This is a genomic window from Micromonospora sp. NPDC005413 (assembly GCF_040606435.1).
Lineage (GTDB): Bacteria > Actinomycetota > Actinomycetes > Mycobacteriales > Micromonosporaceae > Micromonospora.
In genome coordinates, this window is record NZ_JBEXEV010000023.1 from 1 (window position 1) to 56,961 (window position 56,961).

General features: G+C 70.7%; 54 protein-coding genes and 1 pseudogene (1 of these 55 only partly in view). 40 read left to right on the forward strand and 15 right to left on the reverse strand.

The features are described from left to right. Positions 1-315: 315 nt before the first annotated feature. The 3 genes from ABZS37_RS22025 to ABZS37_RS22035 all read left to right on the forward strand — a co-directional run bounded on the left by ABZS37_RS22025 (position 316) and on the right by ABZS37_RS22035 (position 3,414). Positions 316-1,245 (forward strand): ABC transporter substrate-binding protein, encoded by a 930-nt coding sequence (locus tag ABZS37_RS22025; protein WP_355171645.1) that lies wholly within the window; start codon positions 316-318, stop codon positions 1,243-1,245. A gap of 175 nt (positions 1,246-1,420) precedes the next feature. Then, the gene (locus tag ABZS37_RS22030; protein WP_355171789.1) at positions 1,421-2,455 is read left to right on the forward strand and encodes an iron ABC transporter permease; all 1,035 of its coding nucleotides are present in this window, start codon (positions 1,421-1,423) and stop codon (positions 2,453-2,455) included. Continuing rightward, positions 2,452-3,414, forward strand: coding sequence for an ABC transporter ATP-binding protein (locus ABZS37_RS22035; protein ID WP_355171647.1), 963 nt, complete (start codon positions 2,452-2,454; stop codon positions 3,412-3,414). Before ABZS37_RS22030 ends, ABZS37_RS22035 begins: the two co-directional genes overlap by 4 nt. 548 nt (positions 3,415-3,962) lie before the next feature. Here the strand turns inward: ABZS37_RS22035 and ABZS37_RS22040 are convergent. The 3 genes from ABZS37_RS22040 to ABZS37_RS22050 form a co-directional block, all read right to left on the reverse strand. Then, positions 3,963-4,727 (reverse strand): VOC family protein, encoded by a 765-nt coding sequence (locus tag ABZS37_RS22040; RefSeq protein ID WP_355171649.1) that lies wholly within the window; start codon positions 4,725-4,727, stop codon positions 3,963-3,965. Positions 4,728-4,821: 94 nt separating this feature from the next. Continuing rightward, complete coding sequence (locus ABZS37_RS22045; protein WP_355171651.1) at positions 4,822-5,559, reverse strand: ABC transporter permease; 738 nt, start codon at positions 5,557-5,559, stop codon at positions 4,822-4,824. A 13-nt stretch (positions 5,560-5,572) separates the two neighbouring features. Then, positions 5,573-6,556, reverse strand: coding sequence for an ABC transporter ATP-binding protein (locus ABZS37_RS22050; RefSeq protein ID WP_355171653.1), 984 nt, complete (start codon positions 6,554-6,556; stop codon positions 5,573-5,575). A 226-nt stretch (positions 6,557-6,782) separates the two neighbouring features. Between ABZS37_RS22050 and ABZS37_RS22055 the strand changes: the two genes are divergently transcribed. After that, positions 6,783-7,994 (forward strand): IS110 family transposase, encoded by a 1,212-nt coding sequence (locus ABZS37_RS22055; RefSeq protein ID WP_355171655.1) that lies wholly within the window; start codon positions 6,783-6,785, stop codon positions 7,992-7,994. Positions 7,995-7,999: 5 nt separating this feature from the next. On the opposite strand, the gene ABZS37_RS22060 is transcribed toward ABZS37_RS22055, so the two are convergent. Both ABZS37_RS22060 and ABZS37_RS22065 read right to left on the reverse strand, forming a co-directional pair. Beyond that, positions 8,000-8,326 carry a transcriptional regulator gene (locus tag ABZS37_RS22060; RefSeq protein WP_355171657.1) on the reverse strand — a complete coding sequence of 109 codons (327 nt, stop codon included), beginning with the start codon at positions 8,324-8,326 and terminating at the stop codon, positions 8,000-8,002. Further along, on the reverse strand, positions 8,323-8,961 hold the full coding sequence (locus tag ABZS37_RS22065; RefSeq protein ID WP_355171659.1) for a transporter: 639 nt from the start codon (positions 8,959-8,961) through the stop codon (positions 8,323-8,325). Before ABZS37_RS22065 ends, ABZS37_RS22060 begins: the two co-directional genes overlap by 4 nt. 132 nt (positions 8,962-9,093) lie before the next feature. On the opposite strand from ABZS37_RS22065, the gene ABZS37_RS22070 reads away from it, so the two are divergent. Genes ABZS37_RS22070 through ABZS37_RS22085 form a run of 4 tightly spaced genes read left to right on the forward strand, consistent with a single transcriptional unit; the run spans position 9,094 to position 11,377 of the window. Beyond that, positions 9,094-9,489: a type VII secretion target gene (locus ABZS37_RS22070; RefSeq protein ID WP_355171661.1), complete on the forward strand. Its 396-nt coding sequence runs from the start codon at positions 9,094-9,096 to the stop codon at positions 9,487-9,489. Next, complete coding sequence (locus tag ABZS37_RS22075; RefSeq protein ID WP_355171664.1) at positions 9,486-10,412, forward strand: WXG100 family type VII secretion target; 927 nt, start codon at positions 9,486-9,488, stop codon at positions 10,410-10,412. The genes ABZS37_RS22070 and ABZS37_RS22075 overlap by 4 nt, the downstream gene beginning before the upstream one ends. A 9-nt stretch (positions 10,413-10,421) precedes the next feature. After that, positions 10,422-10,766, forward strand: coding sequence for a YbaB/EbfC family nucleoid-associated protein (locus ABZS37_RS22080; protein WP_355171667.1), 345 nt, complete (start codon positions 10,422-10,424; stop codon positions 10,764-10,766). Then, the gene (locus ABZS37_RS22085) at positions 10,766-11,377 is read left to right on the forward strand and encodes a hypothetical protein (protein ID WP_355171669.1); all 612 of its coding nucleotides are present in this window, start codon (positions 10,766-10,768) and stop codon (positions 11,375-11,377) included. Before ABZS37_RS22080 ends, ABZS37_RS22085 begins: the two co-directional genes overlap by 1 nt. On the opposite strand, the gene ABZS37_RS22090 is transcribed toward ABZS37_RS22085, so the two are convergent. Then, positions 11,366-13,441, reverse strand: coding sequence for an AAA family ATPase (locus ABZS37_RS22090; RefSeq protein WP_355171671.1), 2,076 nt, complete (start codon positions 13,439-13,441; stop codon positions 11,366-11,368). The genes ABZS37_RS22085 and ABZS37_RS22090 overlap by 12 nt on opposite strands. A 274-nt stretch (positions 13,442-13,715) precedes the next feature. Then, complete coding sequence (locus ABZS37_RS22095) at positions 13,716-14,966, reverse strand: DUF222 domain-containing protein (protein WP_355171673.1); 1,251 nt, start codon at positions 14,964-14,966, stop codon at positions 13,716-13,718. A gap of 389 nt (positions 14,967-15,355) precedes the next feature. Here ABZS37_RS22095 and ABZS37_RS22100 point away from each other — a divergent pair, with 389 nt between their 5' ends. From ABZS37_RS22100 to ABZS37_RS22110, 3 genes are read left to right on the forward strand one after another with little or no spacing between them, the layout of a single operon-like run. After that, positions 15,356-15,940, forward strand: coding sequence for a metalloregulator ArsR/SmtB family transcription factor (locus ABZS37_RS22100; protein WP_355171675.1), 585 nt, complete (start codon positions 15,356-15,358; stop codon positions 15,938-15,940). Positions 15,941-15,980: 40 nt separating this feature from the next. Beyond that, positions 15,981-17,348 (forward strand): MFS transporter, encoded by a 1,368-nt coding sequence (locus ABZS37_RS22105; RefSeq protein WP_355171677.1) that lies wholly within the window; start codon positions 15,981-15,983, stop codon positions 17,346-17,348. After that, positions 17,300-18,151, forward strand: coding sequence for a menaquinone biosynthesis protein (locus ABZS37_RS22110; RefSeq protein WP_355171679.1), 852 nt, complete (start codon positions 17,300-17,302; stop codon positions 18,149-18,151). Before ABZS37_RS22105 ends, ABZS37_RS22110 begins: the two co-directional genes overlap by 49 nt. Before the next feature lie 125 nt (positions 18,152-18,276). On the opposite strand, the gene ABZS37_RS22115 is transcribed toward ABZS37_RS22110, so the two are convergent. Both ABZS37_RS22115 and ABZS37_RS22120 read right to left on the reverse strand, forming a co-directional pair. Further along, a complete protein-coding gene (locus tag ABZS37_RS22115) occupies positions 18,277-19,239 on the reverse strand; it encodes a hypothetical protein (RefSeq protein WP_355171681.1) in 963 nt (320 codons plus the stop codon). After that, a complete protein-coding gene (locus ABZS37_RS22120; protein WP_355171683.1) occupies positions 19,239-20,228 on the reverse strand; it encodes a hypothetical protein in 990 nt (329 codons plus the stop codon). The genes ABZS37_RS22115 and ABZS37_RS22120 overlap by 1 nt, the downstream gene beginning before the upstream one ends. A gap of 368 nt (positions 20,229-20,596) precedes the next feature. Here ABZS37_RS22120 and paaA point away from each other — a divergent pair, with 368 nt between their 5' ends. The 26 genes and pseudogenes from paaA (at position 20,597) to ABZS37_RS22250 (ending at position 48,139) form a co-directional block, all read left to right on the forward strand. Continuing rightward, positions 20,597-21,676, forward strand: coding sequence for a 1,2-phenylacetyl-CoA epoxidase subunit PaaA (gene paaA / locus ABZS37_RS22125; RefSeq protein ID WP_355171685.1), 1,080 nt, complete (start codon positions 20,597-20,599; stop codon positions 21,674-21,676). Further along, entirely contained in the window at positions 21,673-21,957 is a 285-nt protein-coding gene (gene paaB / locus ABZS37_RS22130) for a 1,2-phenylacetyl-CoA epoxidase subunit PaaB (RefSeq protein ID WP_355171687.1), read from the forward strand. Before paaA ends, paaB begins: the two co-directional genes overlap by 4 nt. Then, positions 21,954-22,679: a 1,2-phenylacetyl-CoA epoxidase subunit PaaC gene (gene paaC, locus ABZS37_RS22135; protein WP_355171689.1), complete on the forward strand. Its 726-nt coding sequence runs from the start codon at positions 21,954-21,956 to the stop codon at positions 22,677-22,679. The genes paaB and paaC overlap by 4 nt, the downstream gene beginning before the upstream one ends. After that, entirely contained in the window at positions 22,673-23,188 is a 516-nt protein-coding gene (gene paaD, locus ABZS37_RS22140; RefSeq protein ID WP_355171691.1) for a 1,2-phenylacetyl-CoA epoxidase subunit PaaD, read from the forward strand. The genes paaC and paaD overlap by 7 nt, the downstream gene beginning before the upstream one ends. Continuing rightward, positions 23,185-24,321 carry a 1,2-phenylacetyl-CoA epoxidase subunit PaaE gene (paaE, locus tag ABZS37_RS22145; RefSeq protein ID WP_355171693.1) on the forward strand — a complete coding sequence of 379 codons (1,137 nt, stop codon included), beginning with the start codon at positions 23,185-23,187 and terminating at the stop codon, positions 24,319-24,321. The genes paaD and paaE overlap by 4 nt, the downstream gene beginning before the upstream one ends. After that, a complete protein-coding gene (locus tag ABZS37_RS22150; protein ID WP_355171695.1) occupies positions 24,318-24,719 on the forward strand; it encodes a hypothetical protein in 402 nt (133 codons plus the stop codon). The genes paaE and ABZS37_RS22150 overlap by 4 nt, the downstream gene beginning before the upstream one ends. 142 nt (positions 24,720-24,861) lie before the next feature. After that, complete coding sequence (mqnC, locus tag ABZS37_RS22155; RefSeq protein ID WP_355171697.1) at positions 24,862-26,052, forward strand: cyclic dehypoxanthinyl futalosine synthase; 1,191 nt, start codon at positions 24,862-24,864, stop codon at positions 26,050-26,052. A 426-nt stretch (positions 26,053-26,478) separates the two neighbouring features. Further along, positions 26,479-27,552: pseudogene (locus tag ABZS37_RS22160) on the forward strand (cell wall anchor protein); the annotation flags it as partial. A gap of 719 nt (positions 27,553-28,271) precedes the next feature. Further along, the gene (locus tag ABZS37_RS22165) at positions 28,272-28,982 is read left to right on the forward strand and encodes a demethylmenaquinone methyltransferase (RefSeq protein WP_355171699.1); all 711 of its coding nucleotides are present in this window, start codon (positions 28,272-28,274) and stop codon (positions 28,980-28,982) included. 83 nt (positions 28,983-29,065) lie between these two features. Next, positions 29,066-29,290 carry a hypothetical protein gene (locus ABZS37_RS22170; protein WP_355171701.1) on the forward strand — a complete coding sequence of 75 codons (225 nt, stop codon included), beginning with the start codon at positions 29,066-29,068 and terminating at the stop codon, positions 29,288-29,290. Between the two features lie 139 nt (positions 29,291-29,429). After that, entirely contained in the window at positions 29,430-30,707 is a 1,278-nt protein-coding gene (locus ABZS37_RS22175) for a geranylgeranyl reductase family protein (protein WP_354992695.1), read from the forward strand. A gap of 134 nt (positions 30,708-30,841) precedes the next feature. Further along, on the forward strand, positions 30,842-31,207 hold the full coding sequence (locus ABZS37_RS22180; protein ID WP_121655464.1) for an NADH-quinone oxidoreductase subunit A: 366 nt from the start codon (positions 30,842-30,844) through the stop codon (positions 31,205-31,207). Between the two features lie 14 nt (positions 31,208-31,221). After that, entirely contained in the window at positions 31,222-31,899 is a 678-nt protein-coding gene (locus ABZS37_RS22185; RefSeq protein WP_124821345.1) for an NADH-quinone oxidoreductase subunit B, read from the forward strand. Further along, positions 31,896-32,633 (forward strand): NADH-quinone oxidoreductase subunit C, encoded by a 738-nt coding sequence (locus tag ABZS37_RS22190; protein WP_355171704.1) that lies wholly within the window; start codon positions 31,896-31,898, stop codon positions 32,631-32,633. Before ABZS37_RS22185 ends, ABZS37_RS22190 begins: the two co-directional genes overlap by 4 nt. Next, positions 32,630-33,955, forward strand: coding sequence for an NADH-quinone oxidoreductase subunit D (locus tag ABZS37_RS22195; protein WP_355171706.1), 1,326 nt, complete (start codon positions 32,630-32,632; stop codon positions 33,953-33,955). Before ABZS37_RS22190 ends, ABZS37_RS22195 begins: the two co-directional genes overlap by 4 nt. Next, complete coding sequence (gene nuoE / locus ABZS37_RS22200; RefSeq protein ID WP_355171708.1) at positions 33,952-34,947, forward strand: NADH-quinone oxidoreductase subunit NuoE; 996 nt, start codon at positions 33,952-33,954, stop codon at positions 34,945-34,947. Before ABZS37_RS22195 ends, nuoE begins: the two co-directional genes overlap by 4 nt. After that, positions 34,944-36,260 carry an NADH-quinone oxidoreductase subunit NuoF gene (gene nuoF, locus ABZS37_RS22205; RefSeq protein ID WP_355171710.1) on the forward strand — a complete coding sequence of 439 codons (1,317 nt, stop codon included), beginning with the start codon at positions 34,944-34,946 and terminating at the stop codon, positions 36,258-36,260. The genes nuoE and nuoF overlap by 4 nt, the downstream gene beginning before the upstream one ends. Further along, complete coding sequence (locus tag ABZS37_RS22210; protein WP_355171712.1) at positions 36,260-38,767, forward strand: NADH-quinone oxidoreductase subunit G; 2,508 nt, start codon at positions 36,260-36,262, stop codon at positions 38,765-38,767. Before nuoF ends, ABZS37_RS22210 begins: the two co-directional genes overlap by 1 nt. Beyond that, on the forward strand, positions 38,764-40,116 hold the full coding sequence (nuoH, locus tag ABZS37_RS22215; RefSeq protein ID WP_355171714.1) for an NADH-quinone oxidoreductase subunit NuoH: 1,353 nt from the start codon (positions 38,764-38,766) through the stop codon (positions 40,114-40,116). Before ABZS37_RS22210 ends, nuoH begins: the two co-directional genes overlap by 4 nt. Position 40,117: 1 nt before the next feature. Further along, positions 40,118-40,759 carry an NADH-quinone oxidoreductase subunit NuoI gene (gene nuoI, locus ABZS37_RS22220; protein WP_355171716.1) on the forward strand — a complete coding sequence of 214 codons (642 nt, stop codon included), beginning with the start codon at positions 40,118-40,120 and terminating at the stop codon, positions 40,757-40,759. Further along, positions 40,756-41,526 carry an NADH-quinone oxidoreductase subunit J gene (locus ABZS37_RS22225; protein ID WP_355171718.1) on the forward strand — a complete coding sequence of 257 codons (771 nt, stop codon included), beginning with the start codon at positions 40,756-40,758 and terminating at the stop codon, positions 41,524-41,526. Before nuoI ends, ABZS37_RS22225 begins: the two co-directional genes overlap by 4 nt. Further along, positions 41,526-41,843 carry an NADH-quinone oxidoreductase subunit NuoK gene (gene nuoK, locus ABZS37_RS22230; protein ID WP_355171720.1) on the forward strand — a complete coding sequence of 106 codons (318 nt, stop codon included), beginning with the start codon at positions 41,526-41,528 and terminating at the stop codon, positions 41,841-41,843. The genes ABZS37_RS22225 and nuoK overlap by 1 nt, the downstream gene beginning before the upstream one ends. A 23-nt stretch (positions 41,844-41,866) precedes the next feature. Continuing rightward, a complete protein-coding gene (nuoL, locus tag ABZS37_RS22235) occupies positions 41,867-43,813 on the forward strand; it encodes an NADH-quinone oxidoreductase subunit L (RefSeq protein WP_355171791.1) in 1,947 nt (648 codons plus the stop codon). A 64-nt stretch (positions 43,814-43,877) separates the two neighbouring features. Beyond that, positions 43,878-45,413: an NADH-quinone oxidoreductase subunit M gene (locus ABZS37_RS22240; protein ID WP_354992685.1), complete on the forward strand. Its 1,536-nt coding sequence runs from the start codon at positions 43,878-43,880 to the stop codon at positions 45,411-45,413. Continuing rightward, entirely contained in the window at positions 45,410-46,963 is a 1,554-nt protein-coding gene (gene nuoN, locus ABZS37_RS22245; protein WP_354992684.1) for an NADH-quinone oxidoreductase subunit NuoN, read from the forward strand. The genes ABZS37_RS22240 and nuoN overlap by 4 nt, the downstream gene beginning before the upstream one ends. Positions 46,964-47,053: 90 nt before the next feature. Beyond that, on the forward strand, positions 47,054-48,139 hold the full coding sequence (locus tag ABZS37_RS22250; protein ID WP_355171722.1) for a polyprenyl synthetase family protein: 1,086 nt from the start codon (positions 47,054-47,056) through the stop codon (positions 48,137-48,139). Here ABZS37_RS22250 and ABZS37_RS22255 read toward each other — a convergent pair. Next, positions 48,115-49,344, reverse strand: a complete 1,230-nt coding sequence (locus tag ABZS37_RS22255) for an MFS transporter (RefSeq protein ID WP_355171724.1) — start codon at positions 49,342-49,344, stop codon at positions 48,115-48,117. The genes ABZS37_RS22250 and ABZS37_RS22255 overlap by 25 nt on opposite strands. A 154-nt stretch (positions 49,345-49,498) precedes the next feature. Between ABZS37_RS22255 and ABZS37_RS22260 the strand changes: the two genes are divergently transcribed. Further along, positions 49,499-50,281, forward strand: coding sequence for a helix-turn-helix domain-containing protein (locus ABZS37_RS22260; protein WP_355171726.1), 783 nt, complete (start codon positions 49,499-49,501; stop codon positions 50,279-50,281). A 142-nt stretch (positions 50,282-50,423) separates the two neighbouring features. Here ABZS37_RS22260 and ABZS37_RS22265 read toward each other — a convergent pair whose 3' ends face one another. Then, positions 50,424-52,550, reverse strand: coding sequence for a PhoX family phosphatase (locus ABZS37_RS22265; RefSeq protein ID WP_355171728.1), 2,127 nt, complete (start codon positions 52,548-52,550; stop codon positions 50,424-50,426). 227 nt (positions 52,551-52,777) lie between these two features. Between ABZS37_RS22265 and ABZS37_RS22270 the strand changes: the two genes are divergently transcribed. Together ABZS37_RS22270 and ABZS37_RS22275 are read left to right on the forward strand one after the other, a co-directional pair. After that, positions 52,778-53,293: a sigma-70 family RNA polymerase sigma factor gene (locus tag ABZS37_RS22270; protein WP_354993109.1), complete on the forward strand. Its 516-nt coding sequence runs from the start codon at positions 52,778-52,780 to the stop codon at positions 53,291-53,293. Further along, positions 53,290-54,009, forward strand: coding sequence for a zf-HC2 domain-containing protein (locus ABZS37_RS22275; protein WP_355171730.1), 720 nt, complete (start codon positions 53,290-53,292; stop codon positions 54,007-54,009). The genes ABZS37_RS22270 and ABZS37_RS22275 overlap by 4 nt, the downstream gene beginning before the upstream one ends. Positions 54,010-54,104: 95 nt before the next feature. Here ABZS37_RS22275 and rarD read toward each other — a convergent pair whose 3' ends face one another. The 4 genes from rarD to eccE form a co-directional block, all read right to left on the reverse strand. Continuing rightward, entirely contained in the window at positions 54,105-55,034 is a 930-nt protein-coding gene (rarD, locus tag ABZS37_RS22280; protein ID WP_355171732.1) for an EamA family transporter RarD, read from the reverse strand. Next, positions 55,031-55,528: a GNAT family N-acetyltransferase gene (locus ABZS37_RS22285; protein ID WP_355171734.1), complete on the reverse strand. Its 498-nt coding sequence runs from the start codon at positions 55,526-55,528 to the stop codon at positions 55,031-55,033. Before ABZS37_RS22285 ends, rarD begins: the two co-directional genes overlap by 4 nt. A 127-nt stretch (positions 55,529-55,655) precedes the next feature. Beyond that, positions 55,656-56,042, reverse strand: coding sequence for a phage holin family protein (locus ABZS37_RS22290; protein ID WP_355171736.1), 387 nt, complete (start codon positions 56,040-56,042; stop codon positions 55,656-55,658). A 61-nt stretch (positions 56,043-56,103) separates the two neighbouring features. Next, positions 56,104-56,961 carry the end of a type VII secretion protein EccE gene (gene eccE / locus ABZS37_RS22295; RefSeq protein WP_355171738.1) on the reverse strand. 867 nt of this gene lie beyond the right edge of the window, so 858 of the gene's 1,725 nt are visible here — the last part of the coding sequence; its start codon lies beyond the right edge, outside the window; its stop codon occupies positions 56,104-56,106.

Here is a 56,961-nt window from a genome sequence, read left to right on the forward strand (position 1 = left end):
CCTCCCCCTCCCGCCCCCTCCCGCGCTGATCTAGGGCATATCGTCGTGATTCGAGATCAACGCACGACGATATGCCCTAGATCAACGAGGCTGCTCTCAGCGGTGCGCTACCGTCTTAGCGACCAGTCCGCAGCGAAGCCGGTGGAAAACCCGGCGCTGTCCCGCAACTGTGATGCCCCACCCGACGGTGGGGACGAGCCAGGTCGCCTGCGGATCGGTCGCGATATGCGCTCTCGAGGAAGGGCGCCTCGTGGGCGGGCGTACGAAAGTCCCTGTCGGCGAAGCACCACACTCCTCGACCGACAGGAGGCCCACATGTTCAGACGTACTCCTCGGCTCTTCGCCGCGACCCTCGCGGTCGCCGCGCTCGCCCTCGGCGCCTGCGCCGAGAAAGCCGACGACCAGCCGAGCGTTGGCACCGCAGCCGCCGCCTACCCGGTCACGGTCGGTTCGCTCACCCTCGACAAGCGGCCCGAGAAGATCGTCTCGCTGGCACCCACCGCCACCGAGATGCTCTTCGCGATCGGAGCCGGCCCGCAGGTGAGCGCCGTCGATGACCAGTCCAACTACCCGGCCGATGCCCCCAAGACCGACCTGTCCGGCTTCCAGCCCAACGCCGAGGCGATCGCCGGAAAGAACCCCGACCTGGTGGTGCTCTCCGACGACCGGAACAACATCGTCGACCAGCTCGGCAAGCTGAAGATCGCGGTCTACCGGACCCCGGCGGCGACCACGCTGGACGACTCGTACCGGCAGATCACCGAGCTGGGCATGCTGACCGGGCACGCCGACCAGGCCGCCGACGTCGCCACCCGGATGAAGGCCGACATCGCCAAGCTGGTCAAGGACGTGCCGCAGCGCACCGAGAAGCTCACCTACTACCACGAGTTGGGCCCCGAGCTGTACAGCGCGACCAGCAAGACCTTCATTGGCTCGCTCTACAGCCAGGCCGGCCTCACCAACATCGCCGATCCCGCCGACGCGGACGGCAAGAACGCTGGCTACCCGCAGCTGTCCCAGGAGTTCATCGTCAAGGCCAACCCGGACTTCGTCTTCCTGGCCGACTCCAAGTGCTGCCAGCAGAACGCCGACTCGGTCAAGGCCCGCAGCGGCTGGGCGGGGCTCACCGCGGTGAAGAACGACCAGGTGGTCGCGCTCGACGACGACATCGCCTCCCGCTGGGGCCCGCGCGTCGTGGACCTGCTCCGGGTCATCACCGACGCGGTCGCCAAGGTGCCCGCGTGACCCTCGTCCGTCAGTGAGCGCGAGGAGTGAGCCGGGTTCGCGAGCCGTCCCGGCACCACCCACCCAGCCCGCCGGGACGCCGTCCGCGTCCCGGCGAGCTGGGCAGCGACGCCCCGCGCCTTGGTTCGGACCTCGGCGCCCCGGGCCGGCACCGTCCTCGGCGCGCCCCGCCGGGCTGCGCAAGCGCTGGCTGGTCGCCGGGGTGTTCGCGGTGCTCGTCGCACTCGTCGCCGGGGTGTCGCTCGGCCCGGTGAGCCTGCCTGCGGGCAGCGTCGCCGCCGAACTGCTCAACCTGATCCCCGGGGTGCACCTCGACAGCGGGCTGTCGGAGCGGGAGATCGCGATCGTCACCGAGCTGCGACTGCCCCGGGTGGTGCTGGGCCTGCTCGTCGGCGGCCTGCTCGCCCTGGCCGGCGGCTGCTACCAGGGTGTCTTCCGCAACCCGCTTGCCGACCCGTACCTGCTCGGTGTGGCCGCCGGTGCCGGCCTCGCGGTCACCGCGGTGATCGCCCTCGGCGGCGCTGGCCGGCAGGGTGCAATCTCCGGGCTGCCGATGACCATCCCGCTGGCCGCGTTCGCCGGTTCGCTTCTCGCCGTGACGATGACCTACGTGCTCGGCGCGGCCGGCGGGCGGGGCGGCTCGCCCGTGATGCTGATCCTGGCCGGGGTGGCGGTCTCCGCGTTCCTCTCCGCCGGGCAGACGTACCTGCTGCAGAGACACGCCGACAGCATTCAGCCGGTCTACTCCTGGCTGCTCGGTCGGCTGGCCACCGCCGGCTGGCACGATGTGCTGCTGGTGCTGCCGTACGCCGCGCTGACCACCGTGGTGGTGCTGCTGCACCGTCGCGAGTTGGACGTCCTCGCGGTCGGCGACGACGAGGCGAGGAGTCTGGGCCTGCACCCGCAGCGCACCCGGTACCTGCTGATCGCCGCCGCCTCCCTGGGCACCGCGGCGGCGGTCTCCGCGACCGGTCTGATCGGCTTCGTCGGCATCATCGTGCCGCACACCGTCCGGCTGCTCGCCGGGTCGAGCTATCGGGTGATCCTCCCGTTGTCACTGCTGTTCGGCGGCGCGTTCCTGGCGCTGACCGACGTGGTGGCCCGTACCGCCGCCGCCCCGGCCGAGGTGCCGATCGGGGTGGTCACCGCCCTACTGGGCGGCCCGTTCTTCGTACTCGTGCTGCGGACCGCCCGGCGGGTGCTCACATGAGCACCGAACCCGTCGGTGCGTCCGCTGCCGGTGTGCCCGCTGCCGTCGCGTCCGCCGCCGGTGTGCCCGCTGCCGGTGTGCCCGCCGCCGTCACCTCCGCCGCCATCTCCGCCGCCGTCAGCTCTGCTGCCGGCCCGCTCGGCGATCGTCCGCCCGTGGGCGGTGACGGCGGTGTACCGGCCGTCGAGGTGCGAGGGCTGCACATCGACCTCGGCGGCACGCCGATCCTGACCGGCGTCGACCTCACCGTCGCCGTCGGCGAGTGGGTCACCGTCATCGGCCCGAACGGCGCCGGCAAGTCGACCCTGCTGCGGGCCGTCGGCGGCCTGCTGCCCGCGCCGGGCGCGATCACCCTCTTCGGTACGGCGAGTGCCGCACTGCGCCGCCGGGACCGCGCCCGGGTGGTGGCCACGGTGGCACAGTCCCCGGTGGTGCCGCCCGGCATGTCGGTGCTGGACTACGTGCTGCTCGGCCGCACCCCGTACATCCCGACGCTGGGCCGGGAGTCGACCGCCGACGTCGACGCCGTGCACGAGGTGCTCGGACGGTTGGACCTCATCGGCTTCCACCGCCGCGAGCTGGCCACCCTCTCCGGGGGCGAACGGCAGCGGGTGTTCCTCGCCCGAGCGCTCGCCCAGGGCGCCACGCTGCTGCTGCTCGACGAGCCGACCAGCGCACTCGACATCGGTCACCAGCAGGAGGTGCTGGAACTCGTCGACCAGTTGCGCCGCGAGCACGGCCTGACCGTCCTCGCCACGATGCACGACCTGTCCCTGGCTGGCGAGTACGCCGACCGGATGGTGATGCTCGCCGGCGGTCAGGTGGTGGCCGCCGGCACCCCGACCGAGGTGCTGACCGAGCACCTGCTCGCCACCCACTACCGGGCCAGCGTCCGGGTGGTCCCCGGCGCCCACGGCCCCCTGGTGGTCCCCATCCGCCCCCGGTCGTCCCACCGCTGACGTCCCAGACGTCCCTGAGACGTCCTTGGCGTCCCCGGTGTCCCGGCCGCCCCGGAACGCCCCGGAACGCCCCGCACGCCCCGGAGGTTCCCGGAGGCCCGGAGGCCCGGAGGCCCGGAGGCCCGGAGGCCCGGAGGCCCGAACGCCCCGAACGCCCCGGGTGCCTACCCACCTGACCTGCCCCGTCCGACGACCCGCCTCTCCCTCCGCCCGCCTCTCCCCATGTCCGGTGCGCCCGACCCCGACCATGCGTTGATCATGAGGTTGGTGGGTGACAAATAGGGCAAACCCTACGCCGGCTCCATGATCGCCGAGGTTGTCGGCGCAAGATCATGCTCGATCCTGGAAATAGGGGGGTCCGGGATGCGGGGAGGCCACTACATCCAGGATCGAGCACGATCTTGCGGCGCGGCGCGGCGCGGCGCGGCACGGCGCGGCGCGGCACGGCGCACGGGCGCGAGGCGTGGGCGTGCGGGCGTGCGGGCCTGGGGCGCGGCCGTGGGCGCGTAGCGCGGGGCGCGGGCGGGTGGGATGGGAGTGCGCTGGGGTCAGGGGCCCAGGTCGATGACGGAGAAGAGGGCGCCCTGGGGGTCTCGGAGTGCTGCGAACCTGCCCGCGGGGATGTCACGGGGCGGGACCAGGATCGTCCCGCCCAGTTCGGCGGCGCGGGCCGCGGCGGCGTCCGCGTCGGTCACCGCGAAGTAGACCGTCCAGTACGCGGGCAGGTCGGCCGGGAAGTCGTCGGCCAGCGGCGGCATCATCCCGGCAACGATCTGCGTCCCGAGTCGCCACCCGGTGTACGTCATCCCGCCCGCTGGCTGGTCGTCCGGCTGCCAGCCGAACACCAGCTCGTAGAAGACCTTCGCGCCCTCGGGGTCGGGGGTGACCAGCTCGTTCCAGCTCATCGCGCCCGGCACGTTGAACACTTCGGCTCCGGCCATCGTCAGCGGCTGCCAGACGCTGAACGTGGCGCCGGCCGGGTCGGCGAAGACGGCCATCCAGCCTCGGTCGAAGACCTCGAACGGTGGCACGACGACCTGCCCACCGGCCCGTTCGACCCGGCCGGCGACCAGCTCCGCGTCGTCGGTGGCGAGGTACGTCGACCAGATCGGCACCTGGTCCGGGATGGCTGGCGGCCCGGCACCGGCGACCGGTTTGCCGTCGAGCAGGAAGACTGTGTAGCCGCCCGCCTCGGGCTCCGGTGTCACCCGGCCGGTCCAGCCGAACAGCTCCGGGTAGAAGCGCCGCGCGTCGGTCAGATCCGGAGTGGCCAGGTCGGCCCAGCAGGGTGTGCCCGGCGGGACGGTGCTCACGTCAAGACCCCTCTCAGCCGGGGCGGCCACGGCGACCCCCTGTCGGAATCCTGGCACCGTCCCGCTGCGGCCCGGGGCGGAAACAGACGAATCGTCAGCTGAACCGGCGACCCTCGTCCCGTCGGTACGCCCAGGCGGCGAGCGTGGCGAGCAGCACCACCCAGACGCCGAGCATGATCAGCGCCAGGGGTTCGACCGAATAGTCGCCGACCGCCGACCACATCAGCTCGGCCGCACCCCGGGTGGGCAGGTACGGCGCGATCGTCTCGATGAACCCGGGTGCGTCGCCGGGCGCGGAGAGCAGGCCGCCGCCGAATGCGAGCGGCAGGAAGACCACCTGCGCGATCACGATCGCCGCCTTGCTCGGCAACGAGTAGCCGATGGCGAGCCCCATCAGCGTGAACGGCACCGAGATGACGGCAACGGTGACGACGGCCAGCAGGAAGGCCGCCGGGGTGATCCGCGCCGCGGTCAGCGTCGCGCCGATCACCACGACCGGGATCAGCGAGAGGTACGTCAGCGCCAGGCCGGCAAGCACGCGGCCCGCGAACCGGGGTGCCGGCCCGGCCGGCAAGGTCCGGGTGTACGGGTTCCACGGCTGGTCGCGGTCCTCGGCGACACCGACGCCGTACTGGAAGATGTTGGCGCTCATGACCGAGAAGGTGACCATCGACGCGGTGGCGAAGGTGGCCCCGACCGGGTCGTCGCCGGCGAACGGCACCACGAAGAAGATCATGGCGGCGGCCGGGAAGAAGGCGCTGCCGACGACGGCCACCGGAATCCGGATGATCTCCAGGAGTTGGTAGCGGGCGTGGACCAGGGCGAGCTGCACGGTGGTCGCCTCCTCAGACGGTGGTGGGTCGGCCGCCGGCAGCGGCGCTGGTGGGTTGGCCGCCGGCAGCGACGGTGGCGGGCTGGCCCTCGGTGGCGGGTTGGTCCCCGGTGGGCTGCTCCCCGGTGGGCTGCTCCCCGCTGGTGATGGCGAGGAACGCCTCCTCCAGCGAGGTTGGGCGTACCTCCAGGTCGGTGAAGGGGGTCCGGGCCGTGACCAGCGCCCGGACCAGCTCGTCGGCGTCGGTGGTGAGCAGGTGCACCCGGCCGTCGATCCGTTCGCTGCGAACAACCCCGGGCAGGTCGGGAAGCTGGTCGGCGACGAGGCTGACCCGGCGGACGCCGACGATGCCGCATACCGCGTCCACGGTGTCGTCGGCGAGCACCCGGCCCTGCCCGATCACCACGACCCGGTGGGCCAGCGCCTCCACCTCTTCCAGGTAATGGCTGCTCAACAGCACGGTCCCGCCGTCGTCGTGGAACGCGCGGATCGCGTCCCACAGGGTGTGCCGGGCGGCCACGTCCAGGCCGGTGGTCGGTTCGTCGAGCAGCACGAGTCGGGGCCGGCCGACGAACGCCAGCGCCACCGCCAGCCGGCGGCGCTGTCCGCCGGAGAGCCCACCGGTCTGCCGTCGGGCGAGGTCGGCCAGGCCGAAGCGGTCGAGCAGCTCACCCCGGGGCACCGGGTCGGGGTAGTGCGCGGAGACGAAGTCGACGACCTCGCCGACACGCAGCGTGCCCGGCAGGCCGGTCTCCTGCGGGGTGACACCGATCTGTCGCCGGGACGCCGGGTCGCGGGGGTCGCCGCCGAACAGCTCGACCCGCCCCGAGCTGGGGCGGCGCAGACCGACCAGCAGGTTCATCAGGGTGCTCTTGCCGGCGCCGTTCGGCCCGAGCAGGCCGACCAGCTCACCAGCCCGGACTTCCAGGTCGACGCGGTCGAGGGCGAGGACGTCGCCGTACCGGCGGCTGGCCTGGTCGGCGCGGGCGAGGGTCATGACTGCTCCATAAGGTTGTTGATCGTCTGGGGTTGGTGCCCCGGATGCCCGGGACGGTGGGGTGTGGCTGATGACTGCTTGCCGCTGGGTGGTTCCGAAGGAGTGGCCGCCCTGCTGTTTCCGATGGCCTGGCTGCTGATTGAGATCTGCGTGCGTCGCTGTTTATGGAGCTGCCGGCAGTGCCATCGATGGGGTTGAGCTGCGGTTATAAGGGAGGTTCGGGCCGGTGAGGGTCCGCGAGTGGATCTGGGTCGGGATCGATGTCGGCAAGGCGCATCACCACGCGTGCGCGGTCGACGAGACCGGCAAGGTGGTGTTCAGTAAGCGGCTGGGTAACGGGCAGGCCGAGATCGAGGCGTTGATCGCCCGGGCGGGCAAGGCCGCCGGGCACGTGCGGTGGGCCCTGGACATGACCTCCGGCAGCGCGGGGCTGCTGGTGGCGGTGCTGCGTCAGACGGGTGCGGAACTCGTGTACGTGCCAGGCCGACTGGTGAACCGGATGGCCGGGGCGTTCGCCGGTGAGGGCAAGAGCGATGCCAAGGACGCGTTCACCATCGCCGAGACCGCCCGGCTGCGCCACGATCTGACGCTGGTCACCGAGCCCGATGCGCTGGTCGCCGAGTTGCGGGTGCTGACCGCCCGCCGGGAGGACCTGATGGGTGACTGGGTGCGTGGCGTGAACCGGCTGCGTGACCTGCTCGCCTCGATCTTCCCGGCTCTGGAGGCGGCGTTCGACTACTCCACCCGCTCGGCGCTGGTGCTGCTGACCGGCTTTCAGACCCCCGGCGGTCTGCGTGCAGCCGGCGCTGACGCGATCGCGGAGCACCTGCGCACCGGTGGCGCGTGGCCCAAAGGTATCCCCGCGATGGTCGACAAAGCCCTCGCCGCGGAGGCCGCGCAGACCATCGCGCTGCCCACCGAAGCCGCAGTGGCACCGCTGATCGCCCGGCTCGCCGCTCAACTGCTCGACCTCAACCGGGAGATCAAGGACCTGGACAAGCAGATCAGCGCCGTGTTCGGTGACCATCCGCACGCGGCGCGGATCACCAGCGTCAACGGGTTCGGGCCGATCCTCGGCGCCCAGCTGCTCGCCGACACCGGCGGGGACCTGAGCGTCGCGTTCGGCAGCTCGGCCCGGCTGGCCGCCTACGCCGGCCTGGCCCCGGTACCCCGCGACTCCGGACGGGTACGCGGCAACCTGCACCGGCCCAAGCGTTACCACCGTGGCCTGCGGCGGGTGTTCTACCTCGCCGCGCTGTCCGCGATCAAACCCGACGGCCCCTCCAGGACCTTCTACCAGCGCAAACGCGCCGAGGGAAAGCTCCACACCCAAGCCCTGATCGCCCTGGCCCGCCGCCTGATCGACGTCATCTGGGCACTGCTGCGCGACGGCCGCGAGTTCCATCCCTCACCGCCGATCACGGCGTACGCGGCTTGACATGGTCATTGAAACTCCTTCGACGGAGTGGGGTCGAGCCGGGTGGGATCGAGCAGGGCGCGGATGGCTTCGGTGTACTCCTCGAACGCCATCCGGCCTCGCCGGCTGAGTCGGACCAGGGTTGCCGGCGTGCGTCCACGGTGCGTCTTGCTGATCTCCACGTAGCCGGCGTCTTCGAGCTTGCGCAGGTGCACGGAGAGGTTGCCGGCGGTCATCGCGAGCAGCTCCTGCAATCGGGGGAAGGCGATCCGGTCGCCGTCGCCGAGCGCGGAGAGCGCGGCGACCACCCGCAGCCGGGCCTGCACGTGGATGACCGGGTCCAGCTCGGTCACCGCCGGTGTCGCTGTCGCAGACGGGCAACCGTTCCGGCGACCAGGATCCCGCCGCCGCCGGCCACCGCGACGACCAGTGCGTGCCAGCCCGGCCCGGCGAACACGCCAGCCAGGTTGATCAGGCTGATCCAGACGCCCAGCCGGAACAGGTCCCGGTCCAGCCAGATCGCCCCGCCGGCCATGTGCAGTGCGCCGGTCAGCCCGACGGCGGTCGCCGACCAGAGCAGCCCCGCCAGGTCGTGTGGCAGGTGGTCGGAGACCCTGCCGAGTGCCGTGTACACGCTCGCAGAGCCCAGGGCCCAGGCGCACGCGTACCAGAGCCCGCGCCGGGCCGAGTCCCCGGTCACCTGGCCGTACGCCCGTGCGCCGGCCACCGCCTGGACCGCCGCGGCGGCCACCAGCAGGACGAAGAGAGTGGTCAAAGGCAGCCAGTCGGGCAATCGGATCAGCACCCGATCGTCGGGGGAGAAGCGCAGGAAGAGCAGCCCGAAACCGACGAGCCAGGCAACGCCCCACGGCCAGTAGACCAGTCGGGCGTCGGGCTCCAGCCGAAGCGCGGTGTCCGCTTGCTGGTCGCGGATCAGCCGGAGCGCGACCGCGGCATCGGCGGGTGGGAGGTCGTCGTTTGAGTCCACGCAAACTACTTTATGGCACAAAGTCAATGGGTGGTGTCCCGCTGAGCGGCCGGGTCACCGATTGCGGCGCGGAGTGCCTATGGTGGGGAGTCGTCGCGGCTGATCCGTCGCACAGGACACAGGGGAGGATCCGTGTCGAGCCCGAGCAGTGAGCTGGAGGTCCAGCCGGAGGCGCTGGCGGCGTTCGCCAAGGCATCCATCGACCGGGCGGGTCGCTTTCGCGAGCTGCACCGTTCGTTCGGCGACGGGCATGTGCCCCGGCACGCGTTCGGGGTGATGCCGGCGTCGTTCGGCCTCGCGGCGGCGTACGCCGAGCAGTTCGAGGCGTGCCTGCAAGGGCTGGCCGACGGCGCTGAGGTGATGGCGGACATCGCCGAAGGGCTCCGTGACACCGCCGACGCCTACACCGGCACCGACGTGGCCAACACCGACATGTTCGTACCCGGCCGACCGGCCGCGCCCGACGTCATCGCCCCCGGACCCTGGTCGCCTGGTGCCGGAAGCCCGCCCGGGCAGGTGTCGGCGTGAGCACCGAGGCGTTGCAGCGCAACAAGACCTACTTCGAGCAGATCGTCTCGGGCACGCCCGACCCGTTCAAGCCGCTGTCCAACGCGGTGCTCTGGCCCTTCGAGCAGCTCCTCGAGTTTGTCGCGGGTGAGCCGGACGACCTGATGCGCGCCGCCCAGCTCTGCCTGAGCACCGGCGAGGCAGTCCGCGAGATCGCCGCTGAGCAGATGCAGGACCGGGCCCGACTGCGGGGCCACTGGACGGGTGACGCCGCCGAGAGCTTCCACGCCTCGATGGCCTCTGTGGAGAAGGCGATCGACGAGCTGGCTCAGGGGTTGGATGGCACCAAGGACGTGCTGGTCGAGGCGGCCAACGCTGCGGTCGACGCGTTCAACCTGCTGGTCGAGCTGATCCTCGAGTTCCTGCTCTGGTTCCTCACCGAGGTGATCATCGCGGCGGTAGCGGCGGCCCTCAGCGCCGGCGTCTCGCTGGCCGCCACGGTGGTCCGGGTGCTGGCCAAGCTGGCCACCACCGTCGGCCGGATGGTCAAGATCGTCGCGCGGTTCGCCGAGGTGCTCACCCGCCTCGCCACCCGGCTGGCCAAGGTCGCCGGGCAGCTACGCAAGTACGCGGACACCGTCATGGAGCTGAAGCGGCGCAAGAAGCAGTACAAGATGCTGAGCAAGAATGGCTGGACGCCTGCGGGGCGTGCCTTCCAGGTCGAGAAGTTCAAGACCCTCTTTCCGGGCAAGTTCGTCATCAACCAGGTCTCGCCGGTCAACATCCCCGGCTTCGGCGGCGCGCTGCTGGACACCGGGGTGGGCCTGCACGACATCTCCGACGGGCACAAGGACCGCAACTACCTGGTGGACGGCACGTACCGAGAGGACCTGGGCCCGTACACCAGCGGTGTGCAGAATGTCTTCGACTCCATCGTGAACTGAGAGGCGGCTATGACCTTCCCCGGCCTGGACCGAATCGAGGCGCTGGCCCGCAACCTGGACGGGTGGCAGCGGCAACTCGCCGACCGGATGGCGGAGCTGGAGCAGGCCAGCGCCGAGGGGGTGAGCGACTCCGGCCTGGTGCGGGTCACCGCCGCCGCAGACGGGAAGATCGTTTCTGCGGAGCTGAACGCGCGGGCGATGCGACTGGACTCCTACAGCCTGGCGGAGGAGTTCACCGCAGCCGCCAACCGGGCGCAGGAGGCCGCCGCGGCACGGGTCCGGGAACTGGTCACTGAGGTGATCGGCGAGCCGGGTGGAGGCCCGCGCCAGCCCGACGGCCACGACGGGCACTGATGATGGCCGATGAGGTGCAGGCGCGGTACGCCGAGGGGGTCACCCGGCTGCTGCCGGCCGGAGAGCGGTTGCGTGCGGTGGCCCGGGTCCGAGCGGGCGGCGGGCTGACCCCGTCGGCCCCCCCGCAGCCGGCGGCGCCACCTGCCTCGGGTGGGCCGGGCTTCCTGGGAGCGCTGCTCAACGTGCTGTCACCAAACATCACCTTCGGTCGGGCGGACGACTTCGTCGACTGGCTCTTCTTCGGTGTCGGAGGTCGAGGCGAACCAGGTTCGGAGGCATCTTCGCTGCACCACGCCCTGACCGTGGCGGCGAAGGGTTCCGGTGTCCGGGACATCCTGCTGGCGGTCACCGACCAGCGGTTGCTGCTCGGCGCGACAGCGCCGGTCGGGCTGCTCTCCAGCGCCGCGACCGACGAACAGGCGCAGACCGACATCGAACTGCTCGGGTCGGTGCCGCGCACGGCCATAGCCGCCCGGGTAGGCCGGTACCGGTTGAACTGGAAGCGGCTGCGGCTCGACTTTGCCGACGGGTCGTGGCTGTCGTTCCACGTGCCGCTGGCTGAGTCCGGCAGCCCACTGCGGGAGGTCGCGGCGGCCCTGTCAGCCGACTGACCCGCCGACGAGCGGCGCGGGCAGCGGCTCCCGGTGTAGCACCGACAGCCGGGACACCGCCCGAGTGAGCACCACGTACAGCCGGTGCAGCCCGCGCGGCTCGGCCGCGACGATCGCGGCCGGCTCGACCACCACCACATGGTCGTACTCCAGGCCCTTCACCAGCGTCGCGGGCACCACGGTGACCCGCTGGGCGGCCGTCACGTCGTCGGCGGTCGCGGTCGCGATGCCGGCGGCGGCCAGCGCCGCGCGCAACCCGTCGACCGCGTCGTCCGCGGCGATCACACCGACCGAGCCGTCGTGCGCGAGCGCCGCGTGCACCTCGGCCACCGTCGCCGAGGTCAGGTCGGTCACGGTACGCACGTCCAGGCCGCCGTCGTGGCGCAGCGACTCGGCCGGAGGTACGTCCACCGCGAGCACAGGCAGCAGCAGGTTCGCGAACGCGACCACCGCAGCGGGCACCCGGAAGCCGATCGTCAACGGGACCACCACGGCGTCCGGCTTGCCCAGGTGGGCCAGGGACTCCCGCCAGTCCGTCGCCGCCCACGGCGCGGTGCCCTGGGCGAGGTCACCGAGAAGGGTGACCGAGCCGTGCTCGCTGCGCCGGGCGATGGCCCGGCACTGCATCGGGGACAGGTCCTGCGCCTCGTCCACCACCACGTGTCCGAACCCGGAGGGCCGTTCCAGCAGGCCGGTCGCCTCGTCGATGAGCACCGCGTCGGCGGCGGTCCAGCGGGTCGCCTTCGCGGTGCGAGCCGGCTTCACCCAGGTCAGCAGCGCCTGCTCGGTGTCGCTGAGCAGCCCGCCCGCCGCAGCGGCGAGCCGAGTCGGGTCGGCCAGCAGGCCGTGCACCAGCCCTTCGGGGGTGAGCGCCGGCCAGACCGCGTCCAGGAAGTCGGCCACCGGTTGGCAGCGGCCCATCCGGCGCAGCCAGGCGTCGCTGGGCGACTCCGCTCGCCGCGCCTCGGCCTGCCGTTGCAGCAGGCTCACCACCCGTGCCCGGACCCGCTCCCGGCCCGTGCCGTACGGCAGCCCTTCGCGGCGGGTCTCCTCAACGATCCGGTGCAACGGCTCCAGCCCGATCCGCCACCGGAACGAACCGTCCGAAACGGTGATCGAGTCGGTTGGCGTACCGATGTGTGCCTGCACCGCGCGGCGCAGCACGCTCGCCATCCGTACGTCGTGCTTGAGCGCGGCGACCGTCGACGGCTCGACCGCCCGGACCGGCACCCGGGAGATCAACTCCTCCACCGTGGCCTGCTCGACCTCGACCTCGCCGAGCGCCGGCAGCACCGCCGCGATGTACGACATGAACGCCCTGTTCGGCCCGACGATCAGCACGCCCGCCCGCCGCAGCCGCTCCCGGTGCAGATAGAGCAGGTACGCGGCCCGGTGCAGGCCAACCGCCGTCTTCCCGGTGCCCGGCGCGCCCTGTACGCAGATCGAGTCGGCCAGGTCAGCACGGACCAATTCGTCCTGCTCCGGCTGGATGGTGGCGACGATGTCCCGCATCGGCCCGACGCGCGGCCGCTCGATCTCGGCGGTGAGGATCCGACTGGTCGTGCCCAACTCCTCGCCCCGGTCCAGTCGCTCATCCTCGAAGCTGGTGAGCACCCCGTTGCTGAACCCGAACCGTCGCCGGACCGCCACCCCCTGCGGGTCGCGCGCACTGGCCCGGTAGAACGACCGGGAGATCGGCGCCCTCCAGTCCAGCACCAACGGCTCGCCTCGCTCGTCACTGACGTGCCGCCGCCCAACGTGATACCGCCGACCGTCATGATCGTTGCCGCTGTCCGTGGTCGTGCTGTCCGTGGTTCCGCCGAAGTCAAGGCGGCCGAAGAAGAGGGGTGTGGTCGGGTCGTCGGCCAACTCGGCCACCCGGCGGGCCAGGGTGCGGCCGAGCGTCTCCGCCGCGTACGCGTCGCCGGCCACCTGGTCACCGGTGGCGAAGAGGGCTTCGGCCCGCTCCCGCATCCGGCGCAGCGCCGCCCGGGAGGCGGTCAGGTGTGCGCGTTCGGCGGCCAGATCCGTGTCGAGGTGGGTGTGGAGGTCAAGTGCGGGCATGCTGACGTCCCATCGTTCACATCTGCTGCGCGCTCGCGTGTCCGGGGGCGGATGGCCGGCCGACCGGCGCGGAGACGTCCGTTCCGGTGCAGATCACCTCGGCCGTCAAGCGGCCTGCAACCCTACGCTCCCAAGCCCGCCCCTTCCACCGAATTACCCAAGCCACCACCCGTTAGAGACGGCGTGGCGGGCGGATGGCGCGGCGGGCGCGGACGGCGTGGCGCGGCGGCGTGGGGTGGCGGACGGCGTGGGGCGGAGTCGCTGCTCCTCGGCGTCAGCAGCGCCGGTGGTAGAGATTGCGCCGTGGCGTGCGCAATGGGTCGAGCCAGCGTGGCGGGAGGAAGTCGGGCCGGCCATCCAGCGCGATGAGGACCTCCCAGTCACCGCGGTGGACGAGCCGGTGGTGGTAGCCGCAGAGCAACACCGCGTTGCCCAGGGCTGTTGCCCCACCGTCGGCCCAATGCCGAACATGGTGACCATCGCACCATCGGGATGGCCGGTCGCAGCCCGGGAATGCGCAGCCACCGTCGCGCAGCACCAACGCGCGGCGTAGTGGGCCGGTGAAGAGCCGGCGCTGGCGCCCGACGTCCAGGACCTGGCTGTTGCCGCCCAGCACGGCAGGCAGCACGCCCGTGTCGCAGGCGAGGCGACGGACTGCGGACGGCGTGAGCCGCTCACCGGTCTCCAGAGTGCCGGCACGGACGCCGTTGACCAGCGCGTCCAGGGAGACGGTCACCACGAGCTGTGGTCGGTCCCCGCCGTTGTCGGGCAGCTGACCGGTGCGCAGCGCCAGCCGGCAGATCTCGCCCAGCGCATCCGCTCGGCGTTGACCGGGACTGCGGTCGTCGTGCTCTCCGGTCGGCGCGCAGAGTGGATCGATCGCCTCACGTATCAGGCCCGCGGTCTCGGTGTCGAGGCTCCCGCTGAGTCGTACCTGCCCATTTTGCTGCTCGGAGAGGGTGACGTGCCGGCGGGCCTCGGCCCGCTCGGTGGCCCGGTCAAGGGCTGCCAGCTCAGCCTGGTCGGCCAGGTCGGGCGCGACGTGTGTGAGGACGCGCTCCCCGAGCCGGCTCAGGGTTGTCGGGTCGAACCGGTCGGCCCAGGCAACCAGGAGTTGGGTGGCCTTGTCTGCCACCTCCGGACCGGCCTCGACCGGGAGGGCCGCGATCGTCTCCGCCACCACCCGACCCTGCTCCACGGTGATGGCACCACTGAGTAGCGCGTCGCGCACCGCAGGTGGGGCGGCATCGACGGTGGCGGCAAGCTGGACCAGTTGACGGGCGGCGCGGCCGGTGAGCCGGAGCCGCTCCCGTAGCCAGACGGCGGTGGATGAGGCACCCTGCGCGACCGCCAGGCCACGGGCGTCCAACTCGCGCACCAGGCCGAGCTGGACGGTGGCCAGCCGCTGTGCCAACACGTGTGCCGCATCGAGAGACGCGAGTAACTCGTTGTCGGAGAGCGCCCAGAGTGCGGCCTCGGCGCAGTCGTCGACCGCACCGCCTGCCTGCGTAAACGCCCTCAACATGAAGACAGAATAGAACAGGTGTACGACACTTTCGGCCTGTCTGGACCGCGGTCTCGGCGCGCACTGGCCGCGTCTTCGCCGCTGCTCTGAACCCCGGCCGCCGCCACCCGCGCTCGCTCCGTCGGCGGCGCCGAGCCGTCTGACCAACTCGCGGCACGAGTTGGGTCGCCGCCGAGGATGCCGGGCGGTTCGGCGCGGAGGGCGCGGGGCGGTTCGGCGTGGACGGCGCGGGGCGGTTCGGCGCGGAGGATGCGGGGCGGTTCGGCGCGGAGGGCGCGGGGCGGTTCGGCGTGGACGGCGCGGGGCGGTTCGGCGCGGAGGATGCGGGGCGGTTCGGCGCGAAACCTGTGGTGATGGCGGGTCGGGGGACCTGGCGGGATCATGGGGTCATGACCGAGGCCCGTCCCGAGTCGCGCCGGATGACGATCAGTGACCCGCAGGTGATGCGGGCGCTGGCCCATCCGGCCCGAATCGCGATCATCGAGTACCTGAGCAGTCGGGACGGTGGCGGGACTGCCACCGAGCTGGCGGAGATCGCCGAACTGTCGCCGAGTGCGACCAGCTACCACCTGCGAGCGCTGGCGAAGTTTGGCCTGGTCGAGCAGGCGCCGAGTCGGGGTGACGCGCGGGAGCGGGTGTGGCGTGCGATCAGCCCCGGCGTCATGTTCGACGCGGGCCGTACGGCCGGGCCGGAGGCGCGCGCGGCCGAGCAGGCGCTGGTCGAGGCCCATGCGGCCCGCGACATGGAGCGGATCCGGGACTGGTTGCGGCGCGCCGGGAGCGAGCCAGCCGAGTGGTACGAGGTGGCGCTGTTCAGCGACACGTTGCTGCTGCTCACGGCGGAGGAGATGGCTGGGGTGAACGAGGCGGTTTCGGCGGTGCTGGAGCCGTACCGCCAGCGTCGGCGGCGGGCGGATCCGCCGCCTGGTGCGCGGACCGTCTCGGTGCAGTTCCACGCGGTGCCGTTGCCATAGGGGGTTGCGTCGATCAGTTGTGAAGGATTATTTTCGAAGTATGTCCTTCACAACTGCTGAGTCGCGCTGGCCGGACGTCTGGCTCGCTGCCACGGCGCGGGGCACCACGATCTGCGGCGACTTCCTCGCCGCCACCGCGCTCGCGTTGGCTCTCCAGGGCGCCGGCGCCAGCGGGCTCGCCGTGTCGGGGCTGTTGCTCGCGGCCACTCTGCCCCTGGTGGTGCTCGCCCCACTTGCCGGCCGGCTCGCCGACCGGGTGGACAGCCGCACCCTGCTGGTGACCGTCGGGCTGGCCCAGGCCGGGATCTGCGTGCTGCTCGCCCTCGCCGACCACCCGGTCCTGGTGGTCGGGCTCGTCGCGCTGCTCGCGTGCGGGCTCGCGGTGACCCAGCCCTGTCTGGCGGCGCTACTGCCGGCGATGGTCCGCCCCGACGACCTCCCGCGGGCGAGTGCGATCAGTCAGACGGCCGTCTCCCTCGGTGCACTCGGCGGGCCGGTGCTCGCCGGGCTGCTGGTCGGGCAGTTCGGCACCCGCGTACCGCTGCTGCTCGACGCCGCGACGTACCTGGCGCTGGTGGTCGCCGGCCTGCTGCTGCGGACCCGGCGCGGTGGTCGCCGGACCGCCGCCACCCCGGCAAACCCATGCGGTACGGCCCCCGGCTGGCGGCTGCGCCGGGACCCGCTGATGCTGGTCATGGTGGTCAGTACCGCCGTGGTGATCGCGGCGATCGGCGGCATCAACGTGATCGAGGTCTTCTTCATCCGGGAGACCCTGAACGGTTCAGCCACCACGTACGGCCTGGTCAGCGCCGCCTGGATGGCCGGCATGCTGCCCGGTGGCTGGCTGGCCGCCCGGCTCGCCCGCCGGCTCACCGACGACGCGGCGCTGGTCCGTGGGGTGCTGGTCACCCTGGCTGGTTGCAGCCTGATGGTGTTGTTCGCCGCGACGGTGCCGGCGGCGGGCCTGTTGGTGCCGCTCTGGCTGGTGGGCGGAGCCGCCAACGGCGGTGACAACGTCTTCGCCAACCTGCTCACCGCTCGCCGGGTACCGGAGGCGATGCGCGCTCGGGCGTACGCCAGTTATGGCGCGGCGGTGCAGGGGGGCTCAATGGCTGGTTTCCTGATCGGCGGTGCGCTGCTCACGGTCGTCCCACCTCGGCCGCTGATCGCCGCCGCCGGCCTGGCCGGGCTTCTGGTGGTGCTGGTCTTCGTGCCGGTCGTTGCCCGGGCGGTACGCCGTCCGTCGTCGGACGGCCCAGCGGGACGACAACACCAGCGGTCGGAGGCGGCGGATGCGGGGTTGGCCACTTCCAGCCGGCCCGCCGAGCCGGCGCCGGAGGCCGGGGATACGGTCGGGTCATGGCTGAGCGCATCGCACGTCCCCGGGTCGGGCACATCCAGTTCCTGAACTGCCTGCCGATCTACTGGGGCCTGATGCGTTCGGGTGCCCTGCTCGACGTCGACCTGCACAAGGATTCGCCCGACCAGTTGAACGCCGCGCTGGTCGCCGGCGACCTGGACATCGGGCCGATCTCGCTGCTGGAGTACCTGCGGCACGCCGATGAGTTGCTGCTCCTGCCGGACCTGGCGGTGGGTAGCGACGGGCCGGTGCTCTCGGTCAACGTGGTCTCCACCCGACCCCTCACCGAGCTGGACGGCGCCCGGGTGGCGCTCGGCTCGACCTCGCGGACCGGTGTGATGCTGGCCCAGTTGCTGCTCGGTGAGCGTTACCAGGTACGGCCCGACTACTACCGCTGCCCGCCGGACCTGACCCAGATGCTGCTGGAGGCCGACGCCGGGGTGCTGATCGGGGACGTGGCGCTGCGGGCGCTCCACGAGGCGCCGCAGCGGGGCCTCACCGTCACCGACCTCGGCCAGGCATGGCGTGAGTGGACCGGTCTGCCGATGGTCTTCGCGGTCTGGGCGGTCCGCCGCGACTTCGCCGCCGCCCACCCGGGCCTGGTCAAGGAGGTGCACGAGGCGTTCCTGCGCTCGCGGGACCTCTGCCTGGCCGAGCTGGACCAGGTCGCCGAGGCGGCGGCCCGGTGGGAGACCTTCGATGCGGCCACGCTGGCCACGTACTTCCGGACCCTGGACTTCTCGCTCGGTGACCGGCAGGTCGCCGGGCTGCGCGAGTTCGCCCGGCGCGCGGCCGCGATCGGCGAGGCCCCGGCACTGCCGGACGGCGGCCCGGAGTTCTTCGCCGGCTGAGCCCTCGGAGGGCGCCCGCCGCCGGCGGGGACGGCCGAGAGCCAGTGGGGACGGCCGAGAGCCAGTGGGGACGGCCGAGAGCCAGCCAAGCGAGCCGAATCAGCCGAGTCAGCCGAGAGGGTGGGTCAGACGCCGGGGCGGAGCAGTGCCTCGGTGATCTTCTCGCAGTTCTGCATGCCGTAGTCGTAGCCCTTGTCGATCGGGTACTTGACCATCACGCCCATCGTCCAGGTGTCGCCGATGGCCAGGCAGTTGATGTGCATCTCCCGCTCCCTGGTCCGGTCGATCCAACCGTTCTTGATGGCGATCTGCTTCTGCTCGGCGGCCGGGAAGGCCTTGCGGATGCCGAAGTCGCCCGCGCCGCGTACCAGCTTCATCTCGTTGAGCAGCCACTTGGTCCACTTCGGGCCGGCGGCGGTGCCGGTGGCGATGCAGTTGCCGAGGCGGGCGGTGTCCCGGGGGGAGAGCGCTGTCCGGCTCCAGCCCTTGTCGGGGGCGACGCTGCTGTCGGTCAGCTTGCACATGGAGATCAGCCGTTTGATCGAGGCGTCCCGGCCGACCAGGTTGTAGAACTGCTCGGCCCGGGTGTTGTCACTGTCCCGGATGATCCGCGTCGCGTCGGCGAGCTTCGCATCGCTCGGCGTCTGGCCGGCGTCGGCGGCGCGACGCAGGTAGTCGGCGACGATCCAAGACTTGATCATCGAAGCGGTGGTGCTGGTCTCATCCATGTTCTTGGAGCCGATGATCTTTCCGGTGCGGCGGTCGAGCACGCTCCAGGAGTACCAGCCCTCGATGTCCAGGTTGAGATCCTTGGCCACGAATGGCAGTGGCTCCAGCGACGGGCTGGGGCTCGGCGACGGCGAGGACGGTTGGCGAGCGCTGCGATCGGTGGCCGCACCCGTGGACCGATCGTTGGCCGTCGTGCCGGCGTCGCCCCACTTGGCAGCGGCGGCCGACTCGAACGGCGACCCGGGCAGCAGCCGCAGCGACACCAGCACCAGCCCGATCAGGACGACCGCGATGGCGATCAGCCGCAGCGGGGACGCCTCACCGCCGCCGCGCCGGTCGGCTCGACGATTGCCGGCCATCAGAGCTTCCCGACCGGCTGCTGCGGCACCTTGAGCGCGGCGCCGGGCTGCGGGGTGACCAGTTGGGTGGCCACGCTGGCGCAGACCTGCGCTCCTTCGTCCAAGCCGAACTTGACCGAGTAACGCAGCATCACCGCGAGGCTCCACTTGTCGGTGACAGCGAGGCAGTTGACGTGCCAGTTGCCGTCGTAGTTGAGCCGCGTCCAACCGTTCTTCATGCTGACCGGGCCCTGCGAAGTGATCGATTTCGGCAGGCCGTCGATGATCCCCCAGCGCCCACCGCCCGAGCTGGACTTCTGGTCCTTGTCCGCGGTGGTGCCGCGAACCTGGCTCATCTCGCTGAGCACCCACTTGGTCCATTTCGGGCCAGCGGCCTTACCGTCGGCGATGCAGTCACCGAGCCGGACCGCGTCGCGGGGAGACATCCGGGTGAAGCTCCACCAGCCCTCGAACTTCGGCACGTTGCCCCGCTTGGTGTCGGTCAGCCCGCAGATCTTGATCGCCCGCTGGATGACCGGCCCGGGCTGCCCGTTCGGCGGTGTCCTGTAGGAGCCACCTGCGGCGGCGTAGACCAGGTTGGCCGCGTCGTCGTTGCTGTCCCGGATGGCGGTGCTGGCGGCCTTCTTGAGTGCCGCGGTCGGCTCCTTGTCGCCGAGCTGCCGCAGATAGTCCGAGACGATCCACGCCTTGATCATCGACTCGGTGGAGCTGGTCGCGGTCATGTTCGGCGACCCGGAGATCTTGCCCGTCTTCCGATCCAGCAGCGCCCACGAGAAGAACTCACCCTTGAAGCTCACTGACACCGGGCCGGCCGCCAGCGTGGGCGGTGGTGGCGGGGTGGGTGAGGGCGCGGCGACGCTCGCGGCACCGCCGCCACTGCCTCCGCTGTTGTCGCCATCGGAGAGCCGGGCGTACGCGGCGGGGACCAGTAGGACGCCGCCGAGCAGCACCGCCGTGATGGCGAGCACCATGGTCACGCGAGATCGCATGAGTGGGTGAGCTCCAGGTGTCAGGGCCGGGGGACCGGCTTGTTGTCCGGAAGATCGGCCGATCGCCGAGGCCGGGGGAGGTGGCCTCTGTCTGGCGGCGATCGTCTGCAACCGATCGGTGTGACGGCGGAAAGTCTACGTCCGGTTGCGGAACCCGCCAGGGTTCGACACCGGGCAACCAGCGATAAGGGCGAGTTATGGGACCGGTATGCGGTTCTTGCGGTGATTCACCTTTGTTTCGTGGCCTAAGTCACGACGAGATCCAGCTGCTCGGGTAACGCAAAGCGCTCATCCCATCACGGATGGGATCCTCGGATTCCTGTTACACGCTCTGGTTTATTGGGTCGCAAGCTGTAACACTTGTCCTCATGTATGGCAACGACTTCTCGACCCCGGCCGACGCCGCGGGTGACGCGCCGGGCGGCGGCCTGCTGGGCGAGGTCGAGGCCGCCGAGGCCGACCTGAGAGCGGCGGCAGCGCGCGGGCGGCGTGGTGGACCCGCACCCGACGAGGACCTGGCGGCGTACTTCGCCGAGGTGGTCGACGCCGAACAGAAGATCGAGCCACGGGACTGGATGCCCGACGCGTACCGCCGGACGCTGATCCGGCAGATCGCCCAGCACGCCCACTCGGAGATCATCGGCATGCAGCCGGAGGGCAACTGGATCAGCCGGGCGCCGTCGCTCAAGCGCAAGGCGATCCTGCTGGCCAAGGTGCAGGACGAGGCGGGCCACGGCCTCTACCTCTACGCCGCCGCCGAGACCCTCGGCATCAGCCGCGACGAGCTGGTCCAGCTGCTGCTCGACGGGCGGCAGAAGTACAGCTCGATCTTCAACTACCCCACCCTGAGCTGGGCCGACATGGGCGCGATCGGTTGGCTGGTGGACGGCGCGGCGATCGTCAACCAGGTGCCGCTGTGCCGCTGCTCCTACGGCCCGTACGCCCGGGCGATGATCCGGGTCTGCAAGGAGGAGTCGTTCCACCAGCGTCAGGGCTACGAGATCCTGCACACCCTGGCGCACGGCACCCCTGGGCAGCAGGCGATGGCCCAGGACGCGGTGGACCGCTGGTGGTACCCGTCGCTGGCCATGTTCGGCCCGCCGGACGGCGACTCCACGCACTCCACCCAGTCGATGGCCTGGAAGATCAAGCGTTTCTCGAACGACGATCTGCGTCAGCGCTTCGTCGACATGTGCGTGCAGCAGGCCGAGATCCTCGGGCTGCGCATCCCCGATCCGGACCTGCGCTGGAACGAGGAGCGGCAGGCGTACGACTACACCCAGCCGGACTACGACGAGCTGATGCGGGTGATCTCCGGCGACGGGCCGTGCAACCGGGAGCGGATGGCGCACCGCCGGGCCGCGCACAACGACGGCGCATGGGTACGCGAGGCCGCCGCGGCATACGCCGCCAAGCGGGCGGAACAGAAGGAGAAGGTGGCGGCATGACGGAACACTCGCCGCTCTGGGAGGTCTTCGTGCGGGCCCGGCGCGGGCTGTCACACACCCACGTCGGCAGCCTGCACGCCCCCGACGCCGAGCTGGCCCTGCGCAACGCCCGGGACCTCTACACCCGCCGCCAGGAGGGCGTGTCGATCTGGGTGGTGCCGGCCGGCGCCATCACCGCGTCCAGCCCGGACGAGAAGGACGCCTTCTTCGACCCGGCCGCCGACAAGGTCTACCGCCACCCCACCTTCTACGAGGTGCCGGACGGGGTGGCGCACCTGTGAACGGCCCGTTCGGCTTCACCCTCGCCCTCGGTGACGACGCGTTGATCGCGGCCCAGCGACTGGCCGAGTGGACAACGCGCGCCCCGGAGATGGAAGAGGACATCGCGCTGGCCAACATCGCCCTCGACCAGCTCGGCGCCGCCCGCCTGCTGCTGTCGTACGCGGGTGAGCTGGAAAGCGCTGGCCGCGACGAGGACGCGTTGGCGTACCTGCGCGACGACCGCGAGTTCCGCAACGCGCTCCTGGTCGAGCTGCCCAACGGCGACTTCGCGGTGACGATGGCGAAGCTGTTCTTCCTGGCGGCGTACCAGTTGCCGCTCTACACGGCGCTGGCCGGTTGCTCGGACGAGCGGCTGGCCGCGATCGGCGCGAAGGCGCGCAAGGAGTCGGCGTACCACCTGGACCATGGCGCGCTGTGGGTGAAGCGGCTCGGCGACGGCACCGAGGAGTCGCACCGTCGGATGCAGACCGCCGTCGACCAGGTGTGGCCGTACACCCATGAGCTCTTCGCCGCGGACCCGGCGGCGCCGGTCGACCCGGCCACCCTGCGGCCGGCGTTCGACGAGACCGTCGGCCCGGTGCTGGCCGAGGCGACGCTCACCCGGCCGGAGAGCGGCTGGGCCCCGGCCGGCGGGCGGACGGGCCTGCACACCGAGCACCTGGCCTACCTGCTCGCCGAGATGCAGGTGTTGCACCGCGCCCATCCCGGAGCGAGATGGTGAGCGCGGCGCAGCGGAGTACCGCAGTGGTGGACGGCACCGACCCGAGGACGGCCGTGGCGAGCGTCGTGGACCCGGAGATCCGGGTCATCACCATCGACGAGCTGGGCATCCTGCGGGCGGTCGAGGAGGATCCGACCAGTGGTCGGGTCACCGTCACCATCACCCCGACCTACACCGGCTGCCCGGCGATGGACGTGATCCGGGCCGACATCCGCCGGGCGCTCGCGCTCGCGGGCCACCTCGACGCCGAGGTCCGCACCGTCTACAGCCCTCCGTGGAGCACCGACTGGATCTCCGAGGGTGGGCGGGCCAAGCTCGCCGCCGCCGGGATCGCCCCGCCGGCCCGGGTGCCCGCCGCCGGCGTGGTGTCGTTGACCCTCGCGGCCCGGTGCCCGCAGTGCGGCTCGCCGGAGACCGAGCAGGTCAGCCGGTTCGGCTCCACGGCGTGCAAGGCGCTGTGGCGCTGCCGCTCCTGCTCCGAACCCTTCGACCACCTGAAGGCGCTGTGACTGTCACCATCACCCGACCGGTCCGCCGTCGACCGGTCTTCCACCCGCTGTCGGTCGCCGCCGTCGACCGGCTCACCGACGATGCCGTGGCGGTCACCTTCGCCGTACCCGAGGAATTGCGGGAGACCTTCGCGTTCCGCGCGGGCCAGCACCTCACCGTGCGTCTTCCCGGCGGAGCCGGGCCCACCGGCTCCGCTGGTGCGGACGGCACGGACGTGCGCCGGTCGTACTCGATCTGCTCCACCCCCGACGACCTGGCCCGGCACGGCCGGTTGCGGATCGGGGTGCGGGAGATCCCCGGTGGTGCCTTCTCGGCGTTCGCCTGCGGGGCGCTGCGTGGTGGCGACACGGTCGAGGTGCTGCCGCCGCTGGGCACCTTCACCACGGCGTTCGCGCCGGACCGGGTGCGGCACTACGGCGCGGTCGTCGCCGGCTCCGGCATCACCCCGGTGCTCGGGCTGGTCGCGACCGCCCTGGCCGTCGAGCCGGCCAGCACCTTCACCCTGGTGTACGGCAACCGAACGGCGAACACGGTGATGTTCGCCGAGGAGTTGGCCGACCTGAAGGATCGCTACCCCACCCGGCTGCACCTGGTGCACGTGCTGTCCCGGGAGCAGGGTGAGTCGCCGCTGCTCTCCGGGCGGATCGACGCCGAGAGGCTGAGCCGTCTGCTGGACACGATCGTGCCCGGTGAGGTCATCGAGGAGTGGTTCCTCTGCGGCCCGTACGCCATGGTGGTCGACGTCCGGGACGTGCTGACCGCACGCGGGCTGCCCGAGTCGGCGGTGCGCACCGAACTGTTCCACGTCGACGCGCCACCGGAGCCGGTGCGCCGCCCCGTCGATCAGGCGGGTGCCGGTGCCGAGGTCACCATCGTGCTGGACGGTCGGTCGTCGAGCTTCACGATGGGCCGCGAGGAGCGGGTGCTGGACGCCGCGCTGAAGGTGCGTGGCGAGCTGCCGTACGCCTGCAAGGGCGGTGTCTGCTCGACCTGCAAGGCGAAGGTCGTCGACGGGGCGGTCACGATGGCCCGCAACTACGCCCTGGAGCCCGACGAGTTGGCGGCCGGCTACGTCCTGACCTGCCAGTCCAGCCCGACCACCGACAAGCTCACGGTCGACTACGACGCGTGAGGACGCCGGACGACCGGGAGTTCGTCGAGCGGTTCGCCGAGGTCACCGGCGGCCGACGCCCCACCGGCTTCGTGGAGGGGTGGGAGCAGTTCGTCGGGTTCTGCGAGGAGGGCTACCACGACAACCTCGACGAGTACTGGTTCGACCTGAGCGTCCGGCATGCGATCGAGAACGTGCTGACCCACGAGCGGTTGCGCGGCTTCCCGCAGATGGGGTGGTTCCGGGAGCAGGTCGGGGCGGTGGACGAGCGGTTCCGAGCGGTGCTCTCCAAGGAGCGGTTCCCGGCGTGGGCTGAGCTGCCGTGGTGGGAGGCGTACGTGCCGGCCTGGGCCGGCCCGGTGCTCGCGGCGGAGTTGTGGGACACCTACGGCGTACGCGTCGAGGTGCGCGAAAGCTGACGGCCGAAGGTGCGCGGTGCAGATCTTGGACACTTACCGTTCCAGCTGACGGAAAGTGTCCAAGATCTGCTGTCCTGGGGCGCGCGTCACCGGCGGCGGAGGGGCGTGCCGGCCGCTGAGCGGGCGACGTAGGCTCGGGGGCGTGACGGTGAGCCGGGAGATCGACGACATCCTGCAGCGTGGCGCGGACGGCGGGCGGATCACGCCCGAGGAGGCGCTGCTGCTCTACACCGAGGCGCCCTTCCACGCCCTGGGCGAGGCGGCGGACGCGGTGCGCCGACGGCGTTACCCGGACAACATCGTCACGTACCTGATCGATCGCAACATCAACTACACCAACGTCTGCGTGACGGCGTGCAAGTTCTGCGCCTTCTACCGCGCGCCCAAGCACAAGGAAGGGTGGACCCACCCGACCGAGGAGATCCTGCGCCGTTGCGGCGAGGCGGTCGAGCTGGGCGCGACCCAGGTGATGCTCCAGGGCGGGCACCACCCGGACTACGGCGTCGAGTACTACGAGGAGCTGTTCTCCTCGGTGAAGCAGGCGTACCCGCAGCTGGTCATCCACTCGATCGGCCCCAGCGAGATCCTGCACATGGCCAAGGTCTCCGACGTGAGCCTGGACGAGGCCATCGCCCGGATCAAGGTCGCCGGCCTGGACTCGATCGCCGGCGCCGGCGCGGAGATGTTGCCCGAGCGGCCGCGTAGGGCCATCGCGCCACTCAAGGAGTCGGGTGAGCGCTGGCTGGAGGTCATGGAGCTGGCCCACCGGCAGGGCATCGAATCGACCGCCACCATGATGATGGGCACCGGCGAGACGCACGCCGAGCGGATCGAGCACCTGCGCATGATCCGCGACGTGCAGGACCGCACCCACGGGTTCCGGTCCTTCATCCCGTGGACGTACCAGCCGGAGAACAACCACCTCAAGGGCCGCACCCAGGCGACCACGCTGGAGTACCTGCGGCTGGTCGCGGTGGCCCGGCTCTTCTTCGAGACCGTGCCGCACCTGCAGGCGTCCTGGCTGACCACCGGCAAGGACGTCGGGCAGCTTTCGCTGCACATGGGCGTGGACGACCTCGGCTCGATCATGCTGGAGGAGAACGTCATCTCCTCCGCCGGTGCGCGGCACCGCTCCAACCTGCACGAGCTGATCGGCATGATCCGCTCGGCGGACCGGATCCCCGCGCAGCGGGACACCCTCTACAACCGGCTGGCCGTGCACCACACGCCGGCCGACGACCCGACCGACGACCGGGTGGTCTCGCACTTCTCCTCGATCGCGCTGCCCGGCGGCGGCGCGGGCAAGTCGCTGCCACTGGTCGAGGTCAACTGACGCGGGTCGACGTCCAGCCGTTCGGCTGACCGAGGCTCATGCTCCCGCCCGGACGCACCAGCGGTCCGGGTGGTCCCCGCCGCCGCACCGTCAGGCTGCCCGGTGCGGGGGTGGTGGAGATGATCGTCGGCGGCTAGCGTCGCGGCTCATATCCGTCGCCACGGTGAACCGGTGAAATCAGCGCGACCGTGCTGGTGGCGGGTGGTCTGATGGTCCTGGTCGTGGGCTGTCCTCCATCGGCCCGCTGAGGGTCGTTCATATAACGCACGGCGGTACGGGCGGGATGGGTGACCATCCCGCCCGTACCGTCTGCCCAGCTCGGGCCGGACGGATGAAAACGGGTCCGCCGGCTGGCGTGGAACATCGACCTCCGATAGCGTCCGCTCGTTCCGCAACCATTCTTTCTTCCCTACCCCCGGGGGACTGATGACAGCGTTCCACCGCTCGACCCTGGTTCGCGCCAGCGTCGTGGCGTTGCTCGCGGCCGGTGGCCTGGCTGCCGTGGCCGCCCCAGTGTTCGCGGCCGAACAGGCCGACCTGGCCCTGGTGCCGCTCAGCTACAACCTGGCCAAGGGCGTCACGGAGGCCAAGAGCAAGCCGTTCAAGTTCGTTGTCGACAACACCCGGAGCGAGGAAGACGCCAAGGGCGTCAGCTACACCGTCGACACCAGCAACCTGAAGAAGGGCAAGGTCGGGGTTGTGGTGCCCGACGGCTGCCGGGTGAACGGCAAGAAGTTCACCTGCCGTCTCGGCGACCTTCCGGCCGGCACCAGCGAGGACTTCGGCATCCCGATCTTCTCCACCGGTGGTCGGGGCGCGGCCGGCACGCTGGTGGTCACCATCCGCTCGGCCACCGATGACCCCAACAAGGAAGACAACAAAGTCGAGCACGACATCACCGTCACCGAGCCCGGCTACGACCTGACCAGTTGGGTGCAGGACGTCAACGCGAACGTCGTGGTGAACGGCGTCAACGGCGACGACCCCGACCTTCGGCCGGTGCGCCCGGGCGAGACGGTGCCGCTGGACTGGGCGGTCTACAACGACGGCAGCCGCAAGGCGACCGGCCTCTCCTACGTGCTCACGCTCCCGGCCGGAGTCACCTTCGACACCCTGCCGGACACCTGCACCTCGCAGACCTTCGGCGTCGCCCAAGCGCTCTGCCAGGACGACGGCGCGGTGATCCGACCCGGCGAGTACTACACGGCGGACATCAAGGTGACGGTCGGCAAGGACGTCACCGAGCCGGTGCTGCGGGTCGGTGAGCTGGTGGCGCATGGTCTGGACGCTGCGGCGGGCAAGCCCGAGGAGCAGTCTGAGCGGGCCACCAGCGCACAGCGGAAGACCTTCACCGAGGTCGACGAGAGTGACAACCAGGCGATCTTCGACGTCTTCGTCGACCTGACCGTGCAGCCGACGGCCACGCCGACCTCGACCCCCACGGCTACGCCGACGGCCACGCCCACGGCTACCCCGACGCCGACCGCGACGGCCACGCCGACGCCAACGGCCACGCCGACGGAAACCCCGACGCCGACCGACTCGCCGACCCCGACCGACTCGCCGACGCCGACGGAAACGCCGACGCCAACGGCCACGCCAACGCCGACCGAGACGGCCACGCCGACTCCGACGGCCACGCCGACGCCGACCGCGACGGCCACGCCGACGCCGACTGCGACTGCGACGGCCACGCCGACTGCGACGGCCACGCCGACGGCCACGCCGACTGCGACGGCCATGCCGACGGCCACGCCGACTGCGACGGCCACGCCGACGGCCATGCCGACTGCGACGGTCACGCCGACGGCGACCGCGACGGCCACGCCGACGCCGGGTGGCACATTGAGTCCGGGCGGTACGACGACACCGGGCTCGCCCACGTCGCCGGTCGACGGTGGCGGCGGCTCCGGCGGTGGTGGCCTGCCGGTGACCGGTGTGCAGGTCGGCCTGATCGGCGGCATCGGCGCGATCATCCTGCTCGTGGGCGGGGCACTGCTGGTGCTCTCCCGCCGGCGCAAGGTCGTCCTGGTCGCCCCGGGTGACGAGACGTCGACCGACTGACACAGGTGCGACGGCAACCGGCGCGATGACAGAGGCGCCGTGACGCCGGCATGACGCGAGGGCGGGGTGGGCGACCACCCCGCCCTTTCGCGTACCGGGTGCGTGCCGCGCCACCCAACGGCCGCTGGTCGGAGGGTGGCTGGCAGAGTGGAGGCGTGAGCCGTACCCCGCAGGGCCAGCGCGCCAGTCTGGACAAGCAGCCGCACGAGGTCGCCGCGATGTTCGACGACGTGGCGGAACGTTACGACCTGACCAACACGGTGCTCTCCTTTGGTCAGGATCGTTCCTGGCGTCGGGCCACCCGGGCGGCACTCGGGCTGCGGCCGGGCGAGCTTGTGCTGGACGTTGGCGCGGGCACCGGCGTCTCGACGCAGGAGTTGGCGCAGTCCGGGGCGTACGCGGTCGGCGCCGACCTGTCGCTGGGCATGCTGTACGCCGGCAAGCGGGCACGTCCCGAGGTGCCGCTGCTGGCCGGAGACGCGCTGCGGCTGCCGTTCGCCGACGCCAGTTTCGACGCGGTGACCATCTCCTTCGCGCTGCGCAACGTCAACGACACCGACGCCGCCCTGCGGGAGCTCGCTCGGGTGACCCGGCCGGGCGGGCGTCTGGTGGTCTGCGAGTTCAGCACCCCGGTCAACCCGGCCTTCCGGACGGTCTACCTGTCGTACCTGATGCGGTCGCTGCCGGCGGTGGCCCGCACGGTGTCCAGCAACCCCGAGGCGTACGTCTATCTCGCCGAGTCGATCCGGGCCTGGCCGGCGCAGGCCGCGCTGGCCGCGCGGGTCGCCGCAGCGGGGTGGGGACGGGTGGCGTGGCGCAACCTGACCGGTGGTGTGGTGGCCCTGCACCGGGGGATCCGCGAGTAGCGCTATGCGAGGACGGGCACGGACATTATTCAGGTTTCGTGAATATCGGTCTTTAGTCCACTTTGCCCCGTACGCTCGTCCGCATGACCGGATCACACCCGGCGGACCCGGTAACCGCCACCGACGACGACGCGGCCGAACTCATCGCGCAGTTGCGCGCGTTGGCCGGAGCCGATCCGGCGGAGGTCCGGCAGGTGGTCGCCGAGGTGTTGGCGGCGCTGGATCGAGCGGCGGGTGGTGCTCTCCGCGAGCATCTGCCGGAGACCATCCGGGTCGATGCGGGCCTGGATGCCCCCAGTCCGGCCTGACACCTGACTGCTGTAGACGGTCAAGAGCTGTCACATCGGCGAGTTAGGTACCCCTGATCCTGCGCAGGTATGACGCCGGTCATACACTCGTCCCGTTGAGCTTGTGAAGCAATTCACGAGCGTGCGGGAGGAGGCGCGAATGACCGCGGTAGAACACGACGCCGACGTCATTGTCGTGGGCGCCGGTCCCGGTGGATCAGCGACTGCGTACCACCTGGCCCGGCACGGCGTACGGGTGCTGATGTTGGAGAAGACCGAGTTCCCACGGGAGAAGGTCTGCGGCGACGGGTTGACCCCGCGCGCGGTGCGCCAGCTCATCCGGATGGGTGTGGACACGTCGCCCGAGGCTGGCTGGCTGCACAACCGCGGCCTGCGGGTCATCGGCGGTGGGGTGCGCCTCGAGCTGGACTGGCCGGATCTCGCCAGCTTCCCCAACTACGGCCTGGTGCGAACGAGGCTGGACTTCGACGACCTGCTCGTCCAGCGGGCGGTGGCCGCCGGCGCCAAGCTGCGGACCAGCGTCAACGTGCTGGGCCCGGTGCTCGACGGCGACGGCCGGGTCACCGGCGTCGAGGCGGAGGTCGGCCCGGGCAAGGAGCCCGCCACCTTCCACGCCCCGCTGGTCGTTGCGGCCGACGGGGTCTCCGGCCGGTTCCCGCTCGCGCTCGGGCTGGCCAAGCGGGAGGACCGGCCGATCGGCGTGGCCGTCCGCCGCTACTACCACTCGCCTGCCAAGCACGACGACAACTACCTCGAGTCCTGGCTGGAGCTGCGCAGCAAGGACAGCGGCGACAACCTGCTGCCCGGGTACGGCTGGATCTTCGGCCTCGGCGACGGCCGGGTCAACGTCGGCCTCGGCGTGCTCAACTCGTCGTCCGCGTTCGGCAAGACCAACTACCGCCGGCTGCTCACCGACTGGCTCGCCAACACTCCCGAGGACTGGGGGATGACCGACGAGACCAACGCCGACGGCCCGATCCTCGGCGCCGCGCTGCCGATGGGCTTCAACCGGGTGCCCCACTACACCCGCGGCGTGATGCTGGTCGGCGACTCCGGCGGCATGGTCAACCCGTTCAACGGTGAGGGCATCGCCTACGCGATGGAGTCCGGCGAGCTGGCCGCCGAGGTCGCGGTCCAGGCCCTCGCCCGGCCGGCCGGCCCGGAGCGGGAGCGAGCGCTCATGGCGTACCCGAACGAGCTGAAGGCCCGGCTCGGCGGCTACTACCGGTTGGGCGGCATCTTCGTGAAACTGATCGGCCGCCCGGAGATCATGCGGATCGCCACCAAACACGGCATGCCGCATCCGACGCTGATGCGTTTCGTGCTCAAGCTGTTGGCCAACCTGACCGACCCGCGTGGCGGGGATGCGATGGACCGGGTCATCAACGCGATGACGAAAGCAGCACCAGCCGTATAGATGACTGGCGTCTTGGCTGGTCACAGCCCCGACGCCGACAAAGATCGACCCCCGCTGGCTGCCACTGCGAGGGACGTGAATAGTGTGATTTTCGTCAAGCACCGAGGGCAGGGAAGGACGAGCAGGAGAAAACGATGTCGCTCTCGCCTTACGCACCGATCATCGGGCTGTTCGCCCTCGCCGCGGCGTTCTCGCTGTTTTCCGTTGGCGCCGCGCGCTTCGCCGGTCCCCATCGCTACAACAAGGCCAAACTCGAGGCATACGAGTGCGGCATCGAGCCCAGCCCGCAGCCGGTCGGCGGCGGACGGTTCCCGATCAAGTTCTACCTGACGGCGATGCTCTTCATCGTCTTCGACATCGAGATCATCTTCCTCTACCCCTGGGCGGTCTCGTTTGACGCTCTGCCGATCTTCGGCTTCGTGGAGATGGTCCTGTTCATCGTCGCGGTCTTCGTCGCGTACGCCTATGTGTGGCGGCGCGGCGGCCTGGACTGGGACTGAGGAAGGAACGTCAGATGGGCATCGAGGAGAAGCTTCCCGCCGGCGTCCTGCTCACCTCGGTGGAGAAGCTGGTCAACTGGTCCCGGAAGTCGTCCGTGTGGGGCGCTACCTTCGGCCTGGCCTGCTGCGCCATCGAGATGATGGCCGCCGGTGGTCCCCACTACGACATGGGCCGCTGGGGCATGGAGGTCTTCCGGGCGTCGCCCCGGCAGGCCGACCTGATGATCGTGGCTGGCCGGGTGAGTCAGAAGATGGCCCCGGTGCTGCGCCAGATCTACGACCAGATGGCCGAGCCCCGCTGGGTGCTCTCGATGGGCGTCTGCGCCAGCAGCGGCGGCATGTTCAACAACTACGCCATCGTGCAGGGCGTCGACCACGTGGTGCCGGTCGACATGTACCTGCCCGGCTGCCCGCCCCGGCCGGAGATGCTCATCGACGCGATCCTCAAGCTCCGCGAGAAGATCATGTATGAGCCGTTGGGCCCGAACGGCCGCAAGATGCTGGCTGCCCGCCAGGAGCGCGGCGATGTTCCGATCGTTCCCTACGGCTCCATGCCCTCCTCGTACCGGAGCGACAAGGCCCGGCGCGCCGAGTGGACCCGCGCGGTCCGCGAGGGCCGCGAGGAGCAGCTGCGGATCGAGAACTGGATGAACGCTCAGAACCACCTCCACCCGCAGGCAGGCCCCAAATGACGTCACCCACCGACAAGCCCAACGACGGCGGCGTGCCGGTGCCGGTCACGCCGGCCGGCGCCAGCACCACCGCCCCGGCCGAGTACCCGCCGGCCAGCCCGGCGGGGCGCGGCATGTTCGGCAACCAGGGCACGGGCGACGTGTCCGGCTACGGCGGCCTGGTCCGCCAGCGCCAGCCCATCGAGGAGGCGCCCCGGCCGTACGGGGGCTACTTCGACGAGGTCCGCGACGCGTTGGAGGAGGCGTACCCGGCCTTCGGCGACGCGATCGAGAAGGTCGTGGTCGACCGGGATGAGCTGACCCTGCACGTACGCCCGGAGCGGATCGCCGAGGTCTGCCAGGTGATGCGGGACGACCTGGCGCTGCGTTTCGAGCTGTGCTCGTCGGTGTCCGGTGTGGACTACCTCGGTGCCGACGAGCGCCGGCTGCACGTGGTCTACCTGCTCACCTCGATGACCTACCGGCGTCGGGTCCGGCTGGAGGCTGCGGTCTCCGTCGAGGCCCCGCACCTGCCCAGCGTGACCGCCATCTACCCGACCGCGGACTGGCAGGAGCGGGAGGCGTACGACATGTTCGGCATCGTCTTCGACGGCCACCCCAACCTGACCCGGATCCTCATGCCGGACGACTGGGAGGGCCACCCGCAGCGCAAGGACTACCCGCTCGGTGGCGTGCCGGTCGAGTACAAGGGCGCCGAGATCGCGCCGCCGGACCGGAGGAGGTCCTACCAATGACCACGTCGAACTATGCGACCGAGCATGAGACCACCGAGGGTCGGGTCTTCACCGTCACCGGTGGGGACTGGGACACGATCGTCTCGGGCACCGACCCGATCAACGACGAGCGGATCGTCGTCAACATGGGTCCGCAGCACCCGTCCACGCACGGGGTGCTGCGGCTGATCCTGGAGCTGGAGGGCGAGACGGTCCGCGAGGCCCGCTCGGTCATCGGCTACCTGCACACCGGCATCGAGAAGAGCCTCGAATACCGCAACTGGGTCCAGGGCTCGACGTTCGTGACCCGGATGGACTACCTCGCCCCGATCTTCAACGAGACGGCGTACGCGCTGGCGGTCGAGAAGCTGCTCGGCATCACCGACGACATCACCGAGCGGGCCACCACCATCCGCGTGCTGATGATGGAGCTCAACCGGATCTCGTCGCACCTGGTCTGGCTGGCCACCACCGGCATGGAGCTGGGCGCGATCTCGATCATGCTGTACGGCTTCCGCGAGCGGGAGTACATCCTCGACATCTTCGAGACCATCACCGGTCTGCGCATGAACCACGCGTACGTCCGGCCGGGTGGTGTGGCGCAGGACGTGCCGGACGAGGCGATCGTCAAGATCCGCGAGTTCCTCAAGATGATGCCGAAGAAGCTCAAGGAGTACGAGGACCTTCTCTCCGGCCAGCCGATCTGGACCGAGCGCACGAAGAACGTCGCGGTGCTGGATGTGACCGGCTGCGTGGCGCTCGGCATCACCGGGCCGGTACTGCGCTCCGCAGGCCTCGCGTGGGACCTGCGCAAGACCATGCCGTACTGCGGTTATGAGACGTACGAGTTCGACGTGCCGACCCACCCCGACGGTGACGTGTGGGGCCGCTACCTGGTCCGGCTCGCCGAGATCCGGGAGTCGATGAAGCTGGTCGAGCAGGCGCTGGACCGGCTCCGGCCGGGCCCGGTGATGGTCGCCGACCGCAAGATCGCCTGGCCGGCGCAGTTGGCCATCGGCGTCGACGGCATGGGCAACTCGCTGGAGCACGTCGCGAAGATCATGGGTCAGTCGATGGAGTCGCTGATCCACCACTTCAAGTTGGTCACCGAGGGCTTCCGGGTCCCGCCCGGCCAGGTGTACGTCGGCATCGAGTCGCCCCGCGGCGAGTTGGGCGTGCACGCGGTCTCCGACGGTGGCACCCGGCCGTACCGGGTGCACTACCGGGAGCCGAGCTTCGTCAACCTCCAGGCCCTCCCGGCGATGGCCGAGGGCGGTCTGATCGCCGACGTGATCGCCGGCGGTGCCTCGTTGGACCCCGTGATGGGTGGTTGTGACCGATGAGCTTTTCTGACGAGACCCGGGAGCGGGCGCGCGAGATCATCGCCCGTTACCCGGCGGACCGGTCCCGCTCGGCGTTGCTGCCGTTGCTGCACCTGGTGCAGGCCGAAGAGGGGTACGTCTCCCCGGCCGGGGTCGCGTTCTGCGCCGAGGTGCTCGGGCTGAACAAGGCCCAGGTCGGCGCGGTGGCCACCTTCTACACCATGTACAAGCGGAAGCCGACCGGTGACTTCCTGGTCAGCGTCTGCACCAACACCATGTGCAACGTGCTCGGTGGCCAGGAGGTCTACGACACCCTCTCGGAGCACCTGGGCGTCGGGCACGACGAGACGACCGCCGACCAGAGGATCACGCTGGAGCACGCCGAGTGCCTGGCGGCGTGCGACTACGGCCCGGTGATGACGGTCAACTACGACTTCTTCGACGGCGTGGACCCGTCCACCGCGGTCAGCGTGGTCGACGAGCTGCGGGCGGGCGGGCGGCCGATGCCGACCCGCGGTGCCCGGCTCTGCACGCTCAAGGAGATGGCGGTGCAGCTCGCCGGTTTCGCCGACGAGCGCGACGGCGCGGTCGCCGACGGCGGGCCGGGTGAGCCCACCCTGCGCGGGCTGCGGCTGGCGCAGCAGCACGGCGTCTCGGTGCCGGGGTTCGACCCGAACACCCCGATCCGCAGCAAGGCGGAGGCGGACAAGGCGGCGGCGAAGGCGAAGGCCACCGAGGCCGCCGCGAAGCCTGCCGTTGAGCCCGCCACGCCGACCAGCCCGGTGAAGGGCGGCGACGGCGCCTCCGTCACGGTTCCGGCGGAGACCTCGCCGCCGGCCCCGCGCGACGCGCAGGAGGCCCAGGCCGCCGGCGTGGCGGCCAACGCGCCGGCCAGCGACCGCAAGCCCGCCGGTGACTCCACCGGTGCGCAGGAGCGCAACCTCAACGAAGCGTCGGCGAGCGCCGGTGGCGCGAACTCCGCCGCCGCGAGCGAAACGGGGGCCCAGAAGTGACCACTCCCCGCCCGGAGACGCTGGCCAAGCTGACGCCGGTGCTGACCAAGCGCTGGCTGTCGCCGGACGCCTGGCGCATCGGCACGTACGAGCAGTTGGACGGCTACGCCGCCCTGCGCAAGGCGATCAAGGCCCACCCGGACGACCTGATCCAACTGATCAAGGACTCGGGTCTGCGCGGCCGGGGCGGCGCCGGCTTCCCCACCGGTCTCAAGTGGGGCTTCATCCCGCAGGGCGACGGCAAGCCGCACTACCTGGTGGTCAACGCCGACGAGGGCGAGCCGGGCACCTGCAAGGACCTGCCGCTGATGACCCACGACCCGCACGCGCTGATCGAGGGCGTGATCATCGCGTCGTACGCGATCCGGGCCAACCGCGCCTACATCTACATCCGGGGCGAGGCGGTGCACGCCGCGCGCCGGCTGCGCAACGCCGTCCAGGAGGCGTACGACAAGGGCTACCTCGGCCGGAACATCCTGCGCAGCGGGTACGACCTGGAGCTGGTGGTGCACTCCGGCGCCGGGGCGTACATCTGCGGCGAGGAGACGGCGCTGCTGGACTCGCTGGAGGGGTTCCGGGGTCAGCCCCGGCTGCGCCCACCGTTCCCGGCCACCCACGGCCTGTACGCGAGCCCGACGGTGGTGAACAACGTCGGCACCATCGCCAGCGTGCCGCCGATCGTGCTCGGTGGTGCCGACTGGTGGAAGAGCATGGGCACCGAGAAGTCCTCCGGGCCGATGATCTATTCGCTCTCCGGCCGGATCGTCAACCCGGGCCAGTACGAGTGCTCGATGGGCGTCACGCTGCGCGAGCTGCTGGAGTTGGCCGGTGGGATGCAGCTCGGGCACAACCTGCGGTTCTGGACCCCGGGCGGTTCGTCCACCCCGCTGCTCGCCGCCGAGCACCTGGACGTGCCACTGGACTTCGAGGGGGTGGCGGCGGCCGGCTCGATCCTCGGCACCACGGCCACCCAGATCTTCTCCGACCAGGACTGCCCGGTCTACGCGACGTACCGGTGGCTGGAGTTCTACCACCACGAGTCGTGCGGCAAGTGCACCCCGTGCCGCGAGGGCAACTACTGGATGGTCCGGGTCTACCGGCGGATCCTCGCCGGTCAGGGCACCCACGAGGACCTGGACACCCTGCTGGACACCTGCGACAACATCCTCGGCCGCTCGTTCTGTGGCCTGGGTGACGGCGCGACCAGCTCGGTGACCTCGTCGCTGCAGTACTTCAAGCAGGACTACCTCGACTACATCGAGGGACGTACCGCACCCAAGCTGTCGGAGAAGACCCTGGTAGGGGCGCACTGATGACCGACGTAGCCAAGCAGACCGAGACCGTCACCCTCACCATCGACGGCGTCGAGGTCACCGCCCCCAAGGGGACGCTGCTGATCCGGGTCGCCGAGCAGATGGGCACCGAGATCCCCCGCTTCTGCGACCACCCGCTGCTGGCCCCGGCCGGCGCGTGTCGGCAGTGCCTGGTCGAGGTGGAGGGGCAGCGCAAGCCGGTCGCCTCCTGCACCCAGGCCGTCGCCGACGGCATGGTCGTGCGTACCCAGATCACCTCCCCGGTGGCCAAGAAGGCGCAGGAGGGGGTGATGGAGCTGCTGCTGCTCAACCACCCGCTGGACTGCCCGATGTGTGACAAGGGCGGCGAGTGCCCGCTCCAGAACCAGGCGATGTCCACCGGCCGCACCGACTCGCGCTTCCACGAGCACAAGCGGGAGTACGAGAAGCCGATGGCGATCAGCAGCCAGGTGCTGCTGGACCGCGAGCGCTGCGTGCTCTGCCAGCGGTGCACCCGGTTCTCCGATGAGATCGCCGGCGACAAGTTCATCGACCTGATGGGCCGGTCGTCCGCCGAGGAAATCAACATCTACCGGGACGACGCGTACGGCGAAGAGGGCGACGCCGGGGATGTCCCGTTCAACTCCTACTTCTCCGGCAACACCGTGCAGATCTGCCCGGTGGGTGCGCTGACCGGTGCCCAGTACCGCTTCCGGGCCCGCCCGTTCGACCTGGTCTCCAGCCCGAGTGTCTGCGAGCACTGCTCGGCCGGCTGCGGGCAGCGCACCGACTGGCGGCGCGGCAAGGTGCTGCGCCGGCTGGCCGGCGACGAGCCGGCGGTGAACGAGGAGTGGAACTGCGACAAGGGCCGGTGGGGCTTCCAGTACACCCGGGCCACCGACCGGCTGACCACCCCGCTGGTCCGCGACGAGCACACCGGTGAGCTGCGCGAAGCGTCCTGGAGTGAGGCGCTCACCAAGGCCGCCGAAGGGCTGCACGCGGCTCGGGAGAGCGGGCAGGGCACGGCGGTCCTCACCGGCGGTCGGCTGACCGTCGAGGACGCCTACGCGTACGCGAAGTTCGCCCGGGTCGCGTTGAACACCAACGACATCGACTTCCGGGCCCGTCCGGTCTCCCGCGAGGAGGCCGACTTCCTGGCCAGCTCGGTCGCCGGGGTCACCGACGTCACCTACACCGACGTGGAGAACGCGCCGGCGGTGGTGCTGGTCGGCCTGGAGCCGGAGGAAGAGTGCCCGATCCTCTTCCTGCGGCTGCGCAAGGCGTACCTGAAGAAGACCTTGACGGTGTACGCGCTGGCGCCGTTCGCCACCCGTGGCCTGGAGAAGCTCGGTGCCAAGCTGGCCCGGGTGGTGCCGGGCGAGGAGGCCAACGTGCTCGCCGAGCACGCCACGGTCACCGAGGCGCTGAGTGCACCGGGCGCGATCCTGCTCGTCGGCGAGCGGTTGGCATCTGTGCCGGGTGGGCTGTCCGCCGCGGCGGACGTCGCTCGGCGTACCGGCGCGAAGATGGCCTGGGTGCCGCGGCGCGCGGGTGACCGCGGCGCGGTCGACGCGGGCTGCCTGCCCAACCTGCTCCCCGGTGGACGGCTGGTCACCGAGCCGGCCGCTCGGGCCGAGCTGGGTGAGGCGTGGGACATTCCGGCCGGGGTGATCCCGAGCCAGGCCGGTCGGGACACCGACGGCATTCTCGCCGCCGCGGCCAACGGGCAGCTCGGCGCGTTGGTCGTCGGCGGTGTCGACCCGGCCGACCTGGCCGACCCGCGCCTGGCCGAGGCCGCCCTGGACGCGGTGCCGTTCCTGGTCAGCCTGGAGCTGCGCGGCAGCGCGGTGACCCGGCGGGCGGACGTGGTGCTTCCGATCGCCCCGGTGGTCGAGAAGGCCGGCAGCTTCCTGGACTGGGAGGGTCGGCTGCGCCCGTTCGAGCCGGTGCTGGACACGGCGGCCATGACCGACGGTCGGGTGCTCGACGCGCTGGCCGCACTGCTCGACGTGCGGCTCGGCACCGCGGACGTGCCGAGCGTGCGTCGCGAGCTGGGCATGCTGCCGGCGACGCGTACGTCTCGGCCGGCCGCGCCGTCGGTGGCGCCGGGCCGGGTGCCGCAGCCTGGTGCCGGGGAGGCCGTGCTGGCCACCTGGCACCAACTGGTGGACCTCGGCACGCTGACCGACGGCGACGAGAACCTCGCCGGCACCGCCCGTCCGCCGGTGGTCCGGCTGGGTAAGGGCACCGCCGAGGCACTCGGTGTCGCCGACGGCGACGCGGTCACGGTCGGCACCGACCGGGGGGCGCTGACCCTGCCGGCGGAGCTCACCGAAATGCCGGACGGCGTGGTCTGGCTGCCGACCAACTCACCCGGCTCGACCGTGCGACGCAGCCTCGGGGCGACGTCCGGCGCGGTCGTCCGGCTCTCCGTCCCCGCACCGCGCGTGGCCGTCCCGGCCGGGCGGGTGGCGGCCGACGAGACCGGCCTTCCGGGTCCGCTCCTCAACACCGGGGGTAACCAGTGAGTCCGATCTACCTGGCCCAGGACCCGACGCTGGCCGACTTCGGCCGGGATCCTTGGTGGCTGGTTCTCGGCAAGATTGTCTTCGCGTTCGCCTTCGGTCTGCTGGCCACCCTGCTCGGTGTCTGGTTCGAGCGGCGCGTCGTCGGTTACATGCAGGTGCGGCCGGGCCCGAACCAGGTCGGTCCGTTCGGCCTGCTGCAGACCCTCGCCGACGGCCTGAAGATGGCCTTCAAGGAGGACATCCTGCCGAAGGCGGCCGACAAGGTCGTCTACTTCTTCGCCCCGACCATTTCGGTGATCTGCGCGGTCACCGCTCTGTCGGTGGTGCCGTTCGGCCCGATGGTGAGCATCTTCGGCCACCACACGCCGTTGCAGGTCACCGACGTGCCGGTGGCGGTGCTGCTGCTGCTGGCCTGCTCCTCGATGGGCGTCTACGGCATCGTGCTGGGCGGCTGGGCCTCCGGCTCGACGTACCCGCTCCTCGGTGGTCTCCGGTCGACCGCCCAGATGATCTCCTACGAGGTCGCCATGGGGCTGAGCATCGTGGCGGTCTTCATGACCGCCGGCACGATGAGCACCAGCGGGATCGTCGCCGCTCAGGGCGACGCCACGCGGCTGACCATCTTCGGCACCGAGATCCCGGCGCCGGGCTGGTACGCGATCCTGCTGCTGCCGAGCTTCATCATCTTCTTCATCGCCACCGTGGGTGAGACCAACCGGGCGCCGTTCGACCTGCCCGAGGCCGAATCCGAGCTGGTCGCGGGCTTCATGACCGAGTACAGCTCGCTCAAGTTCGCGCTGTTCATGCTCAGCGAGTACGTCGCGATGGTGACCATGTCCGCGGTCACCACCACGCTGTTCCTCGGCGGGTGGCGGGCACCGTGGCCGATCACCATCTGGGAGGGCGCCAACTCCGGTTGGTGGCCGATGCTCTGGTTCTTCGGCAAGGTGATCGCGCTGGTCTTCGTCTTCGTGTGGCTGCGCGGCACGCTGCCCCGGCTGCGCTACGACCAGTTCATGCGCCTCGGTTGGAAGGTGCTGCTGCCGATCAACCTGGTCTGGATCCTGGTCCTGTCGGGCCTGCGCTCCATCGAGGACTGGGACACGCGCGGCAAGGTCATCGCCGTCGGCATCCCGGCCGGCCTCCTGCTGATCGCCACGCTGTTCTGGCCCAACCGCAAGCCCCAGCCGACGCCGACGACGCAGGAACAGGTCGACAACCGGCCGTACGGGAGCTTCCCGCTGCCACCGATGGATCTTCAGGTACCACCGAGCCCGCGCATCACGCGCGTGGTCGCCGAGCGGGAGCCGGCCAACATCGTTGCCGGCTCGGACTCCAGGGAGGTGTGACGTGGGCTCGATCACCGGAACGTTCAAGGGATTCGGTGTCACCTTCTCGCACATGTTCAGGAAGGTCGTCACCACCGACTACCCGTTCAAGCCGCCGGTGTCGGCGCCGCGCTACCACGGGCGGCACATCCTGAACCGGCACCCGGACGGCCTGGAGAAGTGCATCGGCTGTGAGCTGTGCGCCTGGGCCTGCCCGGCGGACGCGATCTACGTCGAGGGTGGCGACAACACCGACGAGCAGCGCTTCTCGCCGGGTGAGCGGTACGCGAGCATTTACCAGATCAACTACGCCCGGTGCATCTTCTGTGGGCTGTGCATCGAGGCCTGCCCGACCCGATCGCTCACCATGAGCAACGAGTACGAGCTGGCCCGGGACAACCGGCAGGACCTGATCTTCACCAAGGAGCAGTTGCTCGCACCGTTGCTCGAGGGCATGGAGCAGCCGCCGCACCCGATGCGGCTGGGTGACAGCGAGAAGGACTACTACGTCGGCGCGCTGACCAACCCGGGCACCTCCGCCGGTGCGGAGACGTCCCCGATGGGCCCCGGCCGCTACCAGGTCGAGGAGCACCCCGGCGTGACGTTCCCGGGCGCCGAGCAGGCCGCCCAGCGCGTGGCGGCCGGCAAGGGAGAGGAAGCATGACCACGTCTACGGTGCTCGCCGCGGCGGGTTCGGTGCCCGGCGGTGAGGCGGTCACCTTCTGGATCCTCGCCCCGCTCGCGCTGATCGGCGCGATCGGGATGGTGGCCGCGCGCAACGCCGTGCACTCGGCGCTCTGGCTGGTGCTGACCATGCTCTGTCTGGGCGTGTTCTATGTGCTCCAGGCCGGTCCGTTCATCGGCATGGTGCAGATCATCGTCTACACCGGCGCGATCATGATGCTCTTCCTCTTCGTGCTGATGCTGGTCGGTCGGGACTCCACGGACTCGCTGATCGAGACGCTGCGCGGCCAGCGGGTCGCCGCGATCGTGCTCGGCCTGGGCTTCGCCGGCCTGGTCGGCAGCGGCCTCTACCAGGCGCTGGACAAGACCACCGCGGTCGGCCTGGAGCAGGCCAACGCGGAGGGGAACGTGCAGGGCATCGCCCGACTGCTGTTCACCAAGTACGTCTTCGCGTTCGAGCTGACCTCGGCGCTGCTGATCACCGCGGCGGTCGGTGCCATGGTGCTGGCCCATGTCGAGCGGCGTAAGCAGGACAAGATCGACCAGCCGTCGACCATGCGGGCTCGCTTCGCCCCGGGCAACTACCCCGGCCCGAAGCCGGGCCCCGGCGTCTTCGCGACCTCATCCTCGGTGGCCACCCCGGCCCGGTTGCCGGACGGCCGCCTGACCGACCGCAGCACCCCGGCGATCCTTCCGCAGCGCGAGCTGACCGCCGAGGAGACCTCGCTGAAGGGGACGGACAAATAATGGAGACGTTCTTCTCGGTCGAGCCGAACTACTACCTGGTCCTCGCCGCGGTGCTGTTCACCATCGGTGCTGCCGGCGTGCTGGTCCGGCGCAACGCGCTCGTGCTGTTCATGTGCGTGGAGCTGATGCTCAACGCGGCCAATCTGACGCTGGTCACCTTCAGCCGGATCAACGGTGACCTCAACGGTCAGATCATGGCGTTCTTCGTGATGGTGGTGGCGGCGGCCGAGGTCGTGGTCGGTCTCGCGATCATCATGTCCATCTTCCGGACGCGACGCTCGGCGAGTGTCGACGACGCCAACCTGCTCAAGTACTAAGGGGCAAGCAAGTGGAAGAGAATCTGGCGCACGCCTCAGCGGCGCCGTTCGGCGCCGTCGCTTACGCTCCGGCAGGTGGCTTGCTCGGCAGCGTCTGGCTGCTGGTGGCGATCCCGCTGGTCAGCGCCGCCATCCTGCTGCTGCTCGGTCGGCGGGCCGACCGCTGGGGGCACTGGCTGGGCGTCGCCTCCATCGGTGCCGCGTTCGTGCTCGGCCTGTCCTTCTTCTTCCAGCTTCGAGGCCTGGAGAACAAGTCGGTCGAGCTGAGCCTCTGGGACTTCATCGCGGTCGGTGATCTGCGCGTCGACTTCGGCCTGCTGTTCGACCCGCTGGCCGCGGTCTTCGTACTGCTGATCACCGGGGTGGGTTTCCTGATCCACCTGTACGCGGTGGAGTACATGGCGCACGACGCGGGCCGTCGTCGGTTCTTCGCGTACTTCAACCTGTTCGTCGCGGCGATGCTGCTGCTGGTGCTCGGCAACAACTACGTGATGCTCTACTTCGGCTGGGAGGGCGTCGGTCTGGCGTCGTACCTGCTGATCTCCTTCTGGACCGAGCGGCCGAGCGCGGCCACCGCCGGCAAGAAGGCGTTCCTGATGAACCGGGTCGGCGACGCCGGCCTGGCCATCGGCATCTTCATCATGTTCGCCACCCTGGGCACCACCCAGTACGACGAGGTGTTCAACGGCGTCGGCGCGCTGACCGGCACCACCGTGCTGGTGCTCGGCCTGCTGCTGCTGCTCGGCGCGGCCGGTAAGTCCGGTCAGTTCCCGCTGCAGGCGTGGCTGCCGGACGCGATGGAGGGCCCCACCCCGGTGTCGGCGCTCATCCACGCCGCCACCATGGTCACCGCGGGCGTCTACCTGATCGCCCGCTCCAACCCGATCTTCTCGGCGAACTCGACGCTCCAGCTCGTGGTGGTCAGCGTCGGCGCACTCACCCTGCTGATGGGCTGCATCATCGGCGCGGCCAAGGACGACATCAAGCGGGTGCTCGCCTGGTCGACGGTGAGCCAGATCGGCTACATGTTCCTCGGCGTCGGCCTCGGTGGCGGGGCGTACGCGCTGGCCATCGTGCACCTGCTGGCGCACGGCTTCTTCAAGGCCAACATGTTCCTGGGCGCCGGCTCGGTGATGCACGGGATGAAGGACCAGGTCGACATCCGCCGCTTCGGCGGGCTGTCGAAGTACATGAAGATCACCTGGCTGACGTTCATGATGGGCTGGCTGGCCATCATCGGCATGTTCCCGTTCTCCGGCTTCTTCTCGAAGGAGCCGATCATCGTGGCCGCCTTCGAGCGGACCGACTGGACGGCCTGGCTCTTCGGCGGGGCCGCGCTGCTCGGCGCCGGGCTGACCGCGTTCTACATGACCCGGCTGTTCGTGCTCACCTTCCACGGCCCGAAGCGGTGGACCGAGGACATCGAGCACCCGCACGAGTCGCCGAAGCTGATGACCATCCCGCTGATCCTGCTGGCGGTCGGCTCGGTCGGTGCCGGCTTCCTGCTCTCCACCTCCGTACCGGACTGGCTGACGGAGACCGCCGGGCTGGGTGGCGAGCACGCCGAGCACGAGGCGGTCCTCTCGCACGCCGTGATCACCACGCTGTCGCTGCTGGTGACCGTGCTCGGTGCGGGGCTGGCCTGGTTCCTGTTCCGGGCCGGTACGGCCATCGCGCCGCAGCCGGCCGGGGTGCTGGTCACCGCAGCCCGACGCAACCTCTACACCGACGCGGTGAACGAGGCGGTCTTCGAGAAGCCGGGCATCTTCCTCACCCGGGCGCTGGTGTTCCTCGACAACCGGGGCATCGACGGGCTGGTCAACGGGCTCGCCGCAGCGGTCGGCGGTGGTTCGGGTCGACTCCGGCGGTTGCAGACCGGCTTCGTCCGCTCGTACGCCACCTCGATCCTGGCCGGTGCGCTGCTGGTGATGGCGGCGTTCCTGGCGGTGCAGGCCGGGTGGTTGGCGTGATCGACCTCTTCCCGGCCGCCCCCGCCGGCGGACCAGGCATCCACGACGGAGGTAAGGCCGCATAATGTCCAACTTCCCGTTCCTCTCGGTGCTCACCGTGGCGCCGCTGGTGGGCGCCCTGGTGGTGGCCTTCCTGCCGCGCCATCGGCCGGAGCTGGCCAAGCAGGTGGCATTCGCCTGGTCACTGCTCGTGCTGGTGCTCTCGGTGGTGATGTGGGTCAGCTTCAACGCTGGCGGTGACCGGTTCCAGTTCCGCGAGTCGTACTCGTGGATCCCGAACTGGGGTGTCAGCTTCACCTTCGCCGCCGACGGCATCGCGCTGGTGATGCTGATGCTGATCGCGGTTCTGGTGCCGCTGGTGATCCTGGCCTCCTGGCACGACGCGGAGTCGTCGAAGCGGTCGGTGCCCGTCTACTTCGCACTGCTGCTGGTCCTCGAGTGCACGATGATCGGCGTCTTCGCTGCCGCCGACGTCTTCCTGTTCTACGTGTTCTTCGAGGTCATGCTCGTCCCGATGTACTTCCTGATCGGCAGCTACGGCGGCCACCAGCGGCAGTACGCGGCGGTGAAGTTCTTCCTCTACTCGCTCGTCGGCGGTCTGTTCATGCTGGCCGCCGTGATCGGCCTGTGGGTGGTCGGCGGGAAGACCTTCGACTGGCAGGCCCTGTCGCAGGTCGACATCAGCACCGGCACCGAGCGTTGGCTGTTCCTCGGCTTCTTCCTCGCGTTCGCCATCAAGGCGCCGTTCTTCCCGTTCCACACCTGGCTGCCCGACGCCGGTGGTGCGGCCCCGGCGGGCGCCGCGGCGCTGCTCGTCGGTGTGCTGGACAAGGTCGGCACGTTCGGCATCCTGCGCTACTGCCTGCCGCTGTTCCCCGAGGCGTCGAAGTGGTTCGCCCCGTGGGCACTGGCGCTGGGCGTGATCGGCATCGTCTACGCCGCGCTGCTGGCGGTCGGCCAGAACGACCTCAAGCGGCTGGTGTCGTACACCTCGATCGCGCACTTCGGCTTCATCGGGGTGGGCATCTTCGCCTTCACCACCCAGGCCGGCACCGGCGCGGTGCTCTACATGCTCAACCACGGGTTGGCCACCGGTCTGCTCTTCCTGGTGGTGGGCATGCTGATCTCCCGGCGCGGCTCGTCGCTGATCAGTGACTTCGGCGGCGCCGGCAAGCTGGTCCCGGTGCTTGCCGGGGTGCTCTTCTTCGCCGGTCTCGCCTCGCTCGCGCTGCCCGGCACGGCACCGTTCATCTCCGAGTTCCTGGTGCTGATCGGCACCTTCACGGTGAACAAGCCGGTCGCGATCATCGCCACGCTCGGCATCATCCTGGCCGCCGCGTATGTGCTGTGGATGGTGCAGCGCACCACCCAGGGCACGCTCAACCCGGCGCTGACCGAGGTCGAGGGCATGCGCCGGGACCTCAACCTGCGCGAGAAGTTCGTGGTCGCCCCGCTGATCGCACTGATCGTGCTGCTCGGCTTCTTCCCGAAGCCGGTCACTGACGTGATCAACCCGGCCGTCCAGGCGACCATGGACGACATCGGCAGGACCGACCCCGCTCCATCATCGGTGGGCACCGTCCAGGAGGCGGCAAAGTGACCGAGTTGAAACTGCCGTCGATCGACTACGCGGCGCTCGCTCCGATCCTGATCATGCTGGGCACCGCCCTGCTCGGTGTGTTGGTCGAGGCTCTCGTGCCCCGGCGCTCGCGGCACGTGGTGCAGTTGACGCTGGCGCTGTTGGCGGTGCTCGCGGCGCTGACCATGGTGGTCCTCAACGCCGACGTCCGAATCATCACCGCCGGTCAGGCCCTCGCGGTGGACGGGCCGACGCTCTTCCTCCAGGGCGCGATCCTGGTGCTGGCCGCGATGGCGCTGCTGCTGATCGGTGACCGCTCGGTCGAGCGGGGCGGGGCGTTCGTCGCCCAGGCCGCGGTGACCGCCGAGTCGGCCGACGACCGGCGACAGGCCGAGGGGCGCAACGGCCTCACCGAGGTCTATCCGCTCACCACGTTCGCGATCGGCGGCATGCTGATCTTCGTGGCGGCGAACGACCTGCTGACCATGTTCATCGCGCTGGAGGTCTTCTCCCTGCCGCTCTACCTGCTCTGCGCGCTGGCCCGTCGCCGGCGCCTGCTGAGCCAGGAGGCGGCGATGAAGTACTTCCTGCTCGGCGCGTACGCCTCCGCGTTCTTCCTGTTCGGCGTGGCCCTGATCTACGGCTTCACCGCCGGCATCCCGGGCCGTACGGCCGGCGTCGACTTCGCCACGGTCAACGCGGCGGTGAGTGAGTCGCCGGCCAGCCCGGTGCTGCTCTTCGCCGGTATGGCGCTGCTCTCCATCGGTCTGCTCTTCAAGGCCGCGGCGGCACCGTTCCACGTCTGGACCCCGGACGTCTACCAGGGTGCGCCGACCCCGGTCACCGGCTTCATGGCGGCCTGCACGAAGGTCGCCGCGTTCGGTGCTCTGCTGCGCGTCTTCCACGTCGCGTTCGCCGACGCCAGCTGGGACTTCACTCCGGTGCTCGGCGTCGTGGCCGTGCTGACCATGCTGGTTGGCGCGGTGCTCGCGGTCACCCAGACCGACATCAAGCGGCTGCTCGCGTACTCCTCGATCGCCAACGCCGGCTACCTGCTGGTCGGTGTGCTGGCGCCGAGCCGCGACGGGCTCTCCGGCACGATGTTCTACCTGGTCGCGTACGGCTTCTCGGTGCTGGCCGCGTTCGCGGTGGTGACCCTGGTGCGGGACGCCGACGGGGAGGCCACCCACCTGTCCCGCTGGGCTGGGCTGGGCCGGCGTTCGCCGTTCTTCGCCGCACTGTTCACCTTCATCCTGCTGGCCTTCGCCGGTATCCCGCTCACCAGCGGCTTCACCAGCAAGTTCGCCATCTTCGGGCCGGCGCTGGAGAGTGGCCACGCCTGGCTGGTGATCGCGGGTGTGCTGACCAGCATGGTGCTGGCGTTCCCGTACCTGCGGGTCGTGGTGATGATGTGGCTCTCCGAGCCGGGCGAGTCCACCCCGACCGTCACGGTGCCCGGTGGGCTCACCTCCGCCGCACTGATGATCGGTGTGCTGGCCACCCTGGTGCTGGGCATCGCCCCGGCGCCGCTGCTCGACCTGGCCACCGGAGCTGCCGAATTCGTGCGATGACCGAAGGATCGATCACTGGGGGTCGGCGCGTGTTCACGTGCCGGCCCCCGGTGCGTATCCCCGGCCCGGAGCAGGTCGAACGGGTGTGGCATGGTTGATAGCGTGGTGAATCCGGCTGGCGAGCGTTCAGGTGCCTCCGGCTCCGGCGGTCGTCGGGGTCGGGCGAGCACGAGTCAGTTCGGCGCGCTCGGCCTGAACCTCGCCGATCCCCGCGTCGAGGCGTCCGTGCTGGGTCTGCTGGACACTGTCGAGGTCGAGTTGCGGGCCAGTGTGGCCAGCGCCGATCCGTTCGTCACCGAGGCTGCCCGGCACCTCGTCGAGGCCGGCGGGAAGCGCTTCCGGCCACTGTTGGTGGCGCTCGGCGCCCAGTTCGGGGACCCCACCCGCGCGCAGGTGGTCCCGGCTGCCGTGGTGATGGAACTTACCCACCTCGCCACCCTCTACCACGACGACGTGATGGACGAGGCTGCCGTCCGCCGAGGCGCGCCCAGCGCGAACTCCCGCTGGACCAACTCGGTCGCCATCCTGGTCGGCGACTATCTCTTCGCCCGTGCGGCGGACATCGCCGCCGATCTGGGCCCCGAGGCGGTCCGGTTGCAGGCACGCACCTTCGCCCGGCTGGTGCACGGGCAGATCGCGGAGACCGTGGGGCCGCGTGCCGGCGACGACCAGGTGGCCCACTACCTGAACGTGATCGCTGAGAAGACCGGCTCGCTGATCGCCACGTCGGCCCGCTTCGGCGGCATGTTCGGTGGCGCCTCCGTGGAGCACGTCGAGGCCCTCGCCGGGTACGGCGAGACGATCGGCGTCGCCTTCCAGCTCTCCGACGACCTGCTGGACATCGCCTCCGAGTCGGTGCAGTCGGGCAAGACGCCCGGCACGGACCTGCGCGAGGGCGTCCCGACGCTGCCGGTGCTCTACGCTCGCGCCTCGGACGACTCCGACGCGTCCTCGGTGCGTCTGCGGGAGATCCTGGCGATCGGTCCGCTGACCGACGACGCGCTGCACGCCGAGGCGCTGGGGCTGCTCCGGGAGAGCCCGGCGCTCAAGCGGGCCCGCGAGACCGTGCGCAGCTACGCCGAGGACGCCCGCGCGCGCCTGGCCCCGCTTCCGCAGGGCCCGTCACGCCGCGCTCTCGAATCGCTCTGCGACTACATCGCCGACCGCACCAGCTGATCCACGCCCCGGCCCGCCCCAGCGGCGACGCGGGTCAACAGGCGGCTGCCGACGAGCATGAGGGCGGCGGCGAGCAGCATGGCGACCGCCGCGGTGGTCCACATCGCCGGGTAGCCGACGTGGGCAGCGAGTGGGCCGAGGGTCAGCGGGCCGAGACAGCCGCCCGCGTACACCCCGGTCTGTGTGATCGAGGTGGCGGCGGCCGGTGACTGCGGGTGGAGCCGGACCACCGCGAAGTTCATCAGGCCGGGCCAGGCCCAACCCAGGCCGAAGCCGAGCACCACGCCGATCACCAGCGGCACCGCGCCGCTCACCGCGAGCAGGCCCAGCCCGGCCGCACCGACGACCAGCATCGCGGCGATGAGGGCGACGTGACCGGTGTCGCGGCGATCGGCCAACCAGCCGGCGCCCACCCGGGCCGTCATGCAGACCGCGCTGCCCAGGGTCAGGGTGAGGCCGGCGAGGCCCGGCGACAGGCCCCGGGCCGCCGCGGAGTCCACCAGGAAGGTGCCCAGCGCGTTGGCCGCGGCGGCGGCCAACGTCGCCGCCGCGCCGATCACCACCAGCGCCGCCGTCGCCCGGCCAGCGCGCGTGGCGCCGGCCCGCCGCGCCAGACCGGGCAACTGCCGGGGTACGGCGGGCAGGGTCGTCAGCGCAGCCACGGCGGCGGCCACGAACGCCCAGCGCCAGCCGACGGTGAGCGCGATGGTGGGCACCGCCGCCCCGGCCAGCAGGGTGGAGACCGGGATGGCGGCCTGCTTGACGCCGAACGACAGCCCTTGCCGTCGGGCCGGCACGTGCTGGGCCAGCGCCGCGTTGCTGGCCAACTGGCCGAGCGCGTTCGCGGCGGCGCTGAGCGCCAGCAACCCGACCAGCACCGGGTACGACCGTGCGAGAGCGGCCACGGCCAGCATCGACCCGGCGGCCAGCACGATGCCGCAGCGGGCCACCAGGGCCGGCCCGTACCGCTCGACCAGGCGGCCGGAGGGCACCGAGGCCAGCGCGCTGACCCCGAAGTAGACGGCCACGGCCAGGCCCAGGCCGGCCGGGGAGAAGCCGAGGTCCGTGCCCATCTGCACGGCGAGACCACCGAGCAGGAAAACGGGCAGTACGCAGGCCACGGTGGTGACGACTGCGCCGGCACTCGCCCTGATCGGGCGGGGTCGGGCGATGGTCGGGTCGGGGGTGGAGTCGGTGTTGGTCATCGTCCGGCAAACCTACGCGAGACTGCCTCAGACCACTCCTGGTGACCGGCGGGGCACAAGCAGTGGATGGTGATCTGGCATCCTCGACCCGAACAGGCATTTCGCACCGGGCCTGTTTTTCATATGGTGTAAGTCCCCGGCGGCGGAGGTGGTTGTGCGCGACCCCTTGGCAGAACCTTCGGACCTGATCCGCAGCGTGTCCCGAGCGCTGCGGGTGCTGGAGTCGGTCGGTCGCGCCCCGAAAGGCCTGACCGTCAAGCAGATCGCCCGGCGGTGCGAGCTGACCGTGGCCACCACCTACCACCTGGTCCGCACACTCGCCTACGAGGGCTATGTGATCCGTCGCGAGGACGGCACGTACATCGTGGGGTTGGAGGTGGCCGACCGGTACCGGGAGCTGGTGACCGCGTTCCGGGGCCCGCCAGCGGTCGGTGAGACGCTGCGGCGGGCCGCTCTGGACACCGGCTACAGCCACTACCTCGGTCGCTTCGTCGGCGGTCAGGTGGCTCTCACGGCGGTCGCCGAGGGGCACCGCTCGCCCTACCTGGAGGACCTGGTTCCCGGCTTCGACGAGGGGGCGCACGCGACCGCCCTCGGCAAGTCGCTGCTCGCCACCCTCACCAGCGACCAGCGCTACCGCTATCTGCGGGAGTACGGCATGCGTCCGTTCACCACCTCCACGCTGACCACCACCGAGACGTTCGAGGCCGACCTTGCCGCAGGCGACCGCCGGGGGATGCAGTTGGAGATGGGGCAGTTCCGTCAGGGCGTGGCCTGCGCGGCGGTGCTCGTCGCGCCGGACAAGGACATGGAACGCCGGGTCGTGCTGGCCTGCGCGTTGCCGGCCGGCGAGATGATGACCGCCGCTCGGGTGGTGCGGGCCAAGCTGCTCACCGTGGCCCGCAGCGTCGCCGACGGCATCGCCGCCGACAACTGACCGCACCAACGCCGAGAGGCCCTCTCCCGGGCTGGGAGAGGGCCTCTCGTGGCGGTCCAGCGCCAAGACCGCCTGAGCAACGTCAGCTGCCCACCGGGGCCGCGGGGGCAACGTCAGCGACCTGCCGGCCGCGGGGGCAACGTCAGCTGCCCACCGGGCCGCCGTCCAGGCGCCAGGTGACCACCACGCCCGGCTTGGCGTAGTCGCCGTCCGGCCAGTTCGAGGCCGGGTTCTCCACCGAGGCGCCGGTGATCTCACCCGGGTGTTGCACCGCGACGAAGACCGAGCGGTTGTCGCCGGTGATGAACGGGCCGCAGGTCTCCGCGCCGAGCGGCACGGTCAGGAACTGCTTGAGGTGACCCCGCTCCGGGCCCTCCACGGCGGTGGCGAACAGGCCGTCGTTGCTGCCCAGCGCGTTGCCGTCGGTGGAGATCCACAGGTTGCCGGTGGCGTCGAAGGCGACGTTGTCCGGGCAGGAGATCGGGGAGACCCTGGTCTTGTCGTACCCGGCAAAGAAGGTCGACGGGTCGGTCGGGTCGCCGCAGACGATCGGCAGGGACCAGGTGAAGGTCTCCGAGGTGTTGTCGTTGCGATCCTCGACCAGCTCCAGGATCTGCCCGTGCTTGTTGGCGTTGCGCGGGTTGGCCTCGTCAGCGGGTGCCTTGCCGGCCTTGCCACGGTCGGTGTTGTTGGTCAGCGCCACGTACACCTTGCCGGTGAGCAGGCTCGGCTCGACGTCCTCGGGGCGGTCCATCTTGGTCGCGCCGACCTTGTCACCGGCGAGCCGGGTGAAGGTGAGCACGTCCGCGGCGGTCATCCCGTCGACGAACGACCGGTTGCCGCTGACCAGCCTGATCCAGCGACCCCGGCCGTTGAACGCGCCGTCGGTGGGGAGCTTGCCCGAGCCGTCGATCTCGGCGGCGCTGGTCTGGTCGAGCGTCGCCACGTAGAGCGTGCCGGACTCCAGCAGGGTCAGGTTGTGCTTGCGGGCAGCCCAGGAGTTGCCCTTCATGAACTTCTTGTCCGAGACGAACTTGTAGAGGTAGTCGAACCGCTCGTCGTCGCCCATGTACGCGACCACGTGGCCGTCCTTGGCCACGATCACGTTCGCGCCCTCGTGCTTGAACCGGCCCATCGCGGTGTGCTTGCGCGGGCGGCTCTCCGGGTCGAACGGGTCGATCTCGACGACCCAACCGAACCGGTGTGCCTCGTTCGGGTGCTTGGCCAGATCGAAGCGCTCGTCGGCGCGCTCCCACTTGCGGCTGCCGCTGGGGTAGCGGCTGGCGGTGCTGATGCCGTAGCGGTCCAGCTTCGGCTTCAGCTCGGCCGGGCCGGCGTCGGCGCCGACGAAGTACTGGTTGAAGTTCTCCTCGCCGGAGAGCACCGTGCCCCACGGGGTCACGCCACCGGCGCAGTTGTTCAGCGTGCCGACGACCGTACGGCCCTTGGGGTCGGCGGCGGTCTTCAGCCAGGCCGAGCCAGCCGCCGGGCCGGTCAGGTCGAACTTGGTGCTGAGCGCGGTGACCCGCCGGTTGTACGGCCGGCGGCCGTTGTCGACCGGCTTCCACTGCCCGGTGCCCGCGACCCGCTCCAACTCCACCACGGACATGCCGTGCGCCGCCATCGCGGTGCGCAACTGCTCCACGGAGAGCCCGTCCAGGCCGGGGAAGCCCGGGAACATCAGATCCTCGTTGGTGTACTCGTGGTTGACCACGAGCAGTGCCCGCCTGCCCTGCTTGTCCAGCGGCAGCACGCCCACGAAGTCGTTGTTGTAACCGAACTGCTTGGACTGCGCGGCGGCGGTCTGGTGGTGCAGGTTGAACTCCGGCGCGCCCGGCAGCACCGGGTCACCCCACTTGATCACCACGGCGTGGTCGTAGCCGTTCGGCACGACCAGGGTGTCCAGCTTGTTCGGCGGGATCGGCTTGAAGGTCAGAGCCCCGCTGCCGACACCGGTGCCGGGACGGCCGAAGCCGAAGGCCTCCGGGACGTCCGGGGTGGTCGGAGCCGCCATGGCGGGGGCCGCGCCGGCGAGCGCACCGGCTGCCGCGCCGCCGAAGCCGAGGACCAGCGCGCCGACCGCGCCCGCCCGGACCACGCCACGCCGCGAGACCTCCGCGTTGACCACATCACCGAAGTACGCGTTGTCGGAGGTGTTCGGTACCGGGTGGTCACAGGCGTTTCCGCAGCGGTACAGACAGGTCATGGCGTCACGGGTGCCATGGCGGGTGCCGTTCAACAGGGGGAGCAGCCGGGGACGGTCGCTCATGGGAGAAGCCTCCTGGTAGGTCGGTGGCACGACAGGCGGCGTACCAGCCGGACGCTAGGAGGACGTGATGAGCGCACGTCGGCCACGATGTGAACCAGGCATGAACACCTTTGCGGGTGGCAACCGGCGCGCAACCGGCCTGACCTCGGGCTGAACCGATCGGCGTGACCGCACGTATTCACGAGCGGACGCACCGCCGGACGCGCGCCGGAAGCGAGGAGACCGCCATCAGCGACCATGACGCCCAACTGCTGCGCGCGCTGCACGACGAGCACGCGGACGCGCTGTACGCCCATGCCCTGCGGCTGGTAAACGGGGACCGGCAGCGGGCCGAGGACCTGGTGCAGGAGACGCTGCTGCGCGCCTGGCGACACCCGGAGTCACTCGACCCGCGTCGCGGTTCGGTGCGGTCCTGGCTGTTCACCACCGCCCGCAACCTGGCCATCGACGCCTGGCGGCGGCGGTCCACCCGGGTCGGCGAGGTGTTCACCGACGATCTGCCCGAGCCGCCGGATGCGGTCGACGAGGCCGAGCGGGCGGTGGAGGCGTGGACCGTCGCCGAGGCGCTGAACAGGCTCAGCCCGACCCACCGGGAAGTGCTGGTCGAGTGCTTCTATCAGGGACGGTCGGTGGCCGAGGCGGCGTCCCGACTGGGCGTACCGCCAGGGACCGTGAAGTCCCGCACCCACTACGCGCTGCGGTCTCTACGGTTGGTCCTGGCTGAAATGGGGGTGACGGGATGACCCGGTGCGAGTTCGCGCACGACGATGGCGCGTACGTGCTGGGTGCCCTGGCCCCCGCCGAGCGGGCGGCCTACGAGCGGCACCTCGCCGGCTGCGCCTCCTGTCGGGAGGCGGTCGCCGAGATCGCCGTCCTGCCCGGCTTGCTCGGGCGTCTCGACCCGACGGGGTTGGAGCAGATCCTGCCGCCGCCGGCCCCACCCCGGGTGCCCGCGCTCCTGGAGGAGGCCCGCCGCCGTCGGCGACGGGAACGCTCCGCGGACCGGCGACGGTACGCGCTGACCACGCTGGCCGCCGCCGGGCTGGCCCTGATGGTCGGTGTGGGCGCAGCCGTGGTGCTGCCTCGACCCGCCGGCCCACCCGGCCCTCCCGGGGCGCAGGGCACCACCCCCGCCCCGCAGGTGTCGATGGTCGCCATGCGACCGGTGGCCGCCGCCGGGCCGGTGCACGCCGACATCGGGCTGACCGGCACCGAGTGGGGCACCGAGGTGACCATGCGCTGCGGGTACGACGCGCGGACGAGCTATGGCAAGGCATACCCGTTCCGGCTGGTGGCGCACGGCCCGAACGGCACCAGCGAACAGATCGGCTCCTGGCTCGCCGCACCCGGCGACGCCCTCCAGTTCACCGGTGTTTCGCGGTTCACCGACGCCGAGCTGGTCAGCGTCGAGCTCCAACGAGCCGACGGCACACCGATCCTCACCTACGCCGTCCCCTGATCCCACCCCAGGCCCCTGCGCGATCTTGCACTTTCTGCCCAGGCATAAGGGGCATGGCGCCTATCTCGGCGACCGAAACTGCAAGATCACGGGGGTCAGGGGGCGGGGACGGGGACCGCGGGGGTGGGGGTCTGGGTTCGGGTGCGGCGGGACTGGCGGGAGCTGCGGACGGCGTCGGCGGTGAAGACGACGAGGGCGAGCCAGACCAGCGCGAAGCCGGCGAGGCGGGCCGGAGGCATCGGCTCGTGGAAGATCAGCACGCCGCAGCCGAGCTGAAGGATCGGCGCCAGATACTGGACCATGCCGAGGCTGCTCAGCGGCAGCCGGTTCGCCGCCCCGGCGAACAGGAGCAGCGGGATCGCCGTTGCCGCACCGGCCAGCACCAACAGCGCGGTGTGCCCGGCCGAAACGTGCCCGAAGGTCGAGTCGGCTCTGCTCATCAGCCAGCCGAGGTAACCCAGCGCCGGCAGCGCCAGCACCGCCGACTCGACGAAGAGCCCCTCCGCCGGCGGCAGCCCGAGCCGCTTCTTGACCAGGCCATAGCCGGCGAAGCTGAACGCCAGCGTCAACGCCAGCCAGGGCAACCGGCCGTAGTCCACCGCGAGCACCGCGACCGCCGACGCGCCGATCCCCAGCGCCACCCACTGCGCCGGGCGTAGCCGCTCCCGCAGCACCGTCACCCCGAGCAGCACCACGACCAGCGGATTGATGAAGTAGCCGAGCGCGGTCTCCACCACCCGGTCGGAGTTGACCCCGTAGATGTAGGTGCCCCAGTTGACCGCGATCAGCGCGGAGGCGGCGACGATCCCGGCCATCGCCCAGGGGCGACGCAGCAGCGCCCGCAGGAAGCCGACGTTGCGCAGCGCGGCCAGCAGCAGGGCCACGAAGACCACCGACCAGACGATCCGGTGGGCCAGGATCTCCATCGGGCCAGCCGGTCGCAGCAGCTTGAGGTAGAGCGGAAAGAAACCCCAGAGCAGGTACGCGCCGAGGCCGTAGAGGTATCCCAGGCGGAGTGACGTCACACGTCCACCGTAAGGGGCGTACCGCCGCTTTGTTCCTTTCCGGTGACCGGGGTCACCGGTGGGCGCTGGTCGAGCTGCATCCACCGCTGCGGGACGTCCAACGGCGTGAAGCCCACCCTCGCGTACACCTGGTGTGCGTCGTTCGTGGCCAGCAGGATCCGGCGTACGCCCAGCTCGGCCAGGTGGTCGCGGACCGCGCTCACCAGCCACCCGCCCAACCCGCTGCCCCGGGCGGCGCGGTCGACGTACACGTCGCAGAGCCAGGCGAAGGTGGCACCGTCGGTGACCACCCGGGCCACCGCCACCTGGCGGTCGTCCTCGGGTCGGTAGACACCGAACGGCAGTGAGCCGGCGAACGCCCGGGCGGTGGTCTCCCGGTCCCGTCCCAGCGCCCAGTACGCGTCGGTGGACAACCAGTGGTGCACCAGGTCCAGATCGAGCCGGGCGGGGTCGGTGCTGAGCAGGTGGCCGTCGGTGCGCGTCAGCGAGAACACCCTGCGACGCTAGCGGCCGAGATGGGCACCCACGCCGGCCAATTCCCGAACTCTGGTCATTGGCCCGCCCGGGCCCCGGCCGTGGTCGGAGCCCGGGCGGGCCAGGTCGGTGCCGGCCGCTCGCCGGTCAGTCCCGGTCGAGGATGGCGCCGAGGATCCAGGTCACGATGCTCACGAAGAGGGCACCGAGCACGGCTGCCGGCCAGAAACCGTCCACCGAGAACGGCAGCCCGGCCTGGTCGGCGATCCAGCTGGTGAGCAGGAACAGCAGCCCGTTCACCACCAGCGCGATGAGACCCAGGGTCAGCAGGTAGAAGCCACAACCGACGGTCTTGATGATCGGCTGGAGAACCGCGTTGACCACGCCGAAGATCACCGCCACCAGGAGCAGCGTGGTCAGCGTCTCGCCGGTGGAGTTCGACTCCAGAGAGATGCCCGGAATGAGGAGTGTGGCCAGCCAGAAAGCCAGCGCTGTGCTGGCCAGCCGAATCAGCAGACCTTTCAGAAAACCCATGGCGGGGATCGTGCCACGGACCGCGCACCGACGTAACCCGGCAGTTGACCATCCTGACGGATCAGCCGCGCGTCGGCCGCCCGATCAGTTGCGACTCGATCGGAGTGGGGGAGAGTAGTGCCCAGCGCAGCGCCCGCCGGTTGACCACGGCCACCATGTCGTCCCGGATCCGGGTCAGCCACTCGGCCGAGCCGCCCAACCCCAGCGCAGCGCCGGCCAACGTGGCCTCGGCGACGCTCAGCGGCTGCAGCACCGCCAGGTCGGCCCGGCTCAACGCGTCCACGTCCGCTGGAGTCAGCTCGTCCCGTACGACCAGGGTGGCCCTCCACGGCGGGCCCGGCTCGGCTTCGGCCGACACCGGCCCGGCGTCGACGACCAGCAGCAACGGGCGCAGCGCGGTGCCCACCCCGTCGGCGACCGGTCGACCGGGTGGGATCAACGGGATCGTCCCGCCCGGCGCGCCCACCCCCCGGACGAACGGCTCCCAGGCGCGCGGCCGTGCGGTCTGCACCACCACCAGGGCACCGAGTGCCAAGGCGCGCAAGGCCACCAACTGGGCGCCACGCACCCCGCCGACCAGCAGCACCCGGGTGCTCTCCGGACGGAACAGCCGGACGGTGACGGCTCCGCCGCTCCGGTTCGTGCCGACCATCATTCCCGCGTCGCCCAGGGTCAGCTCCCAGTCGTCCATCGCAGGGCGGAGCTGCGCCCCGGGTGCGGTCAGCGCCAACGGCAGCGTGGCGGCCAGGCCGCCCAGGTGCGCGCCGTCGAGCCGCTGCAGCTCACCGCCCAGGCCGGTCACCAGGCGGTGCAGCGCCTCGGTGGCCGCCGCCAGCTCAGTCGCCGTCCAGGCGGCCACCCGGACGGTCAGCTCGGTCGGCACTCCGAGGGCGCCGGCGATCGGCGACGGACCCGCAGA

Bases quoted from the DNA above. Each gene is read 5' to 3' on its own strand.
- ABZS37_RS22025 (WP_355171645.1), top strand. From the start codon at position 316: ATGTTCAGACGTACTCCTCGGCTCTTCGCCGCGACCCTCGCGGTCGCC.
- ABZS37_RS22035 (WP_355171647.1), top strand. From the start codon at position 2,452: ATGAGCACCGAACCCGTCGGTGCGTCCGCTGCCGGTGTGCCCGCTGCC.
- ABZS37_RS22050 (WP_355171653.1), bottom strand. From the start codon at position 6,556: ATGACCCTCGCCCGCGCCGACCAGGCCAGCCGCCGGTACGGCGACGTC.
- ABZS37_RS22080 (WP_355171667.1), top strand. From the start codon at position 10,422: ATGACCTTCCCCGGCCTGGACCGAATCGAGGCGCTGGCCCGCAACCTG.
- ABZS37_RS22085 (WP_355171669.1), top strand. From the start codon at position 10,766: ATGATGGCCGATGAGGTGCAGGCGCGGTACGCCGAGGGGGTCACCCGG.
- ABZS37_RS22090 (WP_355171671.1), bottom strand. From the start codon at position 13,441: ATGCCCGCACTTGACCTCCACACCCACCTCGACACGGATCTGGCCGCC.
- ABZS37_RS22095 (WP_355171673.1), bottom strand. From the start codon at position 14,966: ATGTTGAGGGCGTTTACGCAGGCAGGCGGTGCGGTCGACGACTGCGCC.
- ABZS37_RS22100 (WP_355171675.1), top strand. From the start codon at position 15,356: ATGACCGAGGCCCGTCCCGAGTCGCGCCGGATGACGATCAGTGACCCG.
- ABZS37_RS22105 (WP_355171677.1), top strand. From the start codon at position 15,981: ATGTCCTTCACAACTGCTGAGTCGCGCTGGCCGGACGTCTGGCTCGCT.
- ABZS37_RS22110 (WP_355171679.1), top strand. From the start codon at position 17,300: ATGGCTGAGCGCATCGCACGTCCCCGGGTCGGGCACATCCAGTTCCTG.
- ABZS37_RS22115 (WP_355171681.1), bottom strand. From the start codon at position 19,239: ATGGCCGGCAATCGTCGAGCCGACCGGCGCGGCGGCGGTGAGGCGTCC.
- ABZS37_RS22120 (WP_355171683.1), bottom strand. From the start codon at position 20,228: ATGCGATCTCGCGTGACCATGGTGCTCGCCATCACGGCGGTGCTGCTC.
- paaA (WP_355171685.1), top strand. From the start codon at position 20,597: ATGTATGGCAACGACTTCTCGACCCCGGCCGACGCCGCGGGTGACGCG.
- paaB (WP_355171687.1), top strand. From the start codon at position 21,673: ATGACGGAACACTCGCCGCTCTGGGAGGTCTTCGTGCGGGCCCGGCGC.
- paaD (WP_355171691.1), top strand. From the start codon at position 22,673: ATGGTGAGCGCGGCGCAGCGGAGTACCGCAGTGGTGGACGGCACCGAC.
- ABZS37_RS22170 (WP_355171701.1), top strand. From the start codon at position 29,066: ATGACCGGATCACACCCGGCGGACCCGGTAACCGCCACCGACGACGAC.
- ABZS37_RS22175 (WP_354992695.1), top strand. From the start codon at position 29,430: ATGACCGCGGTAGAACACGACGCCGACGTCATTGTCGTGGGCGCCGGT.
- ABZS37_RS22180 (WP_121655464.1), top strand. From the start codon at position 30,842: ATGTCGCTCTCGCCTTACGCACCGATCATCGGGCTGTTCGCCCTCGCC.
- ABZS37_RS22185 (WP_124821345.1), top strand. From the start codon at position 31,222: ATGGGCATCGAGGAGAAGCTTCCCGCCGGCGTCCTGCTCACCTCGGTG.
- ABZS37_RS22190 (WP_355171704.1), top strand. From the start codon at position 31,896: ATGACGTCACCCACCGACAAGCCCAACGACGGCGGCGTGCCGGTGCCG.
- ABZS37_RS22195 (WP_355171706.1), top strand. From the start codon at position 32,630: ATGACCACGTCGAACTATGCGACCGAGCATGAGACCACCGAGGGTCGG.
- nuoE (WP_355171708.1), top strand. From the start codon at position 33,952: ATGAGCTTTTCTGACGAGACCCGGGAGCGGGCGCGCGAGATCATCGCC.
- ABZS37_RS22210 (WP_355171712.1), top strand. From the start codon at position 36,260: ATGACCGACGTAGCCAAGCAGACCGAGACCGTCACCCTCACCATCGAC.
- ABZS37_RS22225 (WP_355171718.1), top strand. From the start codon at position 40,756: ATGACCACGTCTACGGTGCTCGCCGCGGCGGGTTCGGTGCCCGGCGGT.
- nuoK (WP_355171720.1), top strand. From the start codon at position 41,526: ATGGAGACGTTCTTCTCGGTCGAGCCGAACTACTACCTGGTCCTCGCC.
- ABZS37_RS22240 (WP_354992685.1), top strand. From the start codon at position 43,878: ATGTCCAACTTCCCGTTCCTCTCGGTGCTCACCGTGGCGCCGCTGGTG.
- ABZS37_RS22250 (WP_355171722.1), top strand. From the start codon at position 47,054: ATGGTTGATAGCGTGGTGAATCCGGCTGGCGAGCGTTCAGGTGCCTCC.
- ABZS37_RS22255 (WP_355171724.1), bottom strand. From the start codon at position 49,344: ATGACCAACACCGACTCCACCCCCGACCCGACCATCGCCCGACCCCGC.
- ABZS37_RS22265 (WP_355171728.1), bottom strand. From the start codon at position 52,550: ATGAGCGACCGTCCCCGGCTGCTCCCCCTGTTGAACGGCACCCGCCAT.
- ABZS37_RS22275 (WP_355171730.1), top strand. From the start codon at position 53,290: ATGACCCGGTGCGAGTTCGCGCACGACGATGGCGCGTACGTGCTGGGT.
- ABZS37_RS22290 (WP_355171736.1), bottom strand. From the start codon at position 56,042: ATGGGTTTTCTGAAAGGTCTGCTGATTCGGCTGGCCAGCACAGCGCTG.